This is a genomic window from Micromonospora sp. NPDC023737 (assembly GCF_040639715.1).
Lineage (GTDB): Bacteria > Actinomycetota > Actinomycetes > Mycobacteriales > Micromonosporaceae > Micromonospora.
In genome coordinates this window covers 213183-270853 of the sequence record NZ_JBFAAL010000005.1, presented here as the reverse complement: position 1 = coordinate 270853, position 57671 = coordinate 213183, and the positions used below count along the sequence as shown (strand labels likewise).

At 72.2% G+C, this 57671-nt stretch carries 49 protein-coding genes, 1 tRNA gene and 1 pseudogene (2 of these 51 cut by a window edge); 17 read left to right on the top strand and 34 right to left on the bottom strand.

What is annotated here, in order from left to right; all coding sequences use genetic code 11:
- Positions 1-626 carry the 3' end of a hypothetical protein gene (locus AB0F98_RS14515; RefSeq protein WP_357734223.1) on the top strand. It extends 868 nt beyond the left edge of the window, so only the last 626 of its 1494 coding nucleotides appear in the window; its start codon lies off the left edge, out of view; it ends in the stop codon at positions 624-626.
- A gap of 19 nt (positions 627-645) precedes the next feature.
- Here the strand turns inward: AB0F98_RS14515 and coaE are convergent, their stop codons facing one another.
- Together coaE and rpsA are read right to left on the bottom strand one after the other, a co-directional pair.
- Positions 646-1827 (bottom strand): dephospho-CoA kinase, encoded by a 1182-nt coding sequence (gene coaE, locus AB0F98_RS14510; RefSeq protein ID WP_357734220.1) that lies wholly within the window; start codon positions 1825-1827, stop codon positions 646-648.
- 438 nt (positions 1828-2265) lie between these two features.
- Positions 2266-3747 carry a 30S ribosomal protein S1 gene (rpsA, locus tag AB0F98_RS14505; protein ID WP_120677947.1) on the bottom strand — a complete coding sequence of 494 codons (1482 nt, stop codon included), beginning with the start codon at positions 3745-3747 and terminating at the stop codon, positions 2266-2268.
- 437 nt (positions 3748-4184) lie between these two features.
- On the opposite strand from rpsA, the gene AB0F98_RS14500 reads away from it, so the two are divergent.
- From AB0F98_RS14500 to AB0F98_RS14485, 4 genes are read left to right on the top strand one after another with little or no spacing between them, the layout of a single operon-like run.
- The gene (locus tag AB0F98_RS14500) at positions 4185-4988 is read left to right on the top strand and encodes a class I SAM-dependent methyltransferase (RefSeq protein ID WP_357734216.1); all 804 of its coding nucleotides are present in this window, start codon (positions 4185-4187) and stop codon (positions 4986-4988) included.
- Between the two features lie 58 nt (positions 4989-5046).
- Complete coding sequence (locus tag AB0F98_RS14495) at positions 5047-5649, top strand: Uma2 family endonuclease (RefSeq protein WP_357734213.1); 603 nt, start codon at positions 5047-5049, stop codon at positions 5647-5649.
- A gap of 42 nt (positions 5650-5691) precedes the next feature.
- Entirely contained in the window at positions 5692-5913 is a 222-nt protein-coding gene (locus tag AB0F98_RS14490) for a DUF2945 domain-containing protein (RefSeq protein ID WP_076467720.1), read from the top strand.
- Positions 5900-6367 carry a DUF3140 domain-containing protein gene (locus AB0F98_RS14485; RefSeq protein ID WP_357734210.1) on the top strand — a complete coding sequence of 156 codons (468 nt, stop codon included), beginning with the start codon at positions 5900-5902 and terminating at the stop codon, positions 6365-6367. The genes AB0F98_RS14490 and AB0F98_RS14485 overlap by 14 nt, the downstream gene beginning before the upstream one ends.
- A gap of 234 nt (positions 6368-6601) precedes the next feature.
- On the opposite strand, the gene polA is transcribed toward AB0F98_RS14485, so the two are convergent.
- The 10 genes from polA to AB0F98_RS14435 form a co-directional block, all read right to left on the bottom strand.
- Positions 6602-9301 carry a DNA polymerase I gene (gene polA, locus AB0F98_RS14480; protein WP_357734207.1) on the bottom strand — a complete coding sequence of 900 codons (2700 nt, stop codon included), beginning with the start codon at positions 9299-9301 and terminating at the stop codon, positions 6602-6604.
- Positions 9302-9506: 205 nt separating this feature from the next.
- Entirely contained in the window at positions 9507-10316 is an 810-nt protein-coding gene (locus tag AB0F98_RS14475) for an amino acid ABC transporter ATP-binding protein (RefSeq protein WP_357734204.1), read from the bottom strand.
- Positions 10316-11299 carry an amino acid ABC transporter permease gene (locus AB0F98_RS14470; protein ID WP_357734201.1) on the bottom strand — a complete coding sequence of 328 codons (984 nt, stop codon included), beginning with the start codon at positions 11297-11299 and terminating at the stop codon, positions 10316-10318. Before AB0F98_RS14470 ends, AB0F98_RS14475 begins: the two co-directional genes overlap by 1 nt.
- A 4-nt stretch (positions 11300-11303) precedes the next feature.
- Positions 11304-12209, bottom strand: coding sequence for an ABC transporter substrate-binding protein (locus AB0F98_RS14465; RefSeq protein ID WP_357734198.1), 906 nt, complete (start codon positions 12207-12209; stop codon positions 11304-11306).
- Positions 12210-12243: 34 nt separating this feature from the next.
- A complete protein-coding gene (locus tag AB0F98_RS14460; protein WP_357734195.1) occupies positions 12244-12954 on the bottom strand; it encodes an ABC transporter ATP-binding protein in 711 nt (236 codons plus the stop codon).
- Positions 12944-13774 (bottom strand): ABC transporter ATP-binding protein, encoded by an 831-nt coding sequence (locus AB0F98_RS14455; RefSeq protein ID WP_357734191.1) that lies wholly within the window; start codon positions 13772-13774, stop codon positions 12944-12946. The genes AB0F98_RS14460 and AB0F98_RS14455 overlap by 11 nt, the downstream gene beginning before the upstream one ends.
- A complete protein-coding gene (locus AB0F98_RS14450; RefSeq protein WP_357734188.1) occupies positions 13767-14876 on the bottom strand; it encodes a branched-chain amino acid ABC transporter permease in 1110 nt (369 codons plus the stop codon). The genes AB0F98_RS14455 and AB0F98_RS14450 overlap by 8 nt, the downstream gene beginning before the upstream one ends.
- Entirely contained in the window at positions 14873-15823 is a 951-nt protein-coding gene (locus AB0F98_RS14445; protein ID WP_357734185.1) for a branched-chain amino acid ABC transporter permease, read from the bottom strand. Before AB0F98_RS14445 ends, AB0F98_RS14450 begins: the two co-directional genes overlap by 4 nt.
- A 102-nt stretch (positions 15824-15925) precedes the next feature.
- On the bottom strand, positions 15926-17086 hold the full coding sequence (locus AB0F98_RS14440; RefSeq protein ID WP_357734181.1) for a branched-chain amino acid ABC transporter substrate-binding protein: 1161 nt from the start codon (positions 17084-17086) through the stop codon (positions 15926-15928).
- Between the two features lie 840 nt (positions 17087-17926).
- Positions 17927-18547 (bottom strand): response regulator, encoded by a 621-nt coding sequence (locus tag AB0F98_RS14435; RefSeq protein WP_076467752.1) that lies wholly within the window; start codon positions 18545-18547, stop codon positions 17927-17929.
- A 100-nt stretch (positions 18548-18647) separates the two neighbouring features.
- Between AB0F98_RS14435 and AB0F98_RS14430 the strand changes: the two genes are divergently transcribed.
- A tRNA-Leu gene (locus AB0F98_RS14430) sits at positions 18648-18731 on the top strand.
- Between the two features lie 359 nt (positions 18732-19090).
- A complete protein-coding gene (locus AB0F98_RS14425; RefSeq protein ID WP_357734178.1) occupies positions 19091-19513 on the top strand; it encodes a hypothetical protein in 423 nt (140 codons plus the stop codon).
- A gap of 67 nt (positions 19514-19580) precedes the next feature.
- Here the strand turns inward: AB0F98_RS14425 and AB0F98_RS14420 are convergent, their stop codons facing one another.
- Positions 19581-20759, bottom strand: coding sequence for an aminotransferase class I/II-fold pyridoxal phosphate-dependent enzyme (locus tag AB0F98_RS14420; RefSeq protein ID WP_357734174.1), 1179 nt, complete (start codon positions 20757-20759; stop codon positions 19581-19583).
- Positions 20760-20842: 83 nt separating this feature from the next.
- Between AB0F98_RS14420 and AB0F98_RS14415 the strand changes: the two genes are divergently transcribed.
- Together AB0F98_RS14415 and AB0F98_RS14410 are read left to right on the top strand one after the other, a co-directional pair.
- Positions 20843-21322, top strand: coding sequence for an Lrp/AsnC family transcriptional regulator (locus tag AB0F98_RS14415; protein WP_357734172.1), 480 nt, complete (start codon positions 20843-20845; stop codon positions 21320-21322).
- Positions 21323-21356: 34 nt separating this feature from the next.
- Positions 21357-22379 (top strand): LLM class flavin-dependent oxidoreductase, encoded by a 1023-nt coding sequence (locus AB0F98_RS14410; RefSeq protein WP_357734169.1) that lies wholly within the window; start codon positions 21357-21359, stop codon positions 22377-22379.
- A gap of 589 nt (positions 22380-22968) precedes the next feature.
- On the opposite strand, the gene AB0F98_RS14405 is transcribed toward AB0F98_RS14410, so the two are convergent.
- From AB0F98_RS14405 to AB0F98_RS14390, 4 genes are all read right to left on the bottom strand, one after another.
- Positions 22969-23433: an Rrf2 family transcriptional regulator gene (locus AB0F98_RS14405; protein ID WP_357734166.1), complete on the bottom strand. Its 465-nt coding sequence runs from the start codon at positions 23431-23433 to the stop codon at positions 22969-22971.
- Positions 23434-23538: 105 nt separating this feature from the next.
- Entirely contained in the window at positions 23539-24423 is an 885-nt protein-coding gene (locus tag AB0F98_RS14400) for an acyl-CoA thioesterase II (protein WP_357734163.1), read from the bottom strand.
- Positions 24420-25868 carry a pyruvate kinase gene (gene pyk, locus AB0F98_RS14395; protein ID WP_076467765.1) on the bottom strand — a complete coding sequence of 483 codons (1449 nt, stop codon included), beginning with the start codon at positions 25866-25868 and terminating at the stop codon, positions 24420-24422. The genes AB0F98_RS14400 and pyk overlap by 4 nt, the downstream gene beginning before the upstream one ends.
- A gap of 239 nt (positions 25869-26107) precedes the next feature.
- The gene (locus AB0F98_RS14390; RefSeq protein WP_357734159.1) at positions 26108-26533 is read right to left on the bottom strand and encodes a YciI family protein; all 426 of its coding nucleotides are present in this window, start codon (positions 26531-26533) and stop codon (positions 26108-26110) included.
- Positions 26534-26740: 207 nt separating this feature from the next.
- Between AB0F98_RS14390 and AB0F98_RS14385 the strand changes: the two genes are divergently transcribed.
- Positions 26741-27613 carry an aldo/keto reductase gene (locus tag AB0F98_RS14385; protein ID WP_357734156.1) on the top strand — a complete coding sequence of 291 codons (873 nt, stop codon included), beginning with the start codon at positions 26741-26743 and terminating at the stop codon, positions 27611-27613.
- Positions 27614-27781: 168 nt separating this feature from the next.
- Here AB0F98_RS14385 and AB0F98_RS14380 read toward each other — a convergent pair whose 3' ends face one another.
- Entirely contained in the window at positions 27782-28363 is a 582-nt protein-coding gene (locus AB0F98_RS14380) for a TetR/AcrR family transcriptional regulator (RefSeq protein WP_357734153.1), read from the bottom strand.
- Positions 28364-28710: 347 nt separating this feature from the next.
- On the opposite strand from AB0F98_RS14380, the gene AB0F98_RS14375 reads away from it, so the two are divergent.
- Positions 28711-30165, top strand: coding sequence for an MFS transporter (locus AB0F98_RS14375; protein WP_357734150.1), 1455 nt, complete (start codon positions 28711-28713; stop codon positions 30163-30165).
- A gap of 99 nt (positions 30166-30264) precedes the next feature.
- Here AB0F98_RS14375 and AB0F98_RS14370 read toward each other — a convergent pair whose 3' ends face one another.
- From AB0F98_RS14370 to gltB, 6 genes are all read right to left on the bottom strand, one after another.
- On the bottom strand, positions 30265-31080 hold the full coding sequence (locus AB0F98_RS14370) for a hypothetical protein (protein WP_357734146.1): 816 nt from the start codon (positions 31078-31080) through the stop codon (positions 30265-30267).
- 3 nt (positions 31081-31083) lie between these two features.
- Positions 31084-33627, bottom strand: coding sequence for a cell division protein FtsK (locus AB0F98_RS14365; RefSeq protein WP_357734143.1), 2544 nt, complete (start codon positions 33625-33627; stop codon positions 31084-31086).
- Between the two features lie 264 nt (positions 33628-33891).
- Positions 33892-34692, bottom strand: a complete 801-nt coding sequence (locus AB0F98_RS14360) for an SGNH/GDSL hydrolase family protein (RefSeq protein WP_357734140.1) — start codon at positions 34690-34692, stop codon at positions 33892-33894.
- A 223-nt stretch (positions 34693-34915) separates the two neighbouring features.
- Positions 34916-36445 (bottom strand): MFS transporter, encoded by a 1530-nt coding sequence (locus AB0F98_RS14355; RefSeq protein WP_357734135.1) that lies wholly within the window; start codon positions 36443-36445, stop codon positions 34916-34918.
- A gap of 189 nt (positions 36446-36634) precedes the next feature.
- Complete coding sequence (locus AB0F98_RS14350; protein ID WP_357734132.1) at positions 36635-38143, bottom strand: glutamate synthase subunit beta; 1509 nt, start codon at positions 38141-38143, stop codon at positions 36635-36637.
- The gene (gltB, locus tag AB0F98_RS14345) at positions 38136-42842 is read right to left on the bottom strand and encodes a glutamate synthase large subunit (protein ID WP_357734129.1); all 4707 of its coding nucleotides are present in this window, start codon (positions 42840-42842) and stop codon (positions 38136-38138) included. Before gltB ends, AB0F98_RS14350 begins: the two co-directional genes overlap by 8 nt.
- Positions 42843-42988: 146 nt before the next feature.
- Here gltB and AB0F98_RS14340 point away from each other — a divergent pair, with 146 nt between their 5' ends.
- Positions 42989-43834 (top strand): GNAT family N-acetyltransferase, encoded by an 846-nt coding sequence (locus tag AB0F98_RS14340; protein ID WP_357734126.1) that lies wholly within the window; start codon positions 42989-42991, stop codon positions 43832-43834.
- A 74-nt stretch (positions 43835-43908) separates the two neighbouring features.
- Here AB0F98_RS14340 and AB0F98_RS14335 read toward each other — a convergent pair whose 3' ends face one another.
- Both AB0F98_RS14335 and lgt read right to left on the bottom strand, forming a co-directional pair.
- Entirely contained in the window at positions 43909-45096 is a 1188-nt protein-coding gene (locus tag AB0F98_RS14335) for an NAD(P)/FAD-dependent oxidoreductase (RefSeq protein WP_357734124.1), read from the bottom strand.
- Positions 45097-45113: 17 nt separating this feature from the next.
- A complete protein-coding gene (lgt, locus tag AB0F98_RS14330; protein ID WP_357734121.1) occupies positions 45114-46280 on the bottom strand; it encodes a prolipoprotein diacylglyceryl transferase in 1167 nt (388 codons plus the stop codon).
- A 102-nt stretch (positions 46281-46382) separates the two neighbouring features.
- Here lgt and AB0F98_RS14325 point away from each other — a divergent pair, with 102 nt between their 5' ends.
- Positions 46383-46883 (top strand): NUDIX domain-containing protein, encoded by a 501-nt coding sequence (locus AB0F98_RS14325; RefSeq protein WP_357734118.1) that lies wholly within the window; start codon positions 46383-46385, stop codon positions 46881-46883.
- Positions 46884-47034: 151 nt separating this feature from the next.
- On the opposite strand, the gene AB0F98_RS14320 is transcribed toward AB0F98_RS14325, so the two are convergent.
- Positions 47035-47517: an Rrf2 family transcriptional regulator gene (locus AB0F98_RS14320; RefSeq protein ID WP_357734115.1), complete on the bottom strand. Its 483-nt coding sequence runs from the start codon at positions 47515-47517 to the stop codon at positions 47035-47037.
- A 109-nt stretch (positions 47518-47626) separates the two neighbouring features.
- Here AB0F98_RS14320 and AB0F98_RS14315 point away from each other — a divergent pair, with 109 nt between their 5' ends.
- Entirely contained in the window at positions 47627-48970 is a 1344-nt protein-coding gene (locus AB0F98_RS14315; RefSeq protein ID WP_357734112.1) for an NAD(P)/FAD-dependent oxidoreductase, read from the top strand.
- Between the two features lie 99 nt (positions 48971-49069).
- On the opposite strand, the gene trpA is transcribed toward AB0F98_RS14315, so the two are convergent.
- The 3 genes from trpA to trpC are packed head-to-tail and all read right to left on the bottom strand — an operon-like array spanning position 49070 to position 51949.
- Positions 49070-49873 carry a tryptophan synthase subunit alpha gene (gene trpA, locus AB0F98_RS14310; RefSeq protein ID WP_357734109.1) on the bottom strand — a complete coding sequence of 268 codons (804 nt, stop codon included), beginning with the start codon at positions 49871-49873 and terminating at the stop codon, positions 49070-49072.
- Positions 49873-51108 carry a tryptophan synthase subunit beta gene (trpB, locus tag AB0F98_RS14305; RefSeq protein ID WP_357734106.1) on the bottom strand — a complete coding sequence of 412 codons (1236 nt, stop codon included), beginning with the start codon at positions 51106-51108 and terminating at the stop codon, positions 49873-49875. Before trpB ends, trpA begins: the two co-directional genes overlap by 1 nt.
- A 37-nt stretch (positions 51109-51145) precedes the next feature.
- On the bottom strand, positions 51146-51949 hold the full coding sequence (gene trpC / locus AB0F98_RS14300) for an indole-3-glycerol phosphate synthase TrpC (protein WP_357734731.1): 804 nt from the start codon (positions 51947-51949) through the stop codon (positions 51146-51148).
- 473 nt (positions 51950-52422) lie between these two features.
- On the opposite strand from trpC, the gene AB0F98_RS14295 reads away from it, so the two are divergent.
- Positions 52423-52689 carry a hypothetical protein gene (locus AB0F98_RS14295; RefSeq protein WP_357734727.1) on the top strand — a complete coding sequence of 89 codons (267 nt, stop codon included), beginning with the start codon at positions 52423-52425 and terminating at the stop codon, positions 52687-52689.
- Here AB0F98_RS14295 and AB0F98_RS14290 read toward each other — a convergent pair.
- From AB0F98_RS14290 to AB0F98_RS14275, 4 genes and pseudogenes are all read right to left on the bottom strand, one after another.
- Positions 52682-53263 carry a Trp biosynthesis-associated membrane protein gene (locus tag AB0F98_RS14290; protein ID WP_357734103.1) on the bottom strand — a complete coding sequence of 194 codons (582 nt, stop codon included), beginning with the start codon at positions 53261-53263 and terminating at the stop codon, positions 52682-52684. The two genes, AB0F98_RS14295 and AB0F98_RS14290, sit on opposite strands and share 8 nt — an antisense overlap.
- A 232-nt stretch (positions 53264-53495) precedes the next feature.
- On the bottom strand, positions 53496-55049 hold the full coding sequence (locus AB0F98_RS14285; protein ID WP_357734100.1) for an anthranilate synthase component I: 1554 nt from the start codon (positions 55047-55049) through the stop codon (positions 53496-53498).
- 43 nt (positions 55050-55092) lie between these two features.
- On the bottom strand, positions 55093-55524 hold the full coding sequence (hisI, locus tag AB0F98_RS14280; protein WP_357734723.1) for a phosphoribosyl-AMP cyclohydrolase: 432 nt from the start codon (positions 55522-55524) through the stop codon (positions 55093-55095).
- A 180-nt stretch (positions 55525-55704) separates the two neighbouring features.
- Positions 55705-56301 (bottom strand): annotated as a pseudogene (locus tag AB0F98_RS14275) (phosphoribosyl-AMP cyclohydrolase); the annotation flags it as partial.
- Between the two features lie 297 nt (positions 56302-56598).
- Here AB0F98_RS14275 and AB0F98_RS14270 point away from each other — a divergent pair.
- Both AB0F98_RS14270 and AB0F98_RS14265 read left to right on the top strand, forming a co-directional pair.
- Positions 56599-57351 carry an ABC transporter ATP-binding protein gene (locus AB0F98_RS14270; RefSeq protein WP_357734097.1) on the top strand — a complete coding sequence of 251 codons (753 nt, stop codon included), beginning with the start codon at positions 56599-56601 and terminating at the stop codon, positions 57349-57351.
- Positions 57348-57671: the 5' end (the start) of an ABC transporter permease gene (locus tag AB0F98_RS14265; RefSeq protein ID WP_357734094.1), read on the top strand. Its footprint extends 432 nt past the window's final position; the window shows 324 of its 756 coding nt (coding positions 1-324); the start codon lies at positions 57348-57350; the stop codon falls past the right edge of the window. The genes AB0F98_RS14270 and AB0F98_RS14265 overlap by 4 nt, the downstream gene beginning before the upstream one ends.

Below are 57671 nucleotides of genomic sequence, written 5' to 3'. Positions count from 1 at the left end.
CGTTGACCGCCGCCGAGCGGACCCGGTTGGAGCGCCTCCCCGAGCGGCTGCGCGCCCGCCAGGGGGCCACGGTGACCCTCACCGCTCCGGTGCGGCGTGAGACGAACCTGCGTGGTGCGGGCTGGCTCAGCTGGACCCGCCGTACCGGCTACCTGGCGGTCACCGACCTCGGCGTGCCGGAACACCGGACGCTGCGCTGGCGGGACGCGGCCGGCGTGTCCCGCGCGCAGGTCCCGGCGACGGGCGACCCGGAGAAACCCGAGAAGCCACCGCTGCCGCCTCCGGCCGACGTCACGTGGAAGTCCGAACGGGCCGGCGCGGACGACGTCGGCGTGCTGGTGGACGCGGCGCTCACCGCCGGTCGCACAGCACCGCGTGGCACGGCCGTCCGGCTGCGGGAGGACACCGTGGCCGACCGTCCGGTCGACGTCGTCGAGCTGCGCGGAGGCCGGAACCTGCTCCGCTACTGGATCGACCGCGACGGTCTGCTCCGCCGGGTGGAGGTACGCACCGGTACGGCCACCTGGGCGCAGCTCGACCTTCAACCCGGGCGGGTGCCGACGCTGCCCGCCCCGAAACGCCCGGCCGGGTCGCCCGAGCGGCCGGCCGCCCACTCGTCGCGCTGAGGCTCCACCGCCGGTACGGTCAGGGCCGCCAGCCGGTCTGGGCGGCCCACTCCTCAGCGCGCAGGTACTCCTCGTCGAACCACGGGTCCCTGATGGTCGGGAAGTCGGCGCCGTCTGGGGCCGAGGCCGCCAGCTCCTGCTTGAACAGCAGATATTCGGCCCGCTGCCCCGGGTCGGCGCGCAGGTGGTCACGCATCAGCAGCGCGTACCGCCAGCCGGGTGAATCGGCCACGCGGACGTGCAGGTTCACCGCACGGCCCGGGTCCGCGCTGCCGTGCAGCCGCTTCTCCCACCGGCCGCTGCCGGCCGGGCGGGGGTCGTCCCACCAGTCGCCCGGCATCCGGGGGAACCCGGCGTCGGCCAGCCGCTGCGCGATCGTGCCGTCCGCCTCGGCGAGGGACGGCACGGTGAGCTGGACGTCGATGACGTCCCGCGCCGCGAGACCGGGAACCGCCGTCGGCCCGATGTGATCGATCCGCATATCGGCCGGGCCGAGCGCGTGGCGGATCCGGGCGGCCAAGCGCGCGTACTGCTGCGGCCACGTCGGGTCGTACTCGCCCAGCTGCACCTGCCGCGGCCGGGCCACCCGCCGCTCACGCACGTTGCGTTCATAGGGCAGCAGCCGGTCGTGCCAGAGCGCGTCGACCGCCGCGTACAGCTCGGCCAGGCTGCCGTCGTTGCTGAGCAGCGCGTCGGCCGCGGCGCGCCGGCGGGCGTCGTCGGCCTGCGCGGCGATCCGCCGCTCGGCCTCCGCGCGATCCATCCCCCGGTCGCGGGCCAGCCGCTCCAACCGGACGGACACGGCCGTCTCCACCACGATCACCAGGTGGTACGTGGGCACGAGCCCCACCTCGACCAGGAGCGGCACGTCGTTGACCACTACCGCGTCGGGTGCCGCCGCGGCGGCGAGCTCGGCGGTCCGGGCGCGTACCCGGGGGTGCGTGATCGCCTCCAACCGGCGCCGGGCGGCTTCGTCGGCGAAGACGACGGCGCCCAGCGCGGCCCGGTCGAGGCTGCCGTCAGCGGCCAGTACCCGCGGCGAGAAGACCTCGACGATCTCGGCGAGCCCCGGGGTGCCCGGGGCGACCACCTCCCGCGCTATACGGTCGGCGTCGATCAGCACCGCGCCCCGCTCGGCGAGACGCGCCGACACGACGCTCTTACCCGATCCGATTCCCCCGGTCAGCCCTGCCATCAGCACGGTCCCCAGTCAACCTGATCACGTCCGTCGCACCAAACGACCCCCGCCACCGCGCGGGCACCGGGTGTGTTCCCACCGCTCCGTCGGTGGCGAGGATGATCCACTCGCGGTCATGGAGGTCGGGGTGTCCGGCTGTGACGGATACCCCGACTTCAGGGATGTCGAGTCGATCAAACCGGCGAGTCCGGGTCGTTCCGCGTCCCCAGCGGACCGCGGGCAGGGCGAGCCGGCGGGGGCACGGAGACGGCGCGGCGCGGACGCGGACACGCCGCGGACGCGGAGACAACGCCGCGCGGACACGGCGCGGCGCGGACACGGCGCGGACGGCGCGCGGGCGCGGAGATGGCGAAGGCCCCGCCCTCGACGATCCGGAGATCGTCGAGGGCGGGGCCTGTGGTCGTCGGCGTCAGAGGCGCCGAGTCGAACCTGCCGTGCGGGTCACTTGCCGCCGGCGAGCTTCTCCCGCAGGGCGGCGAGAGCCTCGTCGGTGGCCAGGGTGCCGGCCGGCTCCTCCTGGCGGCTCGGGGCCGCGCTGGTGGAGGTGGCGCCGGTGACCGCCGGAGCCGGGTTGGCAGCGGCCTCGGCCTCGGCGGCGCGGGAGTTCTGCACCTGCTTCTGGTGCGCCTCCCAGCGCTGGCGAGCCTCGGCGTACTGGTTCTCCCATGTCTCGCGCTGCTTGTCGTACCCCTCGAGCCACTCGCCCGTCTCCGGGTCGAAGCCCTCCGGGTAGATGTAGTTGCCCTCGGCGTCGTAGGTCGCGGCCATGCCGTAGAGGGTCGGGTCGAAGTGCTCCTCGCCCTCGACGAAGCCCTCGTTGGCCTGCTTGAGCGACAGCGAGATCCGGCGGCGCTCCAGGTCGATGTCGATGACCTTGACCATGACCTCGGAGCCGACCTGGACGACCTGCTCCGGGATCTCCACGTGGCGCTCGGCCAGCTCGGAGATGTGGACCAGGCCCTCGATGCCGTCGTCGACGCGGACGAACGCACCGAACGGCACCAGCTTGGTGACCTTACCCGGCACGATCTGCTGGATCGCGTGGGTGCGGGCGAACTGACGCCACGGGTCCTCCTGGGTCGCCTTCAGCGACAGCGAGACCCGCTCGCGGTCCAAGTCGACGTCCAGGACCTCGACCTCGACCTCCTGGCCCACCTCGACGACCTCGGACGGGTGGTCGATGTGCTTCCAGGAGAGCTCGGAGACGTGCACCAGACCGTCCACGCCGCCGAGGTCGACGAACGCGCCGAAGTTGACGATCGAGGACACGACGCCCTTGCGGACCTGGCCCTTCTGAAGCTTGTTGAGGAACTCGGTGCGCACCTCGGACTGGGTCTGCTCGAGCCAGGCCCGGCGGGACAGAACCACGTTGTTGCGGTTCTTGTCCAGCTCGATGATCTTGGCCTCGAGCTCGCGGCCGACGTACGGCTGCAGGTCACGCACCCGCCGCATCTCGACCAGGGAGGCGGGAAGGAAGCCGCGCAGGCCGATGTCGAGGATGAGGCCACCCTTGACCACCTCGATGACCGAACCGCGGACGACGCCGTCCTCGTCCTTGATCTTCTCGATCGTGCCCCAGGCCCGCTCGTACTGCGCCCGCTTCTTCGAGAGGATCAGGCGACCCTCCTTGTCCTCCTTCTGAAGGACGAGGGCCTCGATGTGGTCACCGACCGACACGACCTCGGCCGGGTCCACGTCGTGCTTGATCGACAGCTCCCGAGAGGGAATGACACCCTCGGTCTTGTAGCCGATGTCGAGCAGGACCTCGTCCCGATCGACCTTGACGACGGTGCCTTCGACAATGTCGCCGTCGTTGAAGTACTTGATGGTCTCGTCGATCGCGGCGAGGAAAGCCTCCTCAGAGCCGAGGTCGTCGACGGTGACCTTGGTGGCGCTCGAGGGAGCCTCGATGCTGCTCGTCATGTGGGCGGTTGCTCCGGTCGGATGGGATGTCACAGCAGGCTGGTGTCGCGGTGACCCGGTCGCGCCAGCGGACCCGTCGCTTGGCACACCGATCGATTGCCAGATGCGATGATGTGGCGCCGTCAGTGGCCTCGTCGACCGCGCACCTGCTCCCTGCCGAGGTGCACGATCCGCGAGCGCATCGTCAAGCCTACCTTGCGCATTACCACAGCGTGCAAGCCCTCCCGCCCGGCTCATCGCCTCGTGAGCTGCGAAAGCCGAGAAATCGGCCCGAATCCGTCACGGTTGTCTCCTGCGTCACACCCGTCACGGCGGTACCGCAGCCCACGCGGCCCCCGGGTCCGCCGGTCCGCGCCGCCACCCCGGCCCGGGTCGGCCCGGCGCGGGCCCGGGCACCCACCCGGCCACCCGGCGAGGCGAGGCCCTAGCGTGAGCGGATGGACGACGACAGCCGGGTGACCCGGCGCCGGGTCGGCGACGCCGAGGCCCGTGTGGCAAGCCGCCGCTGGTGGGACGAGGACGCCGACGACTACCAGGCCGAGCACGGGGCGTTCCTCGGCGACGTGGACTTCGTCTGGTGCCCGGAGGGAGTGCGCGAGGCGGACGTACACCTCCTCGGCGACCTGGCCGGGCGCCGGATCCTGGAGGTCGGTTGCGGCGCGGCTGCGGCCTCCCGGTGGCTGGCCACCCAGGGCGCCCGCCCGGTCGCCATGGACCTCTCCGCGGGCATGCTGCGCCACGCCGCGCAGGCCGCCGAACGCACCGGCGTACGCGTGCCGCTCGTGCAGGCCGACGCGCTCGCCCTGCCCTTCGCCGACGCGGCGTTCGACACCGCGTGCACGGCGTTCGGGGCGGTCCCGTTCGTGGCCGACTCGGCGGCCCTGATGCGGGAGGTGTACCGGGTGCTGCGGCCCGGCGCCCGTTGGGTCTTCTCGGTCACCCACCCGATGCGGTGGATCTTCCTCGACGACCCGGGCGAGGGCGGCCTGCGGGCCGTGCACTCCTACTTCGACCGCCGGCCGTACGTGGAGCAGGACGACTCGGGCACCGCCACCTACGTCGAGCAGCACCGCACCCTCGGCGACCGGGTCCGGGAACTGGTCGGTGCGGGATTCCGCCTGGTCGACCTCGTGGAGCCGGAGTGGCCCCAGGGGCACGAGGGGATCTGGGGGCAGTGGAGCCCGCTGCGTGGCCGGCTCTTTCCCGGCACCGCGATCTTCGTGACCGAGAAACCCGCGTGACCAGGTCGTCGCACCCGGAGTCCGGCCCACGGAACATCGACGGAGTCACGCTGTGCCGGTGAGCGCCGAGCCGATCGCGACACCACCTGGCCCCTGGTGTCCGGACCCGGTCCGGCAGCAGCGTGCCGACTACACGCTGGAGGACCTGCTCCACCTGCCGGACGACGCCCCCCGCGTCGAACTCGTCGACGGAGTAATCCAGGTGACACCCTCCCCCACCCTCGGCCAACAGGACATCTCACTCCTGCTGGCCCGCTGGCTACTCCAGCACGCGCCCACCGAACTGCGGGTGTCCCAGGCCGTCGGCGTCGCCCTCAGCTCCAACACCAGCCGACAGCCGGATGTCGTTCTACGCCGTGCCGATCTCCCTCGGGGCCAGTCCCTGCTGCGGGCCGAGGACGTCGTGCTCGCGGTAGAGATCGTCTCCCCCGGCACCCGGCGGATCGACCGGTTCGCCAAACCCGGCGAGTACGCCGCCAGCGGCATCCCCTTCTACTGGCGCATCGAGCAGGATCCGGTACACCTGTACGCATACCGCCGGGGTGACCGGATCGGCCCGGGCGGGGAGCGGCAGTACGAGCTGGTCGCCGACAGCGCCGAGCTGATCGAGCTTTCCGAGCCGTTCGAGATCAAACTGTCGATCGCCGAGATCACCCCCTGACCGGCGTCGTTTCCGCCGGCCGCCCCCGGGTAACCGGACGGCATGGCCGAGAAGAGGGATTTCCGCGAGGGCGACCACGTCTCCTGGGCCAGTCACAGCGGCCGGGCGTACGGCGTGGTCAAGGAGAAGCTGGTCGACCGGACACACGTACGCGGGCACACCGTGAACGCCTCCGAGGAGGAGCCGCAGTACCGGATCCGTAACGACGACTCGGGCCGGGACGTCGCCCACCGTCCGGAGGTGCTGCGCCATGAGCCGCGGTGACGACGGCCGCGACACCTACCGGGAGTTCACCGAGGCGGTGAACATGAAGCCCGGCGAGCTGTCGAAATGGCTGGAGACCGACGAGTCCAAGCATGTCGGCTGGCGGAAGAAGGGCCCGAAGGCCGGCGAGTCGGTGGGTCACGAGTCCGGCCGCCGGATCCTCGACCTGCTGCGCCGCAAGCGCGCCGAACTCTCCGAATCCGACTTCCGGCACATGCGCAAGGTCGTCGGCTACGTGCGCCGGCACATGGCCCAACGCCCATCGGGCGACGTCCGTGACACCAAGTGGCGCTTCTCGCTCATGAACTGGGGACACGACCCGCTCAAGGCGCCGCTGCCGCCGCCCGGCGGGCCGTCCCGGCGCGCGCTCGAACGCCGCGGCGCCCCACCGAAGAACCGGCGGGGTGCGGGACGGCAACCCGCGGAGCGCCGACCGACCCGCCGGACGAGCTGACGACCCACCGGCGAAGCTGACGGCCTGCCAGACGGGCTGACGGCGCACAGGACGAGCCGACGGTCTTCGGATGGGCCGACGGCCTACCGGACGAGCCGACGGCGCACAGGACGAGCCGACGGCCTACCGGCAGGCCCGGCGAGGGCGTGACCCCCGGCCCGCCGTTCTCCGCGCAGCCGACGGCCGACCGGCCTGGCCTGCCCGCCACGACACAACCGGCGCGGCGGGGCCGGATCAGTGGTCGGCGCTGTTCCAGTCGCGGCCCTCGCCGACGGAGACCTCCAGCGGCACCGCCAGCGGGTGCGCCGCACCCATCTCGCGGCGGACCAGTTCCTCCAGCGCCGGCCGCTCGCCCGGGGCCACCTCGAAGACCAGCTCGTCGTGCACCTGGAGCAGCATCCGGGAACCCAGCCCGGCCTCGCGCAACGCGGTGTCGACCCGCAGCATCGCGACCTTGATGATGTCGGCCGCGGAGCCCTGGATCGGGGCGTTGAGCGCCATCCGCTCGGCGATCTCCCGGCGCTGCCGATTGTCGCTGACCAGGTCGGGCAGGTAGCGGCGGCGGCCAAGGATCGTCGAGGTGTAGCCGTCGTGCCGGGCGCGGGCGACGACCTCCTGGAGGTAGTCGCGGACTCCGCCGAAGCCGGCGAAGTAGTTCTCCATGAGGCCGCGCGCCTCCTCGGTGCTGATCCCGAGTTGCTGGGAGAGGCCGAAGGCGCTCAGCCCGTACGCCAGGCCGTAGTTCATCGCCTTGATCTTGCGGCGCTGGTCGGGTGTGACCTCGGCGAGCGGCACCTCGAACACCGACGACGCCGTCGCGGCGTGGAAGTCGGCGCCGGAGTTGAACGCGTCGATCAACGCGTCGTCCGAGGAGAGGTGCGCCATGATCCGCATCTCGATCTGGCTGTAGTCGGCGGTGAGAAGGCAGTCGTAGCCCTCCCCGACCACGAACGCCCGGCGGATCCGCCGACCCTCCTCGGTACGGATCGGGATGTTCTGCAGGTTCGGTTCAGTCGACGAGAGCCGCCCGGTGGCCGCCACCGTCTGGTTGAAGGTGGTGTGGATCCGGCCGTCGTCGGAGACCGACTTGAGCAGGCCGTCCACGGTCGACTTCAGCTTGGCCACGTCCCGGTGGCGCAGCAGGTGGGCCAGAACCGGGTGTGGGTTCTGCGCGTAGAGCCACTGCAACGCGTCGGCGTCGGTCGTGTAACCGGTCTTGATCTTCTTGGTCTTCGGCAGGCCCAGCTCGCCGAAGAGGATCTCCTGCAGCTGCTTGGGCGAGCCGAGGTTGAACTCCCGCCCGACCGCCTCGTACGCACCCTGCGCGGCGGCCTTCACCTCGGCCGCGAAGTGCGCCTCCAGCTCGGAGAGGTAGTCCGTGTCGGCGGCGATGCCGGTGCGTTCCATGGTGGCGAGCACCCGCATGAGCGGCAGCTCCACCCCGGCCATCAGCCGGGCGGACTGCTCGCCGTCGCGGGACAGCTCCGCGTCGATCGCGTCGGCCAGATCGAGGGTGGCGCGCGCCTGGAGCATGAGGTTCTGCTCGGCCTCGCCGTCGTTGCCCAGCCCCTCCAGGGTCAGCTGGCCGGTCTCCGGGGCGTCGACCCGCAGTTCCCGGTGCAGGTAGCGCAGCGCCAGGTCGGTCAGGTCGTACGAGCGCTGGTCGGGACGGGCCAGGTAGGCGGCGATCTGGGTGTCGCGGGCGATGCCCTCCAGCGGCCAGCCGTGCGCGGCGAGGGCGAGCACAACGGGCTTGCTGTCGTGCAGCACCTTCGGCCGTTGCCCATCGACGAGCCAGCCGGCCAGCGCCGTCTCGTCCGCGGGGTCGAGGCGGGCCGGGTCGAACCAGACGCCCGCGCCGGCCGCGGTGGCCAGCGCCATGCCCAGCACGGACGCGGTGTGCCGGCGGTTCGGGCCGGTGTCGAGCTTGGCCGCCATGCCCACGGGGGTGCCCGCCGAGCCGTGCGTGCCGAGCCACTCGCTGAGCGCACCCGGCTCGGTGAGCACCTCGCCGGCCAGCTCGAAGCCGGCCTCCGCCTCCGGCTCCACCGCCTCGAGGTACTGGTAGAGCCGATCGCGCAGGATGCGGAACTCCAGGGTGTCGAAGACCTGGTGCACGGCCTCCCGGTCCCAGCCGGGCCAGCGGGCGTCCTCGGGACGCAGCGGCAGCTCCAGGTCGGAGACCAGGCAGTTGATCTCATAGTTGCGGATCACGTCGGCGAGACGCTCACGCAGGCTGTCGCCGGCCTTGCCCTTGATCTCGTCGGCGCGGGCGACGACCCCCTCGACCCCGCCGTAGGCGGTGATCCACTTGGCGGCGGTCTTCGGGCCGACACCGGGCACGCCCGGCAGGTTGTCGCTGGTCTCGCCGACCAGGGCGGCCAGGTCGCGGTAGCGCTCCGGGGGCACGCCGTACTTCGCCTCGATCGCGGCCGGGTCCATCCGGGCCAGGTCGGAGACGCCCTTACGGGGGTAGAGCACCGTGACGTTCTCGCCGACCAGCTGGAAGGCGTCCCGGTCACCGCTGGTGATCAACACGGACATGCCCTGGTCGCGGGCCTGACAGGCGAGGGTGGCGATGACGTCGTCGGCCTCGTAGCCCTCCATCTCCACCACCGGGATACGTAGCGCCGCGAGGACCTCCTTGACCAGGCTCACCTGGCCCTTGAAGTCGGTCGGGGTCTCGCTGCGGCCGGCCTTGTACTCCGCGTACTTCTCGGTGCGGAACGAGCGGCGGGACACGTCGAAGGCCACGACGATGTGGGTCGGCTGCTCGTCGCGCAGCACGTTGATCAGCATGGAGGTGAAGCCGTACACCGCGTTGGTCGGCTGCCCGGTCGTTGTGGAGAAGTTTTCCACCGGCAGGGCGAAGAAAGCCCGGTATGCCAGGGAGTGTCCGTCGACGAGGAGCAGGCGCGGCGCGGTAGCTGTCACGGCAGCGACTCTAGCCGGGACCTACGACCAAACGGCAGCGACGTGGCGGGCGACGCCTCGTCGCGGCCCGACGACGCGGCGTCATCCCGCGCACCCGTGCTCTCCGCTCTCCGCGGGAGCGTCCGCGTGCGACGGGGCAGAGAGCCGCGACCGTGGCACGCCGGACCGGTGGACGGGGACGCCCTTCACGGACGTCCCCGCCAGGTCACAGCACCTTGGCCAGGAACGCCTTCGTGCGGTCGTGCTGCGGGTTCGCGATGACCTCGCGCGGGTTGCCCTGCTCGACCACGACGCCGCCGTCCATGAAGACCAGCGAATCGCCGACCTCGCGGGCGAAGCCGATCTCGTGGGTGACCACGATCATCGTCATGCCGTCACGGGCCAGGTCCTTCATGACGTCCAGCACCTCGCCGACCAGCTCGGGGTCGAGCGCGCTGGTCGGCTCGTCGAAGAGCATCAGCTTCGGCTGCATCGCCAGGGCCCGGGCGATCGCCACCCGCTGCTGCTGGCCGCCGGAGAGCTGCCCCGGGTAGTTGCCCATCTTGTCGCCCAGGCCGACCCGGGCCAGCAGTGCTTCGGCCCGCTCCCGGGCCGCGGCCTTCGACTCCCGCTTGACCCGCACCGGCGCCTCGATCACGTTCTCCAGGGCCGTCATGTGCGGGAAGAGGTTGAACCGCTGGAACACCATGCCGATCGAGCGGCGCTGCGCGGCGACCTCCTTCTGGCGCAGCTCGTGCAGCTTGCCACCGTGCTCCCGGTAACCGATCAGCTCGCCGTCCACCCGGATCCGGCCGGCGTTGATCTTCTCCAGGTGGTTGATGCAGCGCAGGAAGGTCGACTTGCCGGAACCGGAGGGCCCGAGCAGGCAGCAGACCTCGCCACTGCGCACCTCGAGGTCGATGCCCTTGAGCACCTCGAGGTGGCCGAACGACTTGTGCACCTGCTCGGCCTGGACCATCAGGCCCGACTCGGCGGCCTGCGCACCCGTCTGGGCGGGAACAGTCAACTCGCTCATCAGGCTCCCGCCGTCCCCTGGCCGCCGCCGCCCTGCTCGGCCGTGATGGTGCGTAGCCGCAGCCGGGCCCGCTCGCTGCGCCCGTAGCCCTTGCTGAAGTGCCGTTCAAGGAAGTGCTGCCCGACCAGCAGGATGCTGGTCAGGAAGAGGTACCAGAGAACGGCCGCGACGTACATCGGGAAGATCTGGAACGTCCGCTTGCCCACCGCGTCGAGCTGGAAGAACAGCTCGACGCTGTACGGCACGGCCAGCAGCAGCGACGTGTCCTTCAGCATCGCGATGGTCTCGTTGCCGGTCGGCGGGATGATGACCCGCATCGCCTGCGGCAGCACGACCCGGCGCAGGATCTGCCCACGGCTCATACCCAGCGCCGAGGCCGCCTCGCTCTGCCCGCCGTCCACCGACTGGATGCCGGCCCGCACGATCTCCGCCATGTAGGCCGCCTCGGAGAGCGCGAGACCGAGCAGCCCGGCCACGAAGCCGGTCAGCACGTCCCGGGACGTGAACCCGAAGGCCCGCAGCTCCAGGTTGTCGACCCCGAAAAGTTGACCGATCTGGGTGTCGAAGGGCACGCCGAACTCGACCCGGCTCCAGAGGATGCCCAGGTTGCCGCAGACGGCCAGCAGCACCAGCCGCGGCACGGCCCGGAAGACCCAGGTGTAGAGCCAGGAGACCACTCGCAGGATCGGATTGGTCGAGAGGCGCATGATCGCCACCACGACGCCCAGGGACACGCCGAGCACCATCGCGCAGACGGTCATCAGGACCGTTCCGCGCAGCATCCCCTCGATGATCGGCGGCCGGAACATGTTGTCGACCATGAACGACCACTTGAACTGTTCGTTCGTGACCAGTACATGGACAAACATCGCCGCCAGGACCGCCAGCACGGCGATCGCGACCCAGCGGCCGGGGTGCCGCACGGGCACGGCCTTGATCGGCTCCGGCCGTGCCCGTACGGTTGTCACTTCCTCGGATTCCATGTTGTTACGGGTTGATCGCGGGGTCCGTGATCGCGCCGTCCCCGACCTTCCACTTGTCGAGGATGGCCTGGTACGACCCGTCCGCGATCAGCGCCTTCGTCGCGTCCCGCACGGCCTCGGCGAACGCGACCTGGTCCTTGGCCACAACGTAGCCGTACGGGGCCGCCTCGTACATCTTGTCGAGCAGGTCCAACTGGCCCTCGGACTTCGTCACCGCGTACACCCCGACCGGGTAGTCGGCGAGCATCGCGTCGTCCTTGCCCGAGACCACGGCGGCCGTCGCGGCGTCCTGGCCCGGGAACTGCTCGACGGTGATGGCCGGTTTCCCGGCGTCGGTGCAGGCCTTCGAGCGCTTTTGGATGTCCTCGACCTGGACGGTGTCCTTCTGGACGGCGATCTTCTTGCCGCAGGCGTTGTCGATCGCGATGCCGGCCGGGTTGCCCGTCTTCGTCACCCACTGGGTGCCGACCTGGTAGTAGCTGACCATGTTGGCCTGCGCCTTGCGCTCGTCGTTGATCGTAAACGACGAGACGCCGACCTCGTACTTGCCCGAACCCACGCCAGTGATGATGTCCCCGAAGGGCGCCGACACGAACTCCGCCTTCAGCCCCAGCTTGCCGGCGACCGCGGTGAACAGCTCGACGTCGAAGCCGATGGCCGTCTTGCCGTCGGTGTCGAGGAACTCGGCCGGGGCGTAGGTCGTGTCACTTCCCACCACGATCTTGCCGTCCGCCTTGATCGCGTCGGGCACCTTCGCAGACAGCGCCGAGTCGGCCGTGGCGGTCACGGACGGGCCTCCGCCAGGCTGCTCGGTAGCTTCCTTCTCGCCGCATCCGGCGATCGACAGGGCCAGCAGCGCGGCGCCGGTGACCCCGACGGCCGCCCGGCGCCGACCGGTGATGTTGAACATGACGTGCACTCCTTGGATGAGGGGTGGCGGCCGGTCAAGCGACGCCGAGGTAGGCGTCCTTGACCGACGGGTCGTGCAGCAGTTCCTCGCCGGTGCCGCTCTTGACGATCCGGCCGGTCTCCAGCACATACGCCCGGTGCGCCCGGGCCAGCGCCTGCTGGGCGTTCTGCTCGACCAGCAGGACGGTGGTGCCCTGCTCGTTGATCTCGGTAATGATGGTGAAGATCTGCTGGATGAGCATCGGAGCCAGCCCCATCGATGGCTCATCGAGCAGCAGCAGCTTCGGCCGGCTCATCAGCGCCCTACCGACGGCCAGCATCTGCTGCTCACCGCCGGAGAGCGTACCGCCCTGCTGCTTACGCCGTTCCGCCAGGCGTGGGAACAGATTCAACACCCGGTCGAGGTCCTGGGCGATACCCGCCCGGTCCCGCCGGGTGTAGGCCCCCATGTCCAGGTTCTCCAGCACCGTCATGCCCGGGAAGATGCCCCGGCCCTCCGGGGCCTGGCACAGCCCCCGGCGCACCCGCAGGTCCGCCCGGAGTTTGGTGATGTCCTCACCGTCGAACCGGATCCGGCCGCTGGCGACCGGCCGGATCCCGGAGATCGCGCGCATGGTGGTCGACTTGCCGGCGCCGTTGGCGCCGATCAGGGCGACGATCTCGCCCTCGTCCACCTGCAGGCTGATGCCGTGCAGCGCCTGGATCCGCCCGTAGAGCAGGCTCACATCATCGATCTCAAGCAGCATCGTCCGGCACCCCCAGGTAGGCGGCGATCACCTTCGGGTTCTCCCGAACCTCCGCCGGCAGCCCTTCCGCGATCTTCTTTCCGAATTCCAGGACCGCGATCCGGTCGGTGACACCCATGACCAGCTTCATGTCGTGCTCGATCAGCAGCACGGTGGTGCCCCGGTCACGGATCTTCCGGATGAGCTGCAGCAGCTCCTCCTTCTCCGCCGGGTTGAAGCCGGCCGCCGGCTCGTCCAGGCACAGCAGCACCGGATCGGTGGCCAGCGCCCGGGCGATCTCCAGCCGGCGCTGCTCGCCGTACGAGAGATTGCGGGCCGTCTCGTGCATCCGCCCGGCGATCCCGACGAAGTCGAGCAGCTCGCGGGCCTTCTCAATCCCGTCCCGCTCCTCCCGCCAGTGCCGGGGCAGCCGGAACAACGCGGAGATCACGCTGGTCTTGTGGTGCGCGTCCGCGCCCACCTGCACGTTCTCCAGCGCGCTCATCTCGGGGAACAGCCGGATGTTCTGGAAGGTGCGGGCCATGCCCATCCGGGTGATCTGGTGCCGCTTCTTGCCGTTGATCCGCTCACCGCGGAACCGGATCTCCCCCTCGGTCGGGCGGTAGATGCCGGTCATCGCGTTGAAGCAGGTCGTCTTGCCGGCGCCGTTGGGCCCGATCAGCCCGAAGATTTCACCCTTGTAAAGGGTGAAGTTCACGTCGTTGAGCGCGACGACGCCACCGAAACGGAGCGTGACGTGGTCGACCTCGAGCAGCGGCTCACGGTCCGCGTCGACCGACGCGGTCCGCTGCGCGGGAACGCTCTGTACCGTCTCAGCCACCGACGGTCACCTCCTTGCGCCGGTCCTTGAACTCTGCCGCTCTACGCCGGTTGGCGATCAGGCCCTGCGGTCGGTAGATCATCATGACGATCAGGCACAGGCCGAAGAACATGAACCGGTACTCGTACAGCTCGATGCCGAACAGCTCCACACCCCGGAACCGTTCGATCAGGTAGTAGGAGAGACCGCCGCCGACGATGGCCCCGAGGATGTTGCCGGAACCGCCGAGGATCACCGCCGCCAGGATGATGATCGAGTTCAGCAGCTCGAAGCTCTGGTTGTTGACGAAGTTCTGCTTACCGGCGAACAACACCCCGGCCAGGCCACCGATGGCGGCACCGGAGGCGAACGCCCACAGCTTGAACTTGAACGTCGGCACACCCATCAGCTGTGCCGCGTCCTCATCCTCGCGGATGGAGATCCAGGCCCGGCCGACCCGGCTGCGGGTCAGGTTCCGCACGCCGAGCACCACCAGGATGATCAAGGTGAGGACCAGCCAGTAGTACGGCCGAGCATCCAGCACGCCGAAGATCGGCGTCCCGTCGCCGTGCTCGCCCGGCGGGTGCGGAATCTGGTTGAAGCCGCGCTGGCCCCGCAGGAACCCCGCGCTGGTCGCCGTCAGCCGGATCATCTCGGCGAAGCCCAGCGTCACGATCGCCAGGTAGTCGCCGCGCAACCGCAGCGTCGGCAGACCCAGCAGCACCCCCGACACCATCGCCAGGGCGACCCCGATCGGCAGCACTGTCAGCCACGGCCACACCGTCTTGAGGTCGCTGCTGGGCGAGGTCAGCACCGCCACCGTGTAGGCGCCGACGGCGAAGAAGCCGAAGTAGCCCAGGTCGAGCAGGCCGGCGAAGCCGACCACGATGTTGAGGCCCACGGCCAGCAACACGTAGATCGACATCATGAACAGCACCTGGCCGAAGTTGGACCCGGTGGTCGGGATCGGCCCGAGCCACTGGTAGAACTCCCTGTTCGGCAGCGCATAGAAGAACGCGATCACCGCGGCCAGCAGCACCCAGCGCACCCATCGTGGCGCGCCCCGCCACCGCTCACCAGCCGCCTCGCGGCCGGCGCGCACCCTCTCCAGGACGGTCGTCATGCCCGTGCCCTCCCCAGCGATTCGCCCAGCAGGCCGGTCGGCCGGAACATCAGCAGCACGACCAGCACCACGAAGGCGGTCAGGTCCTTCCACTGCGCACCGAACAGGCCCGAGGCGTAGTTCTCGGTCAGGCCGAGCAGCAGGCCGCCGAGCAACGCGCCGCGCAGGTTGCCGATGCCGCCGAGCACCGCGGCGGTGAACGCCTTGAGCCCCAGGAGGAACCCGACGCTGTAGGCCAGGGCGCCGATCCGCACGTTGTACAGCACGCCCGCCACGCCGGCCATCAGGCCACCGGCGATGAAGACCATCATGATGATCCGGTCCTTGTTCACACCCATCAGCGCCGCGGTGTTCGGGTCCTGGGACACCGCCCGGATCCCACGACCGATCCGGCTGCGGTTGATGAACTGGTCCAGCGCGACCATCATCAGCAGCGCCGAACCGATGATCAGCAACTCCACCCAGCCGATCTCCACGTTGCCGATCCGGAACAGGGGCTCGGACGGCACCACCGCCGGCGCGCCCCGCGACAACCGCCGGGTGTAGACGCCGAACGCCTCCGAGATGACGATCGACGCGCCGATCGCCGTGATCAGGAAGGCCAGGGGCGGGGCGTTGCGCTTACGGAGCGGTCGGTAGGCCACCCGTTCGATCACGGTCGCGACCGTCGCCGAGGCCAGCGCCGCCACCAGCATCGCGACCAGCAGGTAGAACACAATCGAACCGACGCCGGAGACCCGGGAGTTTCCGGTCAGGCCGAACGCGGCCCAGGTGAACAGCGCGGCGTACGCGCCAGAGATGAAGACCTCGGAGTGGGCGAAGTTGATGAGCCTCAAGACACCGTAGACCAGTGTGTAACCGAGCGCGACCAAGGCGTAGATCGCTCCCACGGTCAGCCCGGTCGTCGTGAGCTCTCCAAAGTTGGAGATCAAGCCGTCGACGTTCAAGAAGGGTGCTCCAGGGAACTTGAAGAGAAGCCGGGGTGCGGCCGGGATGGTGCTCCCGACCGCACCCGCAGCGATTACCTGGCGATCAAAACCGCTCTGGCACTACGTCAGCGGTACCCGCTTCACCGGCACGATCTGGCCCTTCTCGACCTTGTAGGCCCAGATCTGGACCGCCGACGGGTCCAGCTCGCCGGTCTCGGTGAACTTGTACGAGCCGACGACACCCTCACCGGTGTAGCCCTTCACGAACGCCAGCATGTCGGCACGGGTGTTCTTGCCCGCCTTGATGCCGGCCAGCAGGATGTTCGCCGCGTCGTAGGCGTTGTCGCTGTAGGTACCCGGGTCCGTGCCGTACATCGCCTTGTAGTCCGCGGCGAAGGTGCCCTTCACCTCGGCCGGCGGCAGGCAGGGGCAGGTGAAGATGGTGCCCTCGGCGGCCGCATCGCTCGCGCCGTCGATGAAGGCCGGGTCCTTCATGCCGTCGGCCCCGATCAGCGTGGCCGTGACACCCGCGTTGGTCAGCGCCTTGCGGATCAGGCCACCCTCGGTGTAGTAGCCACCGAAGAAGATCGCCGTGGCGCCGGAGGACTTCACCTTGGTCACGGTGCCGGAGAACTCGGTCTGCTTGCCGCCGCCCTGCACCTTGTCCGTGCCGATGACCGCGCTGCCGAGCGCCTTCTTGACCTCGTCGGCCAGGCCCGCGCCGTACGCCGACTGGTCGTCGATCACGAAGACCTTGTCGGCCTTCAGCTCGTCCTTGATGTACTTGGCCGCCGCCGGGCCCTGCGCGTTGTCGTTACCGACCGAGCGGAAGAACGTCTTCCAGCCCTGGTCGCTCAGGCTCGGCCGGGTCGCGGACGCGGTGATGTGCACCAGGCCCGCCTCCGAGAAGAGCGGGTTGGCCGCCTCCGACTCACCGGAGAACGCCGGCCCGACGACCCCGAGCACCTTCTCGTCGTCGATGGCCTGCTGGGCAAGCTGCGGCGCCTGGTCCGGGCTGCCCTGCGAGTCCAGCGGAAGCAGCGTGACCTCGCAGTCCTTGTTCTCCTTGTTGTACTTGTCAAGGGCGAGTTTCACGCCGTTGTTCTCGTTGATGCCCAGCGCCGCGTCGGAGCCGGTCAATGCCCCGAAGAACACAATCTTGAAACCACACGCGTCACCGGACGCCTCGCTGCCGCTGTCGCTCTTGCACGCCGCGGCACCACCCACGGCGAGCGCCAATGCGGCGACACCGCCGAGCACCCGTACGAGCTTCTGCCTCAAGGCCCGAACCCTCCTCCGTCCCATGGTTCGAACCACCCGCTGGCCATTGGCCCTTGCGGAGCGTACGAACCCGACCGTCGTCTCCGGTCTGGGGCCGGACGTTATCCCACCGTGAAGCGGTGGCGTAAGTCTTGAGCGACCGGGTTGACCGAACCGTTACACGGCGTGGCGGATCGGAAACGATCGCTGTAAGAACATCCCCATCAGACGTTCCAGCGCCTCAATTCCACGTGCTGAGAAGGGATCCATCCCCGTCGGCGCTGCGCAGCGCCGAACCCGACGCCCGCCAGGCGTGCGACCCACGCCCGCCATCGGCCATCAACAGCAGTCGCTCCCCTTGGGCGAACCGACGGCCAGTCGACCCGCGCGGTCCGGCCACCACCCGGGACGCGCTCACCGCCCGCGGCCCGCCGAACCGTTCGAACAGCGCAGGCGCCTCCCGGACCACCCGGTCAGCGCCCTCGATCCAGCTGCCGATACGGGGATCGCCGTGCGCGCCACCGCTCACCCCCCCCCGAGCGCTGAAAACCGGGCGGCGCGGCACGCGGCGGCATGGAGCAGCTGCTGCCGGCCGTAGCAGCTCAACGGCACCAGCCGCGGCAGCGACCAGGTCACCCCGTCGACGCTCGACCAGACGGCCGGCCGGGTGGCACCACGCGTCAGCGACCGCCAACCCGGATCGACCGGTCGCGTCGGGCCGCCCCGCCCGCGCGCAGCCGGTGAGGAGCGCGGCGAGCAGACCGAGCACCACGGTGACCTGCCGGACGGACACGGATCCGATGTCATCGATCGGAAGGCGTCACCGCGGCCCGGCCGACACGGCGCCCGGGCGTACCTCGATCAGGACGCCGGGCGCGGCGCCTCGCCGCCGGCGGTCTCGACGAGGATCCGCTCGGCGACCTCCTTCATGGTCATCCGGTGGTCCATCGCGGTCCGCTGGATCCACTTGAACGCCTGCGGCTCGGTCATCCCGTAGGTGGTCATCAGGGCGCCCTTGGCGCGCTCCACCGCCTTGCGCACCTCGAGGCGGTCGGTCAGCCCGGCCACCTCCGCCTCCAGGGCGGCGATCTCGGAGTAGCGGGAGAGCGCGATCTCCACCGCCGGCACCAGGTCGCTCTTCTGGAAAGGCTTCACGAGGTACGCCATCGCGCCGGCCGCCCGGGCCCGCTCCACCAGGTCCCGCTGGCTGAACGCGGTCAGGATGATCACCGGGGCGATCCGGGCGCCGGCGATCCGCTCGGCCGCCGCCAGCCCGTCCATGATCGGCATCTTGATGTCGAGGATCACCAGATCCGGCTTGAGTTCCTCGGCGAGCCGAACGGCAGTCTCGCCGTCCCCGGCCTCGCCCACCACCTCGTAGCCCTCTTCGACCAGCATCTCGGCGAGGTCCAGCCGGATGAGCGCCTCGTCCTCGGCGATCAGTACGCGCCTGCGCTCGGCATCCGTCTGCGTCTCGGCCACGAGCCCTACCCCCACCAGTCGCATCTCTGCACGGTTACCCACCCATGCTCTCGCAAGAGCCTAGTCGGGTACAGTGGGCCACGCCCCGCGCAGGGGTGACGCCGGGATGGAGGAATCGGCAGACTCGGATGCCTCAAAAGCATCTGCCCGAAAGGGCGTGCGGGTTCAAGTCCCGCTCCCGGCACTTCTGTCGTACAGCTGTTCGACGATGCTCGTATGCATCCCCCCGAACTACGCGCTCGAGCACGCGAGCAATACCTTGCCGGCCGAACGGTGGCGGAGGTCGCTCGCAGCTTCGATCTTCCCTACCCCACGGTCTGGCACTGGTGTAGGGACCGGCCAGATCCGAGGCCCCACGGCACGCAACGGCGATGCTTCCGATGTCGGGACGAGGTCGACAATCCGACAGATCCAAAAGCCTACGCCTACCTGCTCGGCCTCTATCTCGGCGACGGTCACCTGGTCACGAACGCGAAAGTGCCGGTGTTACGCATCTACTGCGCCGACGCCTGGCCGGATCTGATAGACGCGTGCGATCAGGCCATGAGGGCGGTGCTGGCCGGCTCCGTGCAGCGAATTCAGCAGAAAGGCTGCGTCGGCGTGCAGAGCTACGGCAAGCACTGGCCCTGCCTGATCCCCCAACACGGACCGGGTAAGAAGCACGAGCGGCAGATCCTCCTCGCCGACTGGCAACAGCGGATTCTTACCAATCACCCGGGCGAGTTCGTACGAGGGTTGTTCCACTCCGACGGCTGCCGAGTCAGCAACCGGGTGACTCGGCGCGGCCGGGCATACGTCTATCCGCGCTACATGTTCGTGAACGAGTCGACCGACATCATGGGGCTCTGCCAGTGGGCGCTGGACCTGCTGGGCGTCGCCTGGCGGATGAACCGCCGCAACTCGCTCTCGGTGGCCCGGCGGGACGCCGTCACCGCCCTCGACCGGCACGTCGGCCCCAAGTCGTAGGGGCGCTCGGCGACACGTCAGCGGCGGGTGCTGACCGGGCACGAACTGGTCCGCGTTCCGCGAGCCGTCAGCCGATCAGGGCCAGCGCCTGCTCCAGGTCGGCCCGCAGGTCCTCCGGGTCCTCGAGGCCGACCGAGATCCGCAGCAGTCCGTCGGCGGGCTTGGCGTCGCCGGTCACCGGGCGGTGGGTGAGCGAGGCGGGGTGCTGGATGAGGGTGTCCACCCCGCCGAGCGAGACCGCGTGGGTGATCAGTTGGCATGCCCCGGCGACGGTGGCGGCGGCGGGCGCGCCGCCGCGTACCTCGATGGCGAGCAGGCTGCTGGTGCCGTTCAGCTGCCGGCCGACGAGCCCGGCCGGGTCGTGCAGGGACGGGTGGTGCACCCGCTCGACGGCGGGGTGGCTGGCGAGCCAGCCGGCCAGTTTCTCGGCGGCTGCCTGTTGGGCGCGGACCCGGATGGGCAGGGTCTGGAGGCCACGGTGCAGCAGGTACGCGCCGAGCGGGTGGAGGATCGCGCCGGTGACCGCGCGGACCTGCCGGAGCCGGGCGGCCCAGCCGGCGTCGCAGGCGACGACTCCGGCGAGGACGTCGCCGTGCCCGCCGATGCTCTTGGTGGCGCTGTGCAGGACGAGGGTGGCGCCGTGCTGGGCGGGCCGCTGGAGCACGGGGGTGGCGACGGTGTTGTCCACGAGGAGGGGGACGTCGCCGGCGGCGTCAGCGAGTTGGGCGATGTCGACGAGGTCGCAGGTGGGATTGGCCGGAGTTTCGACGACGACGAGCGCGGTGTCGGGCCGTATGGCGGCGGCGACCTCGTCGGGGCGGGCCCAGGTGACGGTGGTGCCGAGGAGGCCGGTGGCGAGGACGTGGTCGGTGCCGCCGTACAGGGGGCGGACGGCGACGACGTGCCGGTGGCCGTCGCGGGTCGCGGCGAGCAGGGTGGCGCTGAGTGCGGCCATGCCGCTGGCGAAGGCGACGGCCGCGGCGGTGCCTTCGAGGTCGGCGAGCGCGGTCTCGAAGCGGGCCACGGTGGGGTTCCAGAGCCGCTGGTAGACGGGGCTGTCACCGGCTTCGGGCGTGCCGCCGGTGGCGAGCTTCTCGTAGGCGTCACCGCCTGCCGAGACGGACGGCAGCGGGTTGGTGGTGGAGAGATCGATGGGCGGCACGTGGACGCCGAGCGCGTTCAGGTCGTCGCGGCCGGCGTGCACGGCTCGGGTGTCCACGGTCGTCATGGCGACAGCGTCGAACATAAGGCTGATGCCACGCAACAGTTCCGAATATAATTCTGTGAGGGCTGTTGGAATGTGGTTTGGGTTCGGTGGAAGATGTCGGCATGACGTCTGCTCCGAATGATGTGCGGCAGTTTTCGGCCCTTGACGACGTGGACCGCGCGATTCTCGGCGAGTTGGCCGCCGACGGGCGGCTGCCGAACAACGCGCTCGCCGAGCGGGTCGGGGTTGCCCCGTCGACGTGTCTCGCGCGGACTCGGGCGTTGCGGGAGAGCGGCGCGATCCGCGGGTTCCACGCCGAGGTCGACCCGGCGGCGCTGGGGCTGCCGTTGCAGGCCCTGGTCTCGGTGCGGCTCACCGCGCACGAGCGGCCGGCGGTGGACGCGTTCCGGGGCCGGTCGGTACTGCTGCCGGGGGTGGTGTCGGTGTTCCATGTGGCGGGCGCGGACGACTACGTGCTGCACGTGCGGGCCGCCTCGGCGGACGCGCTGCGGGACTTCGTGCTCGACCATCTCGCGGTGGACCCCGCGGTGCAGCACACCCAGACGAGCTTGATCTTCGAGCAGGCGCGGGGCGTGGGTTGAATCGCTTCGGGGAACAAATCCGACCCGTCCCGGGTTGGCCAGGCGTGTGATCGACGTACCGCTCTCCGTCCTCGAAGTTGCCCCCGTCGCGGCCGGCGCCAACGCCGGTGAGGCCCTGCGACACACCACCGAGCTGGCTCGGCGTACCGAGGAGCTGGGCTACCACCGGTTCTGGGTGGCCGAGCACCACAACATGCCGGCGATCGCCAGTTCCGCGCCCGCGGTGCTGATCGCGCATCTGGCCGCGTCGACCTCGTCCATCCGGGTCGGTTCGGGCGGTGTGATGCTGCCCAACCATCCGGCGTTGGTGGTGGCCGAGCAGTTCGGCACGCTCGAAGCGCTGCATCCGGGTCGGATCGATCTGGGTATCGGCCGCGCCCCGGGCACCGACCAGGTCACCGCACTGGCGCTGCGCCGGACCATGGAGGGGCTGTCGGCCGAGGGGTTCCCCCGCGAGCTGACCGATCTGATGAACTACTTCAGCGGGGAGGAGTCCGGACCGATCATCGCCTCGCCCGGTCTGGGCCAGCAGCCGGCGGTCTGGCTGCTCGGGTCGAGCGGTTTCAGCGCCCAGCTGGCCGGTCTGCTCGGGCTGCCGTTCTCCTTCGCGCATCACTTCAGCGCGCAGAACACTCTGCCCGCCCTGGCGCTGTACCGGCAGCACTTCCGGCCCTCGCGTTTCCTCGACAAGCCGTACGCCATGGTGGCGGTGAACGTGTTCTGCGCGGAGACCGACGAGCGGGCGCACTGGCTGGCGGGGCCGGCGGGGCTTTCCTTCCTTCGGCTGCGTTCCGGCCGACCGCAACCGTTGGCCACCCCGGAGGAGGCGGCGGCGTACCCGTACACCGAGGTCGAGCAGGAGTTCATGGCGCAGCGTCTGGAGGGTCAGGCGGTCGGTTCGCCGGAGACCGTACGCCGGCAGCTGACCCACCTGTTGGAGCGCACCGGCGCGGACGAACTGATGCTCACCACGATGGTGTACGACATCGAGGACCGGATCCGCTCGTTCGAGCTGGTTGCCGAGCAGGTCGCCGGCGGCCTGCGGAGGGATGCCTGAAACACGATCTTCACGCTTGCGTCACCCCCGCGACCCGGACGACGCCTAGTTTTGTCTCCGGTGGTGGTACGGCATTCCCGGTCGGGACGGGTCGGGAATGCCGCGGTGTGGCGCACCGGGCCGTAGCTGTGCGGATTCCGCGGCTACGGCCCGGTGCCTTCCGCGGCAGCGGCCCGGTGCCTTCCGCGGCAGCGGCCCGGTGCCTTCCGTGGCGGTTCGGGCCGTCGCTGGCCGTGACGTGACGTGACTTTCCTGCTTGGCGGCCGATTTCCTCACTGCAGCCTTTGCTCTGCACCCTGATACGCACCAGTCACTCCACGTCACCAACGCCCGTCGCCCGGGGTAGCTCTCGCCCCGCTCCGCCGCAGGTCAGCCGGGTGGTGCCTCGGTGGGTGCAGAGCAAACCGCCGAGGGTGAGGTCGGCCGGGCCAGCCGCGCGAGCACGTTCCGTCACCGACACGCAGCGTGACGCCGGCGGCGAAACCGGCAGCGCGAACCGTGGGACCGCAGCGCACTCCTCGAGTGCGGCACCCGGATGTGACAGCTGACAGGTGCGCGACAGCAGGAGGCGCCGGCGGCAGGCGTGGGATCAGGTCCAGGCGCGGGGATCGGCGGCCAACTCGGTGACCCGCGGGGGCAGCGTGCCACCGGCAACGTCGGCAACGGTCACCAGTTCCAGGATCTCCCGCTCACTGGCCCGCAACGCGATCCAGACCTCCTGCAGGGCGCGGGCCGCGCCGTGGTAGCCGAGTTCTTCCGGGCGTTGGCCGCGCACGTGCGCGAGTGGGCCGTCGATCAACCGGATCACCTCGGCCAGCGAGATCTCGTCCGCGGGCCGGGCCAGCCAGTAGCCGCCCTCGGGGCCGCGCTGGGCCTGCACGACGCCGCCCCGGCGCAGTTGCAGCAGGATGCTCTCCAGGAACTTCGGCGGGATCTCCTGGGCCCGGGCGATCTGGTCGGCGGTGACGGGCCGTCCCCGCCCCGGCCCGTTGGCCGTCGCCGCGAGCTCGGCGGTCGCGCGGAGGGCGTAGTCGACCCGAGCGGAGAGACGCATGCCGCAAAGGGTATCGGGCTGGTCAGCCGCCCGGCCCGCCGCCCTCGGCCGATCGGGCAGGTCACAGTGGCCCTGCCCGGACCGCCCCCGGGCGGCAACCCCCGGTCAGGCGCCGACGCGGCGCAGCAGACCCTCCTGCACGGCGCTGGCGATCTGACGGCCGTCTGTGGTGAACATCCGCCCGGTGGCCAGCCCCCGGGCGCCGGACGCGGACGGGCTCCAGCAGTCGTAGAGGAACCACTCGTCGGCCCGGAACGGCCGGTGGAACCAGAGGGCGTGATCGAGGCTGGCGCCGACCACACCGCCCGGCCCCCACACCTCGCCGTGCACCGAGAGCACCGAGTCGAGCAGGGTCAGGTCGGAGGCGTACGTGAGCGCGCAGGCGTGCAGCAGCGGGTCGTCCGGCAGCTTGCCGTCGATGCGCATCCACACCCGCTGGTGCGGGTTGGCCGGCCGGTCGCCGGGGCGTACCCAGCCGGGCTCGCCGACGTAGCGGACGTCGATCGGGCGCGGGATCTGGGACCAGATGCCGAGCCGCTCGGGGTAGCGGGCGAGCCGGTCGGTCATGGTCGGCACCTCGTCCGGCGCCGGCACGTCGAGTGGTGCCGGCGCCTGGTGGTCCAACCCCTCCTCCGTCCGCTGGAACGAGGCCGACATGAAGAAGATCGGCTTCTCGTGCTGGACGGCCACCGAGCGGCGAACCGAGAAGGAACGCCCGTCGCGGACGTTCTCCACCTGGTACTCGATCGGCTCGGCCGGGTCTCCGGGACGGACGAAGTAGCCGTGCAGCGAGTGCACGGCCCGCTCCGGATCCACGGTGCGGCCGGCGGCCACCAGCGCCTGGCCGGCGACCTGCCCGCCGTACACCCGCTGCGGCCCGACGGGCGGGCTCATCCCCTTGAAGGTCATGGCGGCGGTCTGCTCGAGGTCGAGGACCTCGAGCAGTTGGTCGACCGCGGCCTGGCCGACCACGACCTTCGGGTCGGTCACTGCAAGGCCCGCGCCGAGGCCGCGTCGACCAAGGAACCGAGCTGGTGTACGCGCAGCGTGTTGGTCGAACCGGGGGTGCCGGGCGGGCTGCCCGCCACGATCACCACGTAGTCGCCGGGGTTGGCCCGGTTGAGGCCGAGCAGCGCCTCGTCGACCTGGCGGAACATGTCGTCGGTGTGCTGGACGAACGGCATGAGGAACGTCTCGACGCCCCAGGCGAGGGCGAGCTGGTTGCGTACCTCCGGCACCGGGGTGAAGGCCAGCAGCGGCAGGTCGCAGTGCAACCGGCTGAGCCGGCGCACCGTGTCTCCGGTCTGGGAGAAGGCGACCAGCGCCTTGGCGCCGATGGCCCGGGCGATGGAGGAGGCGGCGATGGTGAGCGCGCCGCCGTGGGTACGCGGGTCGTGCTGGAGCCGCGGCACGGCGAACGAGCCGCACTCCGTCGTCGTCACGATCTTGGCCATGGTGCTGACGGTGAGCACCGGATACTTTCCGACGCTGGTCTCACCGGAGAGCATCACCGCGTCCGCGCCGTCGAGCACCGCGTTGGCCACGTCCGAGGCCTCGGCCCGGGTCGGGCGGGAATTCTCGATCATCGAGTCGAGCATCTGGGTCGCCACGATGACCGGCTTGGCGTTCTCCCGGCAGAGCTGCACCGCGCGCTTCTGCACCAGCGGGACCTGGTCCAGCGGCATCTCGACGCCGAGGTCGCCGCGGGCGACCATGACCCCGTCGAAGGCCAGCACGATGGCCTCCAGGTGGTCCACCGCCTCCGGCTTCTCGACCTTGGCCAGCACCGGCCGCTGCACCCCGACCTCGTTCATGATGGTGTGCACGCGCTTGATGTCGTCGGGCGAGCGGACGAACGACAGGGCGATCATGTCGACCCCGAGGCCGAGAGCGAACCGGAGGTCCTCCTCGTCCTTCTCCGACAGCGCCGGGACGCTGACCGCCACGTTGGGCAGCGAGACGCCCTTGTTGTTGGAGACCGGGCCGCCCTCGGTGACCAGGCAGCGGATGTCGTTGCCCTGCACGTCGGTGACCTCGACGGCGACGCGGCCGTCGTCGATCAGCAGCCGGTCGCCGGGCTTCACCTCCTGCGGCAGCTTCTTGTAGGTGCAGGAGACCCGGTCCTTGGTGCCGAGGATGTCGTCGCTGGTGATCACCACGGAGTCACCGGTGCGCCACTCGTACGGGCCGTCCGCGAACCGTCCCAGGCGGATCTTGGGCCCTTGGAGGTCGGCCAGGATGGCCACCGGGTGACCGGCCGAGTCGGCCGCCTCCCGGACCAGCCGGTAGACCGCCTCGTGATCGGCGTGGCTGCCGTGGCTGAAGTTGAGTCTCGCCACGTTCATCCCGGCCTCTACGAGCCCCCGGATGCGTTCCGGGGAAGAGGTGGCGGGGCCGAGAGTGCAGACGATCTTCGCGCGGCGTGTCACGCCCATCAGGCTAGTCTCTCCTCCGGGTCGGGCTGGTGGCCGACCCCCTCGCGGGCTGCGGACCGATCCTCCACCGTCGCGCGGCGCGCGTCAGACGGCGGGTGGAACCGCATCAGGGAACGTTATGGCTGGCGGGCAACGGCGACCGCGCGCCGGAATCGTACGCCCCCTGTCCGGACCGGCTACCAGGTCCTCCCGCACCCCGCCGCGTTCGCCTCCGCGGCGAGTGCCTGGCGCGGCCGGTGTCAGCTCTCCGTCTTGGCCAGCGGGAACTCCAGCGAGCCGGCCGGGCAGAGGAAGGTCATCACGTCCACCCGGTAGAGCCCCGCCTGCACGGCGGGGTCGGCCTCCATGACGCTGCGTATGTCCTCCACCGAGCCGGTGCGGGCCAGCCCGAACCCGATCGGCGGGTCCGGGCTGTGTGCGCGTCCGTCGACCGAACCGGAGACCAGGACGATGCCGCGCCGCTGCAGCGCCTGCATGTGCTCGGCGTGCTCGGCCTGCAGCCGCTGGATCGTCTGGGTCGACAACGCCCGCCCGGCCCGGCCGGGGTAGAGCACGATGCACTCGTAGGTGTCGAGCGCGAAGTCGACCTGCGGCACACCCGCCATCGCAGCCCCTCCCGCCGTGGCGTCGCCGGCCGACCCGACCCGGGTCGACACGACCGGCACGGGCTCAGCGTCGCACGGGTGGTGGCGGCGTGGCCGACGCTCGGCCAATCCGGCCGGGGCCGCCTCGTTCCTCCCGAGCCGTCAGGCCTGCCCTGGGCGCATGGCGCCTGCCCGGTGGCGCATCCCGTCCGGACGGACGTTCGCCGCGAGGACGCCCACGGCGGCGGCTAGATTGGCGTACGAAGCGTGACGCGACAAGGGGAACACATGGCAGACAACGCCCATAAGCGGCCCGCGAAGGCCGCCGGCACCTACCGGATCGGTGGCGACCTCCAGGTCGATCGCCTCGGCTACGGGGCGATGCAGCTCACCGGACCGGGCGTCTGGGGCGATCCGAAGGACCCGGACGAGGCGGTCCGGGTGCTGCGCCGAGCCGTCGAGCTCGGTGTGACGTTCATCGACACCGCCGACTCCTACGGACCGTTCGTCTCGGAGCTGCTGATCCGCGAGGCGCTGCACCCGTACGCCGACGACCTGGTCATCGCGACCAAGGCCGGCTTCACCCGGGCCGGGCCCGGCGACTGGCGTCCGCTCGCCCGGCCGGAGTACCTGCGCCAGCAGTGCGAGCTGAGCCTGCGCCACCTCGGCCTGGACTGCATCCCGCTCTACCAGCTGCACCGGATCGACCCGACGGTGCCGCTGGCCGATCAGCTCGGCGAGCTGGCGCTGCTCAAGCAGGAGGGGAAGATCCGGCACATCGGTCTCTCCGAGGTGACCGTCGAGCAGGTCGAGGCGGCCCGCGAGATCACGCCGATCGTGTCGGTGCAGAACCTGTACAACCTGGCCGACCGCCACTTCGAGGACGTGCTGGAGTACTGCGAGCGCAACGATCTCGCGTTCATCCCCTGGTTCCCGATCGCGACGGGCAACCTCGCCCGCCCCGGTGGGCCGCTGGACGCCATCGCCGCCGAGCACGGCGCGACGCCCGCGCAGCTCGCGCTCGCCTGGCTGTTGCGCCGGTCGCCGGTGATGCTTCCGATCCCGGGTACGTCCTCCGTCGCGCACTTGGACGAGAACGTCGCGGCGGCCGAGGTGAAGCTCACCGACGCCGAGTTCGAGGCGCTGGCCAAGGCCACCTGACCGGACGGTCACGACGACCCGGACCGGCCGGTCGTCCGAAGCCCGCCTCGGCGGCGCTCCGTACGACCGGCCGGTACTCCGGCCCGGAGAGACGATCTGAGACCCGTCGGACGCTTCGGTCGGCCAACCGACATGAGCGGTCGGCCGGTCGGGTCCGGCGAGGTCGCGTCAGGCGAGCGTGGGCGGGTAGCGCAGCCCGTCCAGGGCGATCGCCAGCACCCGGTCCCGCTGGCCCGGCTCGGGGAACTGGAACGCGACGATTCCGCTGATCAGCCGGAGTACGTCGTCGAAGGTGGCGTCCGGGCGGACCACGCCGGCCTCCTGGGCGCGCCGCATCATGGGCTGGCCGGCGGCGTAGATCTCGGCGCGGCACCGGCGGAAGACCTCGGAGTCGTGCGCCAGTTCCTCGGCGAGCGCCCGCTTCGTGGCCGCGTACGCGACGAACCGGTTCAGCCAGGCGACGAGCGCGTCCCACGGGGGCAGGTGCGCCATGTCCGCCGCGGAGCGGCTGAGCGCCTGGACCTCGTCGACGTAGACCGCCTCGAACAGTTCGCGACGGCTCGGGAAGTTCCGGTAGAGGGTGCCGATGCCGACCCCGGCCCGCCGGGCGATCTCCTCCAGTGACGCGTTCACGCCAGCCTCGGCAAAGGCCTCCCGGGCTGCGGCGACCAACGCGTCGTAGTTGCGCTGGGCGTCGGCGCGCTTGGGACGCCGCGCGAGGTATTCCCCCAGCTCACCAGTGCCGGCCATGGCGCACGTCACCCTCCCTCGGTTGCAACCGGAGGCACCCCTCCGCTAAGTTGGTGGAGGCACCCCTCCGGAACTGACCGGAGCCGCGCCTCCGGAAAGCGTACTCCGGATGATCCCGCCGGTTCCGTCCAAGACCGGCGACCAGACCCGCACCGAGGAGCTGCGCCATCCGGTTCGACACCGGCCGCGCCCACCCGCACCACCAGATCGGCCCGCCCTCGCCCGCGCCCACCGCCGCCCGACCGACGCGCGTGGTCGCGGCGGCCCACCCGACCCGGGAGCGGCCGCGCGGCTGGGCACCGCGACCACAGCACCTGCCCTTCGAACCCACATCGGAGTTTCCCTTCGTGACCGAGACCATCCAACGCGGCTCGCGTCGGCTGACCTTCCTGGTCCTCGCGGCCGGCGCCGGCTTCTTCGCGATGCTCCAATCGCTGATCACCCCGGTGCTACCCACCATCCAGCACGATCTGCACACCTCCCAGAACACCGTGACCTGGGTGCTGACCGCCTATCTGCTCTCCGCGTCGATCTTCACACCGATCCTCGGCCGGGTCGGCGACATGGTCGGCAAGGGACGGATGCTCGTCGTCGCCCTCGCCGCGCTCGCGTTGGGCTGCCTCCTGGCGGCCATCGCGCCGAGCATCGGCGTGCTGATCATCGCCCGCGTCGTGCAGGGCATCGGCGGCGCGGTCTTCCCGCTCTCGTTCGGCATCATCCGCGACGAGTTCCCCGCCGCGCGGGTGAGCTCGTCCGTCGCGACGATCTCGGCGATCATCGCCGCGGGCGGCGGCCTCGGCGTCGTCCTGGCCGGTCCGATCGTCTCCGTCCTCGGCTACCGCTGGCTGTTCTGGATCCCGATGGTCGTCGTGGCCCTCACCGCGCTCGCGGCGCACCGGTTCGTGCCGGAGTCGCCGGTCCGCTCGCCCGGCCGGATCAACTGGGCGGGCACCCTGCTGCTCTCCGGCTGGCTGGTGGCGCTGCTGCTGCCGGTCAGCAAGGGCTCGACCTGGGGCTGGACGTCCCTTTCCGTACTCGGCCTGCTGGCGCTCGCCGTCGTACTGCTGATCGGTTGGCTGGTGTCCGAAGCACGCTCCGCGAACCCACTCATCGACATGCGGATGATGCGCCTGCCCGGCGTGTGGACGACCAACCTGGTCGCGCTGCTCTACGGCGGGTCGATGTTCGCCGTCTACGCCTTCGTACCGCAGTTCGTGCAGACCCCGACCAGCGCCGGCTACGGCTTCGGCGCGAGCGTGACCCAGGCCGGGCTGCTCATGCTGCCGATGCTGGTCGGCATGTTCGTCGCCGGAATCGCCGCCGGCCGGCTGGAAGCCCGGTTCAGCGCCAAGGCTCAGCTGGCCACCGGCGCGGTCTTCAACGTGGCCGCGTCGGCCATGCTGGCCGTCGCCCATGACACCCGCCTGGAGATCGGTGTGGCCGGTGGTCTCGTCGGCATCGGCATCGGGCTGGCGTTCGCCTCCATGGCCAACCTGATCGTGGCCAACGTGTCACCCAGCCAGACCGGCGTGGCCACCGGAATGAACGCGAACATCCGCACCATCGGTGGCGCGATCGGCGCGGCCGTGGTGAGCAGCGTGATCACCGCTCACCCGCAGGCGAGCGGCCTGCCCCGGGAAGCCGGCTTCACCACGGGCTTCCTGCTGCTCACCGCCATCGCCCTGGCCGCCGCGGTGGCCGCCCTGATCGTCCCCTCGGGACGGCGCGCGATGGGCCGTCGCCGGCCCGCCCGGCCCACCACTTCCGAGGTGTCCGGCGGGCTCGCGGCCGCGGGTCGCTGACCCGCCACCAGACCGACCCGGCCGCAGGGAAGAGATGGCCTTCGCCGCAGCGCGAGGTCACCCCTTCCCTGCGGCCGCCGCGTCGCGGTCCACCGGCGCTCAGGGCAGGACGCGGAGCAGGAAGAGGTAGCCGCAGTAGACCAGCGGCACCAGCAGGAAGCAGACCGCCACGCCCAGCGCCGGATGACGGGCGGACGCACTCTCCGCCAGCGGTGCCCTCCCCCACCGGCCCAGCGCCAGCCAACCGGAGATCAACGCCACGGCGGGCAGCCCGGCGCACATCCAGGCGTAGAGCGTGCCGGCACCGAGCACCCCGACACCCGCAGCGAACACCATCACGAACCCGAGCACCACGGCCGCCCCCGCCGAGGCCAGGTACACGGCGGCCGCCCGGGCCACCGGCGACCAGGCCGGCAGCAGCAGCGGCCGCCGGGCCAGCAGCTCCGCCTGGTGGCCGTGCCGGTCCGCCTCGTCGGCGTAGCGCCGGGCCAGCTCCAGCTCCACCGCCGGGTCGACCGCCGCGGCACGCGGCGCGGGAACCCCGGGCGCGCTCGCCGTCGACCCCGCCGGCCCCTGGGCGTACGCTCCGACACCCGGCCGCGTCGGCGCGGCGGCTCCGCCGCCGGTCGACCCCGTCCCGGGGCTCGGGGCTGCGGCGGCCGGCGGGCCGCCGGCCGCCGCGGGCGACTGCTCGGACGCGGAGTGGACCTCGGTCGGCGCGGAGACCGTGAGCGGCTCCCCGATCGCACGGCCCAGCCGGTCGAGACGTGTCCCCTGACCGGTCAGCCGGCGGTCGAGGAAGTCGGCGGCGGCGTGCAGGTCACGGCGGTGCTCGGCGGTTGTGACGCCCCGGTCGCCGGCCCGCCGCCGCTCGGCGAGCTGCCGGGCCAGGTCCGCGTACTCCTCGAAGGTCATCGTTCAGTCCTCACCGGCGAGGTCGTGCGCGGACCGGGCGAACGGCACGATCAGGCGGACCCGTCGGTCGTGCCGGTCCACCAGCAGCGCCCGGTCGGGTCGGGGCGTGTACGCGACGTCCCGCAGCCCGAGGTGCCGCCCCACCTCGTCGCCGGGAACATCCAGCACGACCAGGCAGGCGACCCCGTCGCCGTCGTGGGCGTCGCCGATGTCGTCGGCGAGCCGATGCGCGCCGCGCCACCAGCCGAGCAGGTGCACCCCTCGGCCCGGGCCGTGGCGGAGCACGGCACGTAGATCGTCGCGGCCACGGCGAGTGGTCCCCGGGTACGCCGGGTCGAGCACCGTCGAGGCGCCGTCCATGCCGAACGCGACGAGGAACGTGCGGCCCGCCGGGGCCGGCGCGGCCGGATCGGCCAGCGTCACGAGCCGTTCCCGCAGGCCGGTCGCGTCGAGCTGGTCGACCAGGTGGCCGGCGGCGCTCAGCGCGGCGGCGGTCTCGCCGGCCACCGGGTCGGCGCCGGCCACCAGCGGCGCGATCAGGAACCGGCACTCCCCCGGCAGGTGCTGGCGGGCCAGGCTCAGCGTCGCGGCGCGGAGCAGGTCCGCGCCGGCCATCGAGGCGCCCACCACGCCCAGATGCCGGCCGGGCGTGGTGTCCATGATGAACAGCGCGCTGCTGACGTGCACGTCGACGGTCCGGCCGACCAGGGCCAGCGGGCGGCGGCCACCCGGGCGCAACCCCGAGTAGGTGGCGTCCTCCTCGACCCGGGCGTTCTCGTACCCCCGGAAGACCGCTGGTGGGCGTGCCCCGGCCGGTCGGGCCTGCCACAGCTCGCGCCGCAGCCGGGTGAGCGCATCGGCGGCGGCGGGGAAACGGACGACGGTGTCGGCGCCGGCCACGCCCGCGGCGACGTTGACCACGGCCGCGCCCGCCGGGAGCCCTTCTGCTGCCTGGTTGTGCGGGTCGAGCACCCCACCGGCGCCGGAGAGCGCGACCCGGCCGACGAGCGCCTTGCCGGTTGCCCCGAGCGCCTCGACGCCAGTGGCGCCGCGGCCGGCCAGCATCAGGTGCACGCCGCACGAGCCGCCCTTGCGCACCAGTTCGGCCAGCAGGGTCACCGACTCGCGGGCCGGTCCGTCGTCGCCGGCGAGCAGGACGTCGAACGCGTCGATCACCGCCACGATCCGCGGCAGCGGGGGGTCGGTGGGCAGGTCGGCGAAGCGGGTGACGCCGTGCCGCTTCAACGCGGTGGCGCGGCGGCGGAGTTCCCGGCGCAGCTCGCGCAGCACGGACACGGCGTACTCGCGGTCCGACTCGATGCCGATCGCCCGGGCGTGCGGCAGCCAGGACCGGTCGTGCCCGGTCGGTCCGAACTCGGCGAAGCTCACCCCGTCGGGAAGACCGAGCAGGTAGAGCTGGAGCTGGGCGGGGGCGTAGCGGGCGGCCATCCCGTGCAGCGCGACGGCCAGGAAGGACACGGTGGCGGGGACGTCGCCACCGCCGACCAGCCAGTGCGGTGTGGTGTCGTCGAAGGAGACGGTCACCGGGGTCCGTCCACTGCGGCCCACGACGGTACGCAGGCCGACGCCGGCGGGCTCCGTCCACCGCCGGTCGGGGAGCAGTTCGGTGAACCGCCGCGCGTCGCCGCATCGGGCGGCCGCGGCGAGCTGCTCGGCGAGCGCCCGCACCGAGGCGGCCGACGGATCGCCGTCGAGCCGCACCGGGGCGGCCAGCCCGCCGCCGTCGTCGCTGAACGGGGTGCCGGGTGGGTCGCCCACGTACGCGTACCGCTCGGTCATCCGCACGACGGTGGTGGAAGCCAGCGACGGCGGCGGCTCGCCGGATGACCGGGGTGGGTGGCCGGCGGCCAGGACGCAGACCGCGCCCTGCGCACCGGCCTGGGTGAGCGCGGCGAGGCGGGCCAGTTCCCCTGGTGCCGGGCCGGCGGCCAGCACCACCAGCAGCAGCCCGCCGCCGGGGGCGCGCCGTGCGGTGCGCACGTGCCGCTCGGCGGCGTCGAACAGGGCGGTGACCTCGGCGTCGGTAGTGGCCGGCGGGGCGAGCACGCCGACGTCGACCAGCGGACGCAGCGGCCCGAACGTGGCAGTGGACGCGGCGGTGTCGATGCCGACGACCCGCACCTCGCCGGGCGGGGCGGCGGCCAGCAGCCGCAGCACCAGCGACCGCAGCAGCCCGGCCACCCGGGGGTCGTGGGCGTCGGTGTCGATGGCCAGGTGGCGGCCGCCTCCGAGCGGGACCAGCGCCGGGAACGCACCCTCCGGGGTGGACGCCTCGCCGAGCCGGATCGCGACCGCCGTGTCGGTGGGCGTGGCCGCCGCGGGTTCCGGGGCGGCGAGCGCGGCGCCGACCTCGTTGAGCCGGCCGACCAGTTCGCCGACGCCAGCCGGGGCGGCCGGTGCGGGCACGGCCCGCAGTGCGTCGCGGGCGGCGTCGAGGTGCCCGCGCGCCGCGCGGTGCGCCGCGACCGCCTGCCGGTACGCCGGCGCGAGCCTGCCCACTGTCCGCCCTCCCAGGTCACGGGCCATCCGCGAGGACCATAACGGACGGTGGTGAAACCGTGACGGCACCGCGCGGCACGCGTCGTGATGACCGGTGCCCGTCCGGGGCCGCCGGCTGTCGTCGCAGGTCGAGCCCTGTCGGGGGAACCCCGGGGCGGGCGAGGCGGGGTCCGGACGGCGAGCCGACAGGGCGGGGATCGGTCCGGATTCCGGTGTTGGTTCCGGACCGATCCCCAAGGCCGCCGGCGGCCGGTTGGGGTCCGCAGCCGCCGCGGCGGTCCCGGCGGCGTCTCAGCCGGTGACCGAGTTCAAGGCGGCCAGGTAGCCGTGGCGGTAGCCGTCGGCATCCGGGTGGTACGCCTCGATGACGCCGCTGATGTCGTTGATCCACGGGTCGGCGGCGCAGACCCCGTGGCCGGCGAACTGCGCCCGGATGTCGACGAAGATGGCGCCGGCCGCGGCGGCCCGGTCGGCGGTGACCGTGGCGAGCAGGTCGGCGGCCCCGTTGAGGATGGTTCGCTTGTAGACGCTCATCGCGAGCCATCCGCACGGGTTCAGCTCGAACAGCCGTGGGTAGCCGAGCACGATCAGCTGGGCGTTGGGAGCACGGTCGCGGATGGCCGCGTACGTGGCGTCGAGCCGGCCGGGTAGCGTGCCGGTGGCGAACGCGCTGGCCTCGTTCACCGCGTTCGTGCAGGTAGAGGTGCTGCCGAATCGGCAACTGGTGATGACGTCGACGAAGCCGGCGTCGTTGCCGCCGATGGTGATGGTGACCATGGTGGTGCTCGCGCTGAGCGCGTCGACCTGGTCGTCGATGACGTCGGCGGTGACCGCGCCGCCGCAGGCGGGGAACGCGAAGCTGTCCGCGCCGTGCGCCGCCGCCCAGAGCGGGGCGTACGACTTCTGGCTGCGCAGGCAGGTCGACCACTCGTACGGGCCGGCACCCACGCCGGAGGAGTACGAGTCGCCGAGCGCGACGTAGTTGACGGCTGCGGCCTGTGCCGTGCCGGGCACCACGAGCACCGCGGCGAGGGCGGTGGTGACGAGGGTGGCCAGCGCGGCGAGGGCGCGCGCCAGCGGGCGGTGGGACATGACGGACCTCCACGGGACAGGGGTGGTGGGATCCGTGACCGCGCGCGTGGCCAGGGGTGGACCGGTTGTTACCAAGCAGTAATGCTATCGAAATACTTCGATGAGGGGAACAGGTTCGGACCCGGCGGCGACCGGCCGGAGTCGACGAACGTCGCCGGCCACGGTGCCGCCCCCCGCGTCGTCCGGGCCACCGACGTCGGACGATTACCGGGTCGCGCTCACCTCAGGAGTCGGGCCCGCCGAGGGCGCCGGCCGGCACGGCGGGCTCCCCGAGCGGCGAGGCCTGGTGCGCCGACGACGGTCGGTGCGGGACGTGCGAAGGCTGCGCGGGCGCCGGTCGACCGGCGGCGGGGCGGGGCGGCACCGGCCGGCGGGTGGAGCCGGCGGCTCCCGCCGGGCGCGGGGCCGGGAAGACCGGTCGCACCGCCCGGGCCAGGGTCGACGCGGGGCGTACGACGCGGGCCGCCGTCCAGGCGACCCGGCGCATCGGACGCCGCACCGCGGGTCCGGCCAGCGCCCCGGCCACCCGACCCCGCATCACCCGACCGTGGAGACCGTCCAGGACCGCACCGGCGGCGAGGGTGCCGACGGCCGCGACGGCGCCGGCCAGCACCAGGGTCTGCCGGGGGCCGGCGTGCTCGGAGAGCCAGCCGAGCAGCGGTGCGCCGACGGCCGAGGAGACCGAGCCGGTGACCGCCAGCGCGGCCAGCACCCGCCCGCGCATCAGGTAGTCGGTGTCGAGTTGGGCCCGGGTACCGACGGTGGTGTCGATGATCACCGCGGCGGCGGCGATCGGCAGGATCACCGCGGCGAAGCTCATGGTGCCCGGCGCGAGCCCGGCGACGATCTGCAACCCGCTCCCGAGCAGACCCGCGCCGACCAGGACGCCGTAGCCCAGGTTGCGGCTTCGCGCGGCGACGAGCGCGCCGAGCACGGTGCCAACGGCGAAGACGGTGGAGAGGAAGCCGTACCCGCCGGCGCCACCGCCCAGCGGTCCGTCGCTCATCGCGGCCATGGTCACCTGGTAGTTGCGGCCGAGGCTGCCGAGCACGAACGACAGGGCGAGCGCGACGAGCACCACCGGCTGGCCGAGCAGATAGCGGAAACCGGCCCGGATGCCGCCGTCCGTACGCCCCGACTCGGGTGCCGGTTCGCCGACATGCCGCTCGCGCTCGCGTACCAGGAACAGGGCCGCCACCACCGCGACGAAGCTCACGGAGTTGATCACGAACAGCAGCGCGGGGCCGACGGCGGCGACCACGACGGCGCCGGCGCTCATGCCGAGAATGCGGCCGGCGGAGTTGGTGAGCGAGCCGAGCGCGAGGGCGTTTCCGAGGCTCTCCCGGTCCACCAGCGTGGAGGACCACCGGCCCATCGCCGGGCCCTCGATCGCCGAGACCGCGCCGGCGGCGAGCGAGATCGCGTAGATCGCAGGCAGCCCGCCGGTCCCGGTCAGGGCGACGAAGGCCAGGCTCGCGGCCAGCGCCGCGTGCGCCCCCTGCGCTCCGATCAGCAGCGGTTTCGCGGGCAGCCGGTCGGCCAGAGCGCCACCCCAGACGCTGAGCAGCAGCGTGGGGATGGCCTGAAGGAGGATGGCGAAGCCCATGGAGGTCGCCGAGCCGGTACGCGCCAGGACGTACCAGTTGACTCCGAGCACCTGCATCCAGGTGCCGATCACCGACACGAACCCGGCGATGGCCCAGATCCGGTAGTTCCGGTGACGCAACGCGGCGAACGTGGCACCAAACGCCACGGCACAACCTCCCGACCAGACAGGGGCATGACAGGGCCGGGACACGCGCGATCGGCCGTCGCCAAGTGTGGCGACGGTTAGCCCGATTTGCCCGTCTTCGTGAGCGGGTTCACGCGACCCGCCCCGGTCCACGATGAACCGGGGCGGTGCCGGGGCCGATGTGGCGGCTGAGGCTTGCGAATCCTTGTGTCAGCGGGCGGCGAGCGGCTGGGCGGCCGGGTCGACCGGGGCCGGCAGCGTCCCGCCGCCACCGAGGTACGCGTGGACGGCCGCGGCCGCCGCCCGCCCCTCGGCGATCGCCCAGACGATCAGCGAGGCACCCCGGTGCATGTCACCGGCGACGAAGACCCCGTCGGCGTCGGTCTGCCAGTCCGGCCGCGCGTCCACGGCGCCCCGTGCGTTGCGGCGCACCCCGAACTGGGCCAGCAGCGGCTGCTCCTCGGTGCCCTCGAAGCCGATCGCCAGCAGCACCAGGTCGGCGGGCAACTCCTGCTCGGTGCCGGGCACCGGGGTGACGATGCGCCGGCCGTCCCGCTTCTCCACGGTGACCTCGGCGACCCGGACGGCCCGTACCTGCCCGGTGCCGTCGTCGACGAACTCCCGGACCGCGACCGCGAAGACCCGCTCGCCACCCTCCTCGTGCGCCGGGTAGCTGCGCAGGATCCACGGCCAGGTCGGCCACGGGTCGCGAGCCTCGTCGCGGGCCAGCGGCGGCTGCGGGTACAGGTCGAGCTGGTGCACGCCGGCCGCGCCCTGCCGGTGGGCCACCCCGAGACAGTCGGCGGCCGTGTCGCCACCTCCGATGATCACGATGTGCTTGCCGGCGGCGTCGATCGGCGTACCGTCGGGCAGCACGGCCTTCGCCGGCAGGCCGTCGCCGGCCGCCGCGACCACCCGGTTCGACGCGACCAGGTGCTCCATGGCCTGGTGTACGCCGCGAAGCCCCCGCCCCGGAGTCTCCGGGACGTCCCGGCCAACCAGCGCGCCGCAGGCCAGGAGCACCGCGTCGTGCCGGTCCCGCAGCTGGTCGGCGGTCACGTCCACCCCGACGTGGACGCCGGTGCGGAACTCGACGCCCTCGGCGGCGAGCTGCGCCAGCCGTCGGTCGATGTGCTGCTTCTCCAGCTTGAAGTCCGGGATGCCGTACCGGAGCAGACCGCCGAGCGCGTCGTCACGCTCGTACACCGTGACGGCGTGCCCGGCGCGCGCGAGCTGCTGCGCGGCGGCGAGCCCCGCGGGGCCGGAGCCGACCACCGCCACCGAGCGGCCGGTGGCCTGCGCCGCCGGTCGTGGCCGCAGCCCGTCCCGGGCCACCGCCGCGTCGGCGATCTCCACCTCGACCTGCTTGATCGTCACCGGGTCGCCCCCGCCGATGCCGAGCACGCAGGCGGCCTCGCACGGCGCCGGGCAGAGCCGGCCGGTGAACTCGGGGAAGTTGTTGGTGGCGTGCAGCGACGCCACCGCGGCGTCCCAGTTGCCGGTACGGACCAGGTCGTTCCAGTCCGGGATGCGGTTGCCCAGCGGGCAGCCGTCGTGGCAGAAGGGAATGCCGCAGTCCATGCACCGGGTGGCCTGCTCGCGGATCAGCTCCTCGCCGGCCGGCGGGTACACCTCGCGCCAGTCGGAGATCCGCACCGGCACCGGCCGGCGGGCCGGCATCCGCCGCGGATAGCGCAGGAAACCGTTCGGGTCAGGCACGAGCCACCTCCTGAGCGGCCGCCCGCGGCGCGGGCGGCACCGGCATGGACGAGGGCGCGGGTTGCGCCGCCGGAGCGGCTGACGCCGCCAGCGCGCTCATCACCGCGTCGTCGACGTCACGGCCGGCGGCTTCGGCGGCCCGCATGATCTCCAGCACCCGGCGGTAGTCCCGGGGTACCACGGCGACGAACTCAGCCACCGCCTCCGGCCAGCGCTTGAGCAGCTCGGCGGCGACCGCCGAGTCGGTCTCGGCGAAGTGCCGCTGCACCAGCTCGTGCAGCCCGGCCTGTTCTTCCTCGCGCAACGGCGTGAGGTCGACCATCTCGGTGTTGACCCGGGTCCGGTCGAGCCGGTGGACGAACGCGGTGCCACCGGACATACCGGCGGCGAAGTTGCGTCCGGTCGGACCGAGCACGACCACCGTCCCGCCGGTCATGTACTCGCAGCCGTGGTCGCCGACACCCTCGACGACGGCCACCGCGCCCGAGTTGCGCACCGCGAAGCGCTCCCCCACCCGGCCGCGCAGGAACAGCTCACCGCCGGTGGCGCCGTACAGGATGGTGTTGCCCGCGACGATCTGGTCCTCGGCCCGCTGTCCGGCCGCGGCGTCCGGGTCGACGAACGGAGCAGCCGGATCGGGACGGACGATGATCCGGCCGCCGGAGAGCCCCTTGCCGACGTAGTCGTTGGCGTCGCCGTTCAGCCGCAGGGTCACCCCACGCGGCAGGAACGCGCCGAAGGACTGCCCGGCGGTGCCGCGCAGCGCGACCTCCACGGTGTCGTCGGGCAGCCCGGCGCCACCACGACGGCGCACCACCTCCCCGCCCAGCATCGCGCCGACGCTGCGGTGGTCGTTGCGGATGGCGAGTTCGACGCGGACCGGTGTGCCGTCCCGCAGTGCCGGCTCGGCGAGCCTGACCAGCTCGTTGTCCAGCGCCCGGTCCAGGCCGTGGTCCTGCGCGCGCACGCCGCGGCGGGCCGCGCCCGCGGGCAGCTCGGGCAGGTGCAGCACCGGCGCGAGGTCGAGCCCCTGCGCCTTCCAGTGCTCGATCGCGGGCACCACGTCGAGCAGCTCGCTGTGGCCGATCGCCTCGTCGATCGAGCGGAAGCCCAGCTCGGCGAGGTAGCCGCGGACCTCCTCGGCGAGGAAGAGGAAGAAGTTCTCCACGAACTCCGGCGTGCCGGTGAACCGCTCCCGCAGCACCGGGTTCTGGGTGGCGATGCCCACCGGGCAGGTGTCCAGGTGGCAGACCCGCATCATCACGCAGCCCGCAACGATCAGCGGGGCGGTGGCGAACCCGAACTCCTCGGCGCCGAGCAGCGCCGCGATCAGCACGTCCCGGCCGGTCTTGAGCTGTCCGTCGACCTGGACGGTGACCCGGTCGCGGAGGTTGTTCAGCAGCAGCGTCTGCTGCGCCTCGGCGAGCCCCAGCTCCCACGGCGTACCGGCGTGCTTCAGCGAGTTCAGCGGTGACGCGCCGGTGCCGCCGTCATGGCCGGAGATCAGGATGACGTCCGCCTTGAGCTTCGCCACCCCCGCCGCCACGGTGCCGACGCCCACCTCGCTGACGAGCTTGACGTGCACCCGGGCGGCCGGGTTGACGCACTTCAGGTCGTGCACCAGCTGGGCGAGGTCCTCGATGGAGTAGATGTCGTGGTGCGGCGGCGGGGAGATCAGGCCGACGCCGGGGGTGGCGTGCCGGGTCCGGGCGATCCACGGCCAGACCTTGTTGCCCGGCAGCTGCCCGCCCTCACCGGGCTTCGCCCCCTGGGCCATCTTGATCTGGAGGTCGTCGGCGTTCACCAGGTACTCGGTGGTCACCCCGAACCGGCCGCTGGCGATCTGCTTCACCGCCGAACGGCGGGCCGGGTCGTGGAGCCGTTCGGCGTCCTCGCCGCCCTCGCCGGTGTTGGACCTGCCGCCGAGGCGGTTCATGGCGATCGCCAGGGTCTCGTGCGCCTCCGCCGAGATCGACCCGTACGACATCGCGCCCGTGGCGAAACGCTTCACGATCTCGGTGGCCGGTTCCACCTCGTCGAGTGGCACGGGTGGGCGCACGTCGGCGCGCAGGGCGAACAGGCCACGCAGTGAACCCGAGTCGGCCGCCAGCGCATCCACCTTGGCGGTGTACCGCTTGAAGATGTCGTACTGGCGGCTGCGGGTCGCGTGCTGCAGCAGGAAGACCGTCTCGGGGTTGAACAGGTGCAGCTCCCCCTCGCGGCGCCACTGGTACTCGCCGCCGACCTCCAGCCGCTCGGAGGCGGGGGCGCCGGCGGCCGGCCAGGCGAGGGCGTGGCGGGCGGCGACCTCGGCGTGGATACCGGCCAGTCCGATGCCGCCGATCTTGCTGGGCGTACCCCGGAAGTAACGTTCGACCAGGCGGGCGTCCAGCCCGACCGCCTCGAAGACCTGCGCGCCGCAGTACGACGAGACCGTCGAGATGCCCATCTTCGACATGATCTTCAGGACGCCCTTGCCGAGCGCCTTGACGTAGTTGCGGACCGCGGTCGCGGGCTCCACCCCGACCAGCGCCCGCGTGGAGATCATGTCCTCCACCGACTCGAAGGCCAGGTACGGGTTGACCGCCGCCGCGCCGTAGCCGATGAGCACCGCCGCGTGGTGCACCTCCCGGCAGTCGCCGGACTCCACGACCAGCGCCACCTGGGTACGGGTCTGCTCCCGGACGAGGTGCTGGTGCACCGCCGCGGTCAGCAGCAGCGACGGGATCGGGGCCAGGTCGGCGTTGGAGTCGCGGTCGGACAGGACGAGGATCCGTACGCCGTCCTCGATCGCCTCGGAGACGTGCCGGCAGATCTCGGTCAGCCGCGCCTTGATCCCGGCCGCGCCCTCGCGGATGCGATAGAGCCCGGAGACCCGGACGGCCTTGAAGCCGGGCAGATCGCCGTCCTCGTCGATGGAGAGGATCTTCGCCAGCTCGTCGTTGTCGATCACCGGGTACGGCAGCACGATCTGCCGGCAGCTCGCCGGGCCCGGGTCGAGCAGGTTCCCCTCCGGCCCGATCCGGGAGCTGAGGCTGGTCACCAGCTCCTCCCGGATGGCGTCCAGCGGCGGGTTGGTGACCTGCGCGAAGAGCTGGTGGAAGTAGTCGTAGAGCAGCCGCGGCCGGGTGGACAGCGGCGCGATCGGAGTGTCCGTGCCCATCGATCCGATCGGCTCGGCCCCGGTACGCGCCATCGGGGCGAGCAGGATCTTCAGCTCCTCCTCGGTGTAGCCGAAGGTCTGCTGGCGGCGGCGCACCGAGTCGTGGGTGTAGACGATGTGCTCGCGGGCCGGCAGGTCGGTCAGCTCGATGAGCCCGGCGTGCAGCCACTCGCCGTACGGCCGCGCGGCGGCCAGCTCGGCCTTGATCTCGTCGTCGTGCACGATCCGCCCGGCGGCGGTGTCGACGAGGAACATCTTGCCGGGCTGGAGCCGTCCCTTCGCGACCACCCGGGCCGGGTCGAGGTCGAGCACGCCCGCCTCGCTGCCGAGCACCACGAGCCCGTCGTCGGTGCGCCACCAGCGCCCCGGACGCAGCCCGTTGCGGTCCAGCACCGCGCCGACGATCTCGCCGTCGGTGAAGGCGACCGAGGCAGGCCCGTCCCACGGTTCCATCAGGCTGGCGTGGAAGCGGTAGAACTCGCGCTTGTCCGGGCGCATGCCCGGGTCGTTCTCCCACGCCTCGGGGATCATCATCAGCACCGCGTGCGGCAGGCTCCGCCCCGCGAGGTGCAGCAGCTCGAGGACCTCGTCGAAGTTCGCCGAGTCCGAGGCGCCCGGAGTGCAGACCGGGAAGATCCGCCGGATGTTGCCGGGCAGGTCCGGGCTGCGCAGCAGGGCCTCACGCGCCTGCATCCAGTTCCGGTTGCCGCGGATGGTGTTGATCTCGCCGTTGTGGGCGATGAACCGATACGGGTGCGCCAGCGGCCAGGACGGGAACGTGTTGGTGGAGAACCGGGAGTGCACGAGCGCGATCGCGCTCGCCAGCCGCTCGTCGGTCAGCTCGGGATAGAACGCCGGCAGCTGGTCGGGAGTGAGCATGCCCTTCCAGACCATCGTGCGCGCCGACAGCGACGGGAAGTACGCCGGCACGCCCCGCTCGGCGGTCTCCCGCTCGGCCTGCTTGCGCAGGCAGAACGCCACCCGGTCCAGCTCGACGCCGTGCAACGGCGAGCCGGCCGGCCCGGCCGGTGCGTCGGTGAGCCGACGGGCGGCCAGGAAGAGCTGCCGGACCCGGGGCATCGCGGCGAGGGCCGTCTCGCCGAGCCCGCTCGGGTCCACCGGCACATCCCGCCAGCCGAGCACCTCGGCGCCTTCGACCAGGGCGTACTTCTCGACGACGCGACGGGCGAGGGCTTCGGCCGCGTCGTTGTCGGGCAGGAAGACCAGGCCCGTGGCGTAGTCGCCGGCCGGCGGCAGCGGGAAGTCCACCACGGCACGCAGGAACGCGTCCGGCACCTGGATCATGATGCCCGCGCCGTCGCCGGTGTTCGGCTCGGCGCCGCGCGCGCCCCGGTGATCGAGCCGGCACAACGCGGCGAGACCGTTCGCGACCACCGTGTGCGAGCGCCGCCCGTGCAGGTCGGCCACGAAGGCCACGCCGCAGGCGTCGTGCTCGAACGCGGGGTCGTACAGCCCGGCCGTGGGTCGCCCGGGGCCATGGGTCGGGACCGGCTGCTGCGGGTACGGAAGGGCCACCGGGCCTCCTGTCGTCACTCAGGATGGATCATGGTGGGGACGACGTCGGCCCGCGTGGGTCTATTGAGTCTACGTTAGGGCGCGACGCGCAAGGGCAGTCCAGATTGATCACACCTTCCAGAGTCTGGGACAGGTAGTCTCGCGCGGTGGATCCTGCGCACAAGGGCCTCTTCGACCGGCTCGAACACTTCTACGACTCGGTGCCCCGCGACGCGGCTCGTGTCGAGGAGCACGGCGCTCTGGTGCTCTTCGTCCGCGACGGAGCCGGATTCCCGTTCTACGCCCGCCCCCGGTTGGGCACGCCCACCCCACCCTCGCTGGCCGACGTCAACACGGTCCGGGAACGGCAGCGGGAACTGGGCCTGCCCGAGGCGTTCGAGTGGGTGCACGAGACCACGCCGGAGTTCCTGCCGGTGGCCCGCTCGGCAGGGTTGTCCGTGCTGGAGGCGCCCCTGATGGTGCTCGACCCGCAGGCGCTGCCCGACCCGGCGACGCTCGGCGACGTACCGGTGCGGGTGCTCGAACCGGACGCGCCCGACTTCGCCGCCGCCGTGGCCGCCCGGCGGGCCGTCGCCGCCGTGGCGTTCGCCTACGGCGGTACGGCCCGGGGAGAGGCCGGACCGGCCCAGCGGGACGCGGCCCTCACCGAACTGGAGAACACCGCGCTGGATGAGGAGCGCGCCCGCATCGCGGACGGCCGGCGACTCACCGTGCTGGCCGGCACCCCCGCCGAGGGGACGCTCGCCAGCGGGATCGCCATGCGGGTGGACGGCGTCGCCGAGATCGCCGGGGTGGGCGTCCTGCCCGCCGCCCGTCGTCGTGGGCTCGGCGCGGCGGTCACCGCGGCGCTCGCTCGCGAACTGCTCGCGGCCGGCACCGACGTGGTGTTCCTCTCCGCGGGCAGCGAGGAGATCGCCCGGGTCTACCTACGCGTCGGTTTCCGCCGCGTAGGTACCGCCTGCATAGCCGAGCCCGCCGCGCTGATCTCCTGACCCGACCCCGCCCGCGACGCCGGGGGCACCGGTCGGCTCAGCCGGGACCGGACCAGTCGGCCAAGCCGGGTCGGTCAGGTCGGGGGACGCCACTGCGCCGCGGTGGCGGCGGCGGTGTTGATCAGCCGTGGCGTGAGCGTGCCCAGCGCCGCGTCCCGGGCGCGCAGCGCCAGCCGGCCCCGGGCCTGGAGCACCGCCGACATCCGGCGGGTCTGCCGGACCATACCGGCCGCGCGGGGCCGGCGCACCCGGTCGTACGCGGCGACGGCGTCCGGCAACGTCGACTCCCGCAGCAACCCGGCGAGGGTGGCCGCGTCCTCGAACGCGAGGCAGGCGCCCTGCCCGAGGTGCGGCGGCATGGCGTGCGCGGCGTCACCGAGGAGCACCACGCCACCCGGGCCGACCGGGAAGCCGTACGCGCGCGGCAGCGGACGCAGCTCGCGGATCTCCTGCTGGACGAGATCGGCCGGGTCGGTGGCCTCGAGCAGTTCCCCGATCGGGGCGGGCCAGCCGGCGTACCAGCGGCGCAGCAGCGCGAGCTGGGTCTCCGGCGGCTCGGGGCGAGCCGCGCCGGCCGCAGTGGCGACCCAGTAGATGCCACCCCGGGTGGAACCGCCCGACGACCCCCGGTCGCCGAGCGAGGCGGAGATGAAGCGGTAGCCCGCGCCGAGCACCTCGCCGCCGACCCGCTGACCGGTGGGCAGCTGGGGCGCCCGGTACCAGGGGATGACCGCGCGCCACGCGGCCGAGCCGGAACTGACCACCTTCGCGGCGGGTGCGAGCCGCTGACGGATCTGGCTGTCGGCACCGTCGGCGGCCACCACCAGGTCGGCCTCGAAGGTCTGCCGGCCGTCCCCCACCGCCGGCCGCTCCCCCGCGTCGGCGCGTACGGTCCGCACGGTCACGCCGGTACGCAGCTCGACCCGGTCGCCGAGCCCCGCGATCAGGGCGTCGTGCAGGTCCTCGCGGTGCACCACGACCGGCATCCGATCGGCCGGCAGGGCCTGCGGCTGTACCAGCCAGTGCCCGTCGGGGCGACGGATACCGCCGTCGGGCAGCGGGGTGGCGATCGCATCGAGCCCCGCGCCGAGACCGAGCGCCAGCAGCGCGCGCACCCCGTTGGGCCAGAGCACCACCGCGGTCGGCTCGGGGCGTACCCGGTCGGACCGCTCCAGCAGGGTGACCTGCCAGCCGGATCGGGCCAGCGCGCCGGCGACCGACAGGCCGCCGATGCCGGCGCCGACCACCACCGCGCTACGCATGGTGTCGCTCTCCTCCGTCAGCTCTCGCGGTCGGCCGGACCGGGGCCGTTCGCGCCGGCCCGGTCGTCCTCGCGGGGCGACTCGGCGTCGTCGCGGCGCGGCTCTTCGTCGGCGGTGGCCCGGGTCGCGTCGGCCTGGTCGCCGGCCTCGGGTTCGGCGGGGACTGCGCCGGTCTCCTGGTAGGCCCGGAACTGTTCCTCGGTGACCACGCGGTAGCCGTCGGGCGCGGCGGGGCGTGGCCCGGCCTCGCGGGCCGAGAGGTCGACCTGGGAGACGTCGGACCCGGTCGGCGCGGCGGGGACGGCGGGGACGGCGGTGGCGTTCAGCGGGATCATGTACTCGCGGGGACCGCGTACCCGCACGAAGTAGATCAGCGCCCCGAGGAAGACCAGCCCCGCGGTCCAGACGTTGAGCCGGACGCCGAGGATGGTGTTCGCCTCGTCGGTGCGCATCATCTCGATCCAGAACCGGCCGGCGGTGTAGCCCATCACGTAGAGCGCGAAAGCCCGGCCCCGGCCGAGGCGGAGCTTACGGTCGAGCAGGAACACGAGCGCCGCGACGCCGATGTTCCAGATCGCCTCGTAGGCGAACGTCGGGTGGAAGAGGCCCGGTTCGAGGATCGGCTGACCGATGTCGTCTCGCAGCGCGTGCCCGGGATTGTCCGGGTCCATCCGGTGGACCTCCAGGCCCCACGGCAGGGTGGTGGGGCCACCGAACAGCTCGTTGTTGAACCAGTTGCCGAACCGGCCGATCGCCTGCGCGAGGGGCAGGCCCGGCGCGAGGGCGTCGGCCACCACCGCCAGCGGGATGCCCAACTGCCGCGCGGCGATCCACGCGCCGATCGCGCCACCGGCCACGGCGCCCCAGATGCCCAGGCCGCCCTCCCAGATGGCGAACGCCTTCATCGGGTCGCCACCGGCGCCGAAGTACTTCTCGGGCGAGGTGATCACGTGGTAGATCCGGGCGCCGATGATCCCGGCCGGAACGGCCCAGACCGCGATGTCCAGCACCGCACCCGGTGCCACCCCACGCCGGCGCAACCGGTACTCGGTCACCAGGCAGGCCACCAGGATGCCGACGATGATGCAGAGCGCGTATGCCCGCACCGGCAGTGGCCCGAGCTGCCAGACGGCGGTCGTCGGGCTGGGCAGGGCAGCCTGGGGGGACAACGAGGCGAGGGTCACGGTTGCACACGGTACCGCTGTGAGGCCCCGCAGTGGCACCCCGGGCGGAGCGTCGGGTCGTCGCGATGACTTCTGGTTTGCGTCGCCGTAGGCTCTTTGTCCATGAGTCGGCTCACCTGGGCGGTGGCCGCGGTCGTCACCGACGACACCGGCCGGGTGCTGCTCTGCCGGCAGGGCCGCGGCGAGCGCCCGCACGCGCTGCCCGGGGGACGGCTGCACCGGGCGGAGAGCCCGCTGCCCGCGACTCTCCGGGACGTCCGCATCGAGACCGGCTGGGAGATCGAGGTGGTCGATCTGGTCGGCCTCTACCAGCTGAGCGACCCTGCGCCGCCCGGGCGAGCCGGGCCGCCACCGGACGTCCTGGTGCACGTGTTCCGGGCCCGGACGCAGGGTTCTGGACCGGCGGCCCAGCCGGCGGGAGGTTGCCTGATCTCCTGGCACGAGCCCGCGGCGTTGCCGGAGACACTCACACCGACCACCCGCGCGGCGCTCACGGACGCGCTCGCCGGCCGCTCCGGGGTGCTGCGCGCCACCCCCGTCCCGCTCCGCGCCCCCAACCAACGCGCCCAGCGACCACCGACAGAACCTGCCCCACACCCCTGACCGCCCCTCACCGCTCCGCCCGGACGTCGCCGCCCCGCCCCGAGACGTCGCGCAAATTCGCGGAAGGAATGCCCATTCCGGCGCGGACAGGCACTCTTTGCGTGCACGAGGGCGCTCGGACGGGGTCGGGGTGGCGCGACGGGGTGGGGTGTCAGGGCAGCGGGGCGCGCAGCCAGTCGCCGATCCGGGGCAGCGCGTCGGCGTCGTGCTCCTCGCCCACCGCGGTGCGCAGGTCGGCGATCGACACCTCCCGGAGCGCGGCGCGCCAGGCACGGTCGGCCGCGGTCATGGTGCGGGCGATCACGCAGGGTGTGGTGCAGGCGTCGGGCGACGCGGCCAGCGGACCCCGCTGCCGGATCTCCGTGCAGACGAACGTCGGCCGGGGCCCCTCGATCGCCTCGACCACGTCCAGGACCGTGATCTCCGCCGGCGGACGCGTCAACACGTACCCGCCGGACTTGCCCTGCACGGAATGCATCAGCCCCGCACGGGAAAGGGCCTGAAGCTGCTTGGCGAGGTACGTCGCCGAGACCCCGTGCAGCTCCGCCAGCCGGGCCGCGGGCACCGGGCCGTCCGCCGCGGTGAGCGCCACGCAGCAGTGCAACGCCGATTCGACTCCGCCGGACAGTCTCACGCTCCGAGCGTAACGACGGCGGTTGATTCGGACAATATCTATCCGAGTATTATTCGGATAGGAGTAATCCGAGTTTGCCGGCGGTACGTCCGGCGGAGGGGAACACCCCGTGAACAACACGCGGAAGATACTGATCGTCGGTGGCGGCTACGCCGGCTTCTACACCGCCTGGAAACTCGAGCGGAAGCTCCGCCCGGGCGAGGCCGACATCACCCTCGTCGACCCCCGCCCGTACATGACGTACCAGCCGTTCCTGCCGGAGGTCGTGGCCGGCTCGATCGAGGCGCGGCACGCCGCCGTGTCGTTGCGGCGGCACCTGCGCCGCACCCACGTCGTCGCCGGGACGGTGACCGCGATCGACCACGAACACCGGGTGGTCACCGTTCAGCCCACCATCGGAGACAGCTTCGAGCGGAGCTACGACCTGATCGTCGTGACCGCCGGCGCCGTCACCCGGAAGTTCCCCGTGCCCGGCATCGCCGAGCAGGCGATCGGCCTCAAGCACGTCGAAGAGGCGGTCGCCATCCGGGACCGGCTGCTCACGGCGTTCGACCAGGCCGCCGCCCTCCCGCCCGGGCCGCAGCGCCAGCGGCTGCTCACCGTCACCTTCGTCGGCGGCGGCTTCTCCGGGGTCGAGGGCTTCGGTGAGCTGCTGTCCCTGGCGACCGCGCTGCTGAAGCGGTACCCCGAGCTGGATCGTGAAGAGCTCCGCTTCCACCTCGTCGAGGCCTCCGGCCGCATCCTCCCCGAGGTCACCGACAAGCCGGGACGTTGGGTGGTGCGCTCGTTGGAGAAGCGCGGCGCGAAGGTCCACCTGAACACCCAGGTGACCTCCGCGGTCGGCGGGCACGTGGTGCTCTCCACCGGCGAGGAGTTCGACTCGGAACTGATCGTGTGGACCGCCGGCAACGGCGCCAACCCGGTCATCAGCCGGCACACCGACCTCCCGATCGACGGACGCGGCCTGGTCGTCGTCCGGCCCGACCTGCGGGTCGGCACCGACGACGAACCCGTGCCCGACGCCTGGGCCGCCGGCGACGACGCGGCGGTACCCGACCTCGCCTCGCCCGTTCCGGGTGCACGCACCGTGCCCAACGCGCAGCACGCCTACCGCCAGGGCAAGCTTCTCGCCCGCAACATCGCGGCCAGTCTGCACGGCAAGAAGCCGAAGAAGTACCTGCACCACAGCCTGGGCTCGATCGCGACCCTCGGTCTCGGCCGCGGCATCTTCCAGTACCGGGGCATCGTCATCACCGGCCTGCCGGCGTGGCTCATGCACCGGGGCTACCACGTGCTGGCCGTGCCCAGCTGGGAGCGTAAGTCCCGGGTCCTCGCGATCTGGCTGACCGCGGCGCTGTTCGGCCGCGACATCCTGTCGCTCGCCTCGGTGCAACGCCCCCGGGACGCGTTCGTGTCCGGTGGCGATCCGGCCGCCCACGCGGGCCGGGAATGACAAGGGCCGGTCGGGCTGGCGTCGTCCGCACCGGACCGGAAGACCCTGCGCGCCCGCCGGGCGCGCAGGGTCCGCGTGGCATCGTGGCGTCGCGGCGGCTCAGCGAACGGGGTTACGAACACCCTCGGCGAGTTCGGCGCTGAGCGTACGCAGCGCGGCCAGCCCGGCGTCGAGGTCGGGCGCGTCGAGCAGGCGGCGGATCAGGGCGCTGCCCACGATCACGCCGTCGGCGTACCCGCCCACCGTGCCGGCCTGCGCCCCGGTGCCCACGCCGAGGCCGACGCCGACCGGGATCTCGGTGACCTGCCGGACCCGGGAGACCAGGACCGGAGCCGCGTCGGAGGTCTGCGCCCGCGCTCCGGTGACCCCCATGATCGCCGTCGCGTAGACGAAGCCCCGGCAGTGCTCGACGGTCATCGCCAACCGCGCGTCGGTGGAGGACGGGGCGACCAGGAAGGTGCGGTCCAGCCCGTACGCGTCCGAGGCGGCCAGCCACTCGTCGGCCTCCTCCGGGATGAGGTCCGGAGTGATCAGGCCGGTGCCGCCGGCGGCGTCCAGGTCACGGGCGAACGCCTCGACCCCGTACCGCTCGATCGGGTTCCAGTAGGTCATGGTGACCACCGGCGCGCCGGTGGCTGAGACCGCCTCGATGATGCGCAACGTGTCGGCCGTGCGTACGCCGCCGGCGAGCGCGATGTCGCTGGCCTTCTGGATGACCGGGCCGTCCATCACCGGGTCGGAGTATGGAATCTCCACCTCGATCACGTCGACCCCGGCCTCGACCATCGCGGTCATCGCCGCGATGCTGCCCTCGACGGTGGGGAAACCGGCCGGCATGCAGCCGACCAGCAATGCCCGTCCCTCCGCCCGCGCCTTCTCGAAGGCGACACCGATCCGGCTCATCACTGCTCCTTGCCGAGAATGCCGAAGTACTCGCCGGCGGTGTGCACGTCCTTGTCGCCCCGGCCGGAGAGGTTGACCACGATGGTGGGCTCCCGGCCCAGCTCCGCCGCGAGCTTCGGGGCGATCGCGGCGGCACCGGCGAGAGCGTGGGAGCTCTCGATCGCCGGGATGATCCCCTCGGTGCGGCAGAGGAGTTCGAACGCGGCCATCGCCTCGACGTCGGTGACCGGCAGATAGCTGGCCCGGCCGGTGTCGTGCAGCCACGCGTGCTCCGGCCCGACGCCCGGGTAGTCCAGGCCGGCGGAGATCGAGTGCGACTCGACCGTCTGCCCGTCGGCGTCCTGGAGCACGTACGTGCGGGTGCCGTGCAGGACGCCGAGCGAGCCGCCGGTGATGCTGGCCGCGTGCCGGCCGGTCGCCAGCCCGTCGCCACCGGCCTCGAAGCCGTACAACCGCACGCCCGGGTCGCCGACGAAGGCGTGGAAGATGCCGAGGGCGTTGGAGCCGCCACCGACGCAGGCCGCCACGGCGTCGGGCAGCGCGCCGGTCTGGTCGAGGCACTGCTGGCGGGCCTCGTCACCGATGCCGCGGACGAAGTCGCGCACGAGGGCCGGGAACGGGTGCGGCCCGGCGGCCGTACCGATCAGGTAGTGGGTGCCGTCGACGTTGGCGACCCAGTCCCGCATCGCCTCGTTCATGGCGTCCTTGAGCGTCCGGGAACCGGTGGTGACCGGGATGACGGTGGCCCCGAGCATCCGCATCCGGGCCACGTTCAGCGCCTGCCGCTCGGTGTCGACCTCGCCCATGTAGACCACGCACTCCAGATCGAAGAGCGCGGCCGCGGTGGCGGTGGCCACCCCGTGCTGCCCGGCGCCGGTCTCCGCGATCACCCGGGTCTTGCCCATCCGCCGGGTCAGCAGCGCCTGGCCGAGCACGTTGCGGACCTTGTGCGCACCGGTGTGGTTCAGGTCCTCCCGCTTGAGCAGCACCCGGGCGCCCAGCTTGGCGGAGAGACGCTCGGCCGGGTAGAGCAGCGACGGGGTGCCGGCGTAGTCGCGCAGCAGCGCGGCGAACTCGGCCCGGAACGACTCGTCGGCCATGGCCGTGCGGTGCGCCTCGGTCAGCTCGTCGAGCGCGGCCACCAGGGCCTCGGGAACGAAGCGACCGCCGAAACGGCCGAAGTGACCGGCCGCATCGGGGTGGGAGCCGGTGCTGGCCAGCGTGTCGGCGCTCATGGCAAGATCCTCTCGGTGCTGGCGGGCCGGTGCGGAATCAGCGCACCGGACGGGGCGTGGCCGGGTGGTTGCCGGCGTTGACCAGCTCGGCGACCGCCTCCCGAGGGCTCTTCTGGGTGACCAGACCCTCGCCGACCAGGACCGCGTCGGCACCGGCGGAGGCGTACCGGATGAGGTCGTGCGGGCCACGCACGCCGGACTCGGCGATCTTCACGACGCTGCTGGGCAGGCCGGGCGCGATCCGCTCGAACACCGAACGGTCGACCTCAAGGGTACGCAGGTTGCGGGCATTGACCCCGATGACCTGGGCGCCCGCCTCCATCGCCCGGTCGGCCTCCTCCTCGTCGTGCACCTCGACCAGCGCGGTCATGCCGAGCGACTCGATCCGCTCCAGCAGCCCGACCAGGGCGTTCTGCTCCAACGCGGCGACGATCAGCAGCACCATGTCGGCGCCGTACGCCCGCGCCTCGTGCACCTGGTAGCTGGAGATCACGAAGTCCTTGCGCAGCACCGGGACCTGTACTGCCGCGCGGACCGCGGCGAGATCGTCCAGCGATCCGCCGAACCAGCGCCCCTCGGTCAGCACGCTGATCGCCCGTGCGCCACCGGCCGCGTAGTCGCCGGCCAGGTCCGCCGGGTCGGCGATCTCCGCGAGCTGTCCCTTCGACGGCGAGGAACGCTTCACCTCGGCGATCACCGCGACGCCGGGCCGGCGCAGGGCCGCGTACGCGTCCAGCGGTGGTGGCGCGGCGGCGGCCGACTCCCGGATCCGCTCCAGCGGAACCCGCTCCTGTCGGCGCGCGACGTCCTCGCGTACCCCCGCCAGGATCTCGTCGAGCACGCTTACGGACGCTGCCGAATCGGCCCCGTCCCCCTCCGCGTGCGCATGCTCAGCAGTCACCAACGGACTCCCCTCTCCGGGTGTCATGGGCCGATGCTAGGCGGCTCCACCTGGCACCGGACGGCGGGGGTATGGCGCTGCTCACGAAACGGCCTGCGGCATAATGGCCGACCTGCCGTGAAGGGGCTGTCACGCAGCGCCACCTCCATCGCCCGCCACCTCCGCGCCGGACCACCCGAATCGCATCGATGAGGACCCATCGGTTACAGCCGGAGACGACCCGGGGGATCGAGCCATGTTCATCGATCCTGTGAGGAAGCTCAAAGGCGACCGGCTCTGCCCTGGTCCCGACGCCGAACAGGCCGTTGATGCGACGGACACCACGGCGAAACGTGAGCCGGTGAGCATCGATGTCGGGCAGACTCGATAGCGCGCTGCCCCAACCCTCGCCAACATCCTCGTACGGGGTGACCATGAGCACTGCCGGCCCGAACCCGAACATCGGCCTGACCACCATCTCGCGGACCGTCGCGTCGCTCGCCGTCGGCGTGGTGCACACGCTGGAACGCGCGGTCGTCGGCGAGGCGCGGACCCGCACGGCCCGCGGCAACGCGTGGGAGGCGGTCTGCGCAGACCGGGCCCGCGCCGACCGGCGTGCCGAGCTGAACCGCCTCGTCGCCGAACTGGCCGCCACCGGCGCCGCCGCCCGTCAGCAGCGGGACCGGCAGCCGATCAGTTGACCGTCGGGTCCTCGCCCCGGTCCAACGCGTCCCACGCCTCCGTGGTGCGCCGGCCGGTGACCGGGCCGGCAGGACCAGACGGCGCGGGGCCGCCGCGCGCCGGTCGCTCGTAGCGGGCCCCCATCGCCGGCCAAGCCCGTCCGCGCAGCGCCGTCAGCAGTCCACCCGCACCCGCCAGCAGACCACCGACCAGGCAGAGCGCCGGCCACTGCCGGCTCACCGCCCCCTCGAACCCGGCCACGAGGCCGTAGCCGCCACCGATCGCGACCGCCAGCCCGAGCAGGGCAAGCAGGCCACCGAGGAGCTGACGTACGCGGCCCCGGGTGGCGAGCACCGCTCCCCCACCGGCCAGCCCGACCACCGCCAACGCGGGCAGCCACGGCAGCAGCGCGGTACCTGTGCGGGTCACCCGCTCCGGTGGCAGCGGCGACGGCCGTACGGTCAACTCGACCGACCACGTCCGGGTCGCCGCCCAGAGCGCCAGGCCCGCGCCGGCCAGGCTGAGCAGCACGGCGTAGGTCAACTCGCGCCGGCCGGCACCGGCCCGGGCGTCCCGCTCCACCTCCACGCTCACCGGACCCACCTTTCGTTCGCGACCGCGACCCTCCGCCGCGCCGCACTCCTCGCGCTCACCGGGCCACCCTTCCGTTCGCGACCGCGACCCTCCGCCGCGCCGCACTCCTCGCGCTCACCGGGCCACCCTTCCGTTCGCGACTGCGGGGCCCCGCCGCGCTGCACTCCTCGCGCTCACCAAGCCGGCCTTTCGTTCGCGACTGCGGGGCTCCGCTGCGCTGCACTCCTCGCGCTCACCGGGCCGGCCTCAGCGTCTCCGCCGCGGCGATGGCCGCGAGCACGGCGGCGGCCTTGTTCCGAGTCTCCTGGTCCTCGGCGCCCGGGTCGGAGTCGGCCACGACACCCGCACCGGCCTGCACGTACGCGCGGCCGGCCCGGATCAGCGCCGTCCGGATGGCGATGGCCATGTCCAGGTCCCCGCCGAAGCCGAAGTAGCCGACCGTGCCGCCGTAGACGCCACGCCGGACCGGTTCCAGCTCCTCGATGATCTCCATGGCTCGCACCTTCGGGGCACCGGAGAGGGTGCCGGCGGGAAACGTCGCGGCCAGGGCGTCGAACGCCGTCCGGTCCTCCCGCAGTGTGCCGACCACGGTGGAGACGATGTGCATGACGTGGCTGTACCGCTCGATGGTGGCGAACTCCGGCACCTCGACCGTGCCGGGCCGGCAGACCCGGCCCAGGTCGTTGCGGCCCAGGTCGACCAACATGACGTGCTCCGCCCGTTCCTTCGGGTCGGTGATCAGTTCGGCGGCGAGGCGGGCGTCCTCGGCCGGGCTCGCGCCGCGCGGACGGGTGCCGGCGATCGGGTGCAGCAGCGCACGCCGTCGGCCGCCGGCCTCGGTGGTCACCTTCAGGTGCGCCTCCGGGGAGGAGCCGACGATGTCGAAGCCGTCGAACCGCAGCAGGTACATGTACGGGCTCGGGTTGGTGGTGCGCAGTACCCGGTAGACGTCCAGCGGATCGGCGTGGGTGGGCCGCTCGAAGCGCTGCGACAGCACGATCTGGAAGCACTCGCCGGCCCGGATCGCCTCCTTGGCGACCTCCACGGCCTTCGGGTAGCCACCGTCGGGCGTCCGGCTGACCACGTCGCCCGCGGGCGGCCGGTCCACCGACGAGATCATCGGCGGGATCGGCCGGGACAGTGCCGTGGTCATCGCGTCGAGCCGACCCACCGCATGGTGGTACGCCGCGGCGACCAGCTCGTCCCGCGCCGGCTCGTCCAGCGGGGGCAGGAGCGCGTTGGCGACCAGGATCGCCGAGCCGTCGTAGTGGTCGAGCACCACCAGGTCGGTGGCGAGCATCATGCCCAGCTCCGGCACGCCCAGGTCGTCCTCGGTCCGCTCGGGCAGCCGCTCGAAGCGGCGTACGAGGTCGTAGCCGAGGTAGCCGACCATGCCCCCGGTGAGCGGCGGCATTCCGCTGGCCGGATCCCACGCCGGACCGGCGAGAGCCGCGACGGTCTCCCGCAGCACGTGGACCGGGTCACCGCCGGTGGGCAGCCCGGCCGGAGGCCGACCGAGCCAGACGGCCGCACCGTCCCGCTCGACGAGCGTGGCGCTGCTTCGTACGCCGATGAACGAGTACCGCGACCAGGTCATGCCGGCCGACCCGGCGCCCTGCTCGGCGGACTCCAGCAGGAACGTGCCCGGGCCACCGGCCAGCTTGCGGTAGACCCCGACGGGGGTCTCCGCGTCGGCCAGCAGCCGCCGGGTCACCGGCACAACCCGCCAGCGGGCCGCCAGCTCGGTGAAGGTCGCCTGGTCGGGGCTCACCGCGCCATCGGTCATGACCGCCGCCGCCTCCCGTTCGCCTGCCGGAACCCCGGCCTGCTCACGGCGCGTCCGCGCCGGTGACCGGCAGCTCGTCGAAGAAGCAGGTGCGGTGCCCGGTGTGGCAGGCCGCGCCGACCTGTTCCACGGTCACCAGCAGGGCGTCACCGTCGCAGTCGAGCGCCACCGAGCGGACGTACTGGTGGTGACCGGAGGTGGCCCCCTTGACCCAGTACTCCTGGCGGCTGCGCGACCAGTAGGTGGCCCGCCCGGTGGTGAGCGTGCGGTGCAGCGCCTCGTCGTCCATCCAGGCGACCATCAGCACCTCGCCGCTGTCGTGGTCGCGCACCACGGCCGCCACCAGCCCATCGGCGGTGCGCCGCAGACGCGCCGCGACGGCCGGGTCGAGCTGCGACGGACGGGCCGGGCCGGGCACCGGCGGCTCGCTCGCTGGGACGGGGGCGCCGGTCACGGGCGCGTCAGGTACGGGCACAGTCACCCATTCTCCCGCACGCGGCGCGGGGACCAGCGACGCCTCCCGCCGAGGTCGGAGCGGACCGTCCGACGCCCGGGTGAGCTGGGCGACGTAACGGTCCAGCCGGCCGTCGAGCAGCGCCTCGGCGAGGTCCGTCCCGGCGGCCTCGGCGATCCGTTCGGCGTACGGTCGGATCAGCGGCAGCGACCCGGTGACCAGCCGGACGGCCGCGGCCCAGAGCTGCCCGGGAGCACCCGGGCGCAGGCCGAGGCAGAGCAGCATGTCCTCCCGGTAGTCGGGCGGGGCGACCGGGAGGTTCAGGGCGGCCTCGACGGCGGCCCGGCGCGACGCGACGCGTACCGACGGGTTGGCCAGCCGTAGCACCGACGGGCAGAGCCGGGCCAGGTCTGCGGCGGCGAGGCGGACCCCGAGATGGTCCCCGGCGACCCGGGCCCCGGCCACCTTGCCGAGTGTGGCGATCAGCTCCTCCAGCTGCGGCTCACCGGCCGGCTGACAGAGCACCGGCAGATCGATCCGGCGTCGCCAGTAGGCGTCCGCCCAGAGCAGCCGGGCCGGCGTGAGGACCGGCAGCCCGAATGCCCAGTCGGGCGGTTCTCCGAGCCGGGCCACCCAGGAGCGGACGTCCCGGGCGGCCACCGAGACGTGCGTGAGCCGGCCGGCAGTCGGGGCCAGGTACGCCCGTCGCGCCGCGTACGGCGCGCCACCGACCAGCACGTCGAGGTCGACGTCGCTGTGCTCGGTGGCGGCCTGCCGGGCGTGGCTGCCGCGCAGCATGATCCCGACGACCGGCCGTTCGCCGAATTTCCGCAGCCGGGCCGCCCAGTCGTCGAGGAACCCGGCGTACGGCAACGGAGCGTGATCCACGCCCGCCATCGTGCCGTACCGGCGGTGTCCGATGCCGCACGTGGTGTCCGAATCAACGGTTCGATCGCCGGAAGAGTCCCTTCGCCGACGGGAGTCCACGGCTTCCGGGCCGCCGGATCGACCGCACCCGAAAGTCACCTGTTGCGCACGAGCGAACAATTCACCTAGCGTTGAGTTCAACACATGGTGAGTTTTTGGGGAGGGGCGATGGAAGATGCGATAGTGCTCCGCGACCTGGTCGTCGACCGGGGGCGGTGGCGCGTGCTGCACGGCATCAGCTGCGCGGTGCCGCGCGGCGTGGTCGCCGGGCTGTTGGGCCCGAGCGGGAGCGGCAAGACCACCCTCATGCGTGCCGTGGTCGGGGTGCAGGTGGTCCACGGCGGCACGGTGACGGTGCTGGGCCGTCCCGCCGGTGCGACCGACCTGCGCCGACGGGTCGGCTACCTGACCCAGGCCCCGAGTGTGTACGCCGACCTCACGGTGCGGGAGAACGCCCGCTACTTCGCCGCCCTGCACGGGCGCAGCCGGGCCGACGCCGACCGGGCGGTCGCGGACGTGGGGCTGGGCGCGGCGGCCGGACAACTGGTCGGCACGCTCTCCGGCGGACAGCGCAGTCGGGCCTCGCTCGCCTGCGCCCTGGTCGGCGAGCCGGAGCTGATCGTCCTCGACGAGCCGACCGTCGGCCAGGATCCGGTGCTCCGCGCCGACCTGTGGAGCCGCTTCCACGAGCTGGCGGCGAGCGGGGTGACACTGCTGGTGTCGAGCCACGTGATGGACGAGGCGGCCCGGTGCGACCGGCTGCTGCTCATCCGAGAGGGACGCCTGATCGCCGACGACACCCCGGACGCGGTCCGGGCCGCCGCCGGCGTGGCCGACCTCGACGAGGCGTTCCTGCGCCTGATCAGGGCGAGCGAGGCCGGCGCCGGGGTGCCGGCGGGCACCGGAGGGGAGACGGCGTGAACCCGCGGATCCTGGCGGTCACCACCGGCCGCATCCTGCGCCAGCTGCGCCACGACCGGCGTACGGTGGCGCTGCTGCTGGTGGTGCCGACGCTGCTGCTCACCCTCGTCTACTACATGTACGCCGACCAGCCCGCCCCGCCCGGCGGGGTGTCCACCTTCGACCGGATCGCGCTGGTCATGCTCGGCTTCTTCCCGTTCGTCATCATGTTCCTGGTGACCAGCATCGCCATGCTGCGCGAGCGCACGAACGGCACCTTGGAACGCCTGCTCACCACGCCGCTGGCCAGGGCCGACCTGCTCTTCGGCTACGGCATCGCG

What these genes read in the sequence shown, in the direction of transcription:
- rpsA (WP_120677947.1), bottom strand. Translation starts at nt 3,747, where the DNA reads ATGACGAGCAGCATCGAGGCTCCCTCGAGCGCCACCAAGGTCACCGTC.
- AB0F98_RS14500 (WP_357734216.1), top strand. Translation starts at nt 4,185, where the DNA reads ATGGACGACGACAGCCGGGTGACCCGGCGCCGGGTCGGCGACGCCGAG.
- AB0F98_RS14490 (WP_076467720.1), top strand. Translation starts at nt 5,692, where the DNA reads ATGGCCGAGAAGAGGGATTTCCGCGAGGGCGACCACGTCTCCTGGGCC.
- AB0F98_RS14485 (WP_357734210.1), top strand. Translation starts at nt 5,900, where the DNA reads ATGAGCCGCGGTGACGACGGCCGCGACACCTACCGGGAGTTCACCGAG.
- AB0F98_RS14475 (WP_357734204.1), bottom strand. Translation starts at nt 10,316, where the DNA reads ATGAGCGAGTTGACTGTTCCCGCCCAGACGGGTGCGCAGGCCGCCGAG.
- AB0F98_RS14470 (WP_357734201.1), bottom strand. Translation starts at nt 11,299, where the DNA reads ATGGAATCCGAGGAAGTGACAACCGTACGGGCACGGCCGGAGCCGATC.
- AB0F98_RS14465 (WP_357734198.1), bottom strand. Translation starts at nt 12,209, where the DNA reads ATGTTCAACATCACCGGTCGGCGCCGGGCGGCCGTCGGGGTCACCGGC.
- AB0F98_RS14460 (WP_357734195.1), bottom strand. Translation starts at nt 12,954, where the DNA reads ATGCTGCTTGAGATCGATGATGTGAGCCTGCTCTACGGGCGGATCCAG.
- AB0F98_RS14450 (WP_357734188.1), bottom strand. Translation starts at nt 14,876, where the DNA reads ATGACGACCGTCCTGGAGAGGGTGCGCGCCGGCCGCGAGGCGGCTGGT.
- AB0F98_RS14425 (WP_357734178.1), top strand. Translation starts at nt 19,091, where the DNA reads ATGAGGGCGGTGCTGGCCGGCTCCGTGCAGCGAATTCAGCAGAAAGGC.
- AB0F98_RS14420 (WP_357734174.1), bottom strand. Translation starts at nt 20,759, where the DNA reads ATGTTCGACGCTGTCGCCATGACGACCGTGGACACCCGAGCCGTGCAC.
- AB0F98_RS14415 (WP_357734172.1), top strand. Translation starts at nt 20,843, where the DNA reads ATGACGTCTGCTCCGAATGATGTGCGGCAGTTTTCGGCCCTTGACGAC.
- AB0F98_RS14405 (WP_357734166.1), bottom strand. Translation starts at nt 23,433, where the DNA reads ATGCGTCTCTCCGCTCGGGTCGACTACGCCCTCCGCGCGACCGCCGAG.
- pyk (WP_076467765.1), bottom strand. Translation starts at nt 25,868, where the DNA reads ATGGGCGTGACACGCCGCGCGAAGATCGTCTGCACTCTCGGCCCCGCC.
- AB0F98_RS14385 (WP_357734156.1), top strand. Translation starts at nt 26,741, where the DNA reads ATGGCAGACAACGCCCATAAGCGGCCCGCGAAGGCCGCCGGCACCTAC.
- AB0F98_RS14380 (WP_357734153.1), bottom strand. Translation starts at nt 28,363, where the DNA reads ATGGCCGGCACTGGTGAGCTGGGGGAATACCTCGCGCGGCGTCCCAAG.
- AB0F98_RS14370 (WP_357734146.1), bottom strand. Translation starts at nt 31,080, where the DNA reads ATGACCTTCGAGGAGTACGCGGACCTGGCCCGGCAGCTCGCCGAGCGG.
- AB0F98_RS14365 (WP_357734143.1), bottom strand. Translation starts at nt 33,627, where the DNA reads ATGGCCCGTGACCTGGGAGGGCGGACAGTGGGCAGGCTCGCGCCGGCG.
- AB0F98_RS14360 (WP_357734140.1), bottom strand. Translation starts at nt 34,692, where the DNA reads ATGTCCCACCGCCCGCTGGCGCGCGCCCTCGCCGCGCTGGCCACCCTC.
- AB0F98_RS14335 (WP_357734124.1), bottom strand. Translation starts at nt 45,096, where the DNA reads ATGCGTAGCGCGGTGGTGGTCGGCGCCGGCATCGGCGGCCTGTCGGTC.
- AB0F98_RS14325 (WP_357734118.1), top strand. Translation starts at nt 46,383, where the DNA reads ATGAGTCGGCTCACCTGGGCGGTGGCCGCGGTCGTCACCGACGACACC.
- trpA (WP_357734109.1), bottom strand. Translation starts at nt 49,873, where the DNA reads ATGAGCCGGATCGGTGTCGCCTTCGAGAAGGCGCGGGCGGAGGGACGG.
- trpB (WP_357734106.1), bottom strand. Translation starts at nt 51,108, where the DNA reads ATGAGCGCCGACACGCTGGCCAGCACCGGCTCCCACCCCGATGCGGCC.
- AB0F98_RS14295 (WP_357734727.1), top strand. Translation starts at nt 52,423, where the DNA reads ATGAGCACTGCCGGCCCGAACCCGAACATCGGCCTGACCACCATCTCG.
- AB0F98_RS14285 (WP_357734100.1), bottom strand. Translation starts at nt 55,049, where the DNA reads ATGACCGATGGCGCGGTGAGCCCCGACCAGGCGACCTTCACCGAGCTG.
- AB0F98_RS14270 (WP_357734097.1), top strand. Translation starts at nt 56,599, where the DNA reads ATGGAAGATGCGATAGTGCTCCGCGACCTGGTCGTCGACCGGGGGCGG.